This is a genomic window from Planococcus beigongshangi (assembly GCF_016820495.1).
Taxonomy (GTDB): domain Bacteria; phylum Bacillota; class Bacilli; order Bacillales_A; family Planococcaceae; genus Planococcus; species Planococcus beigongshangi.
Genome location: NZ_JADHDU010000003.1, coordinates 1 through 57,671 on the forward strand (window position 1 = coordinate 1; position 57,671 = coordinate 57,671).

Genomic DNA, 57,671 nt, shown 5'->3' on the forward strand with positions numbered 1-57,671 from the left:
ATACTACTAGTATATATACTAGTAGTATACTTAAATGAAAGAGTAAAAGCTACCTCTTATGTAATGTTAGTAGTATATATACTACTAACACAGGCATCTGCTTGTGTTGACTGTTTGCTCATACTACTAGTATATATACTAGTAGTGTGTCTATGCTGAAAAACTATGCAGCAAGTAAGAATACAAGAATTACGGCAGGTTACTAGTATATATACTAGTAACCTGTCCAAAAAACTATTGTTAGTTATGTTAAAGGCAAGATATTGTTAATGATAGAATAATCAATCCTTAAAAATACTTTGAGCAATTTGAACAGCATCTGAATGTAACTTATTATAAATTAAGTTACATTCACTTCCTTGATTNCAAGGTTCAGTTTAAAATTTATTGCCGCGCTCATTGGCGACTTGATTAATATACCATGCCTGACAAGTTGCGTCAACACATAATCGGAAATTAGTTCAGATTCGCGCAATTTGTTTTCATTGGATATTTTTCGATGAAATTGAAAAAAAATTGCGTCAATGAAAAAACAGAAAAAAAGAACCCGCAAATACTTCTGCGGGTCGCTCCAATCTATTCTTCATCTTCTTCCGACAGTTTTTCGCTGCCGTTTTCTGTATCTTCTGCGATGATTTCATCTTCGGAATAAACATCCGCTCCAGCACTTTCTTCTATTAGAAGATCATCAGCGCCTTCATCAGCTGTTTCTTCCGGAAGATCGATGTCTTTCTTCACTTTCGCGACAGTCGCCACAATTTCGTCTTCGCCCAGACGGATCAGGCGGACGCCTTGTGTGCTTCGGCCAGTGACGGAAATATCATTGACATCCATACGGATCAGGACACCGTTCACTGTTATCAGCATGATATCTTCTGTACCGTTAACAGTGCGGACTGCTACGAGCGGTCCGTTCTTATCAGTGATCTGGCATGTTTTGATGCCCATACCGCCCCGGGACTGCACACGGTATTCAGCTTCTTTCGTCTGTTTCCCGTACCCGTTCTCGGTGATGACAAGAACATTATCCTCGGGATCCAATATCTCCATACCGACAACCTGGTCGCCTTCACGAAGTCGGATGCCGCGAACGCCGCTTGCTGTACGTCCCATACTGCGGATGTCCGTTTCAGGGAAGCGGATCAATGCACCGTTGCGTGTTCCGATGACCATTTCTTTCGTGCCATCCGTCAGTTTGACTGAAATCAGCTCATCTTCTTCACGCAGGCCAATCGCAATTAACCCGTTCTGGCGGATGTTGGCAAAATTCGTTACCGGCGTACGTTTGCTGAGTCCATCACGTGTAGTAAAGAAGAAGAATGCGTCTTCCTTGAATTCTTCCACTCGAATTACTGCTGTGACTTTCTCATCTTTACCGATTTCCAAGAGATTGACTAATGGCAAACCTTTTGCGGTACGGCCATATTCAGGGATCTGATAGCCTTTCTTGCGGTAAACCTTACCTTTGCTCGTAAAGAACAGGATTGTATCGTGGGTGGATGTATATAGAAGATGTTCAACAAAATCATCTTCATTTGTACCCATTCCCTGGACACCGCGTCCTCCTCGTTTCTGGCTGCGGTAAGTGTTTGCAGGCAAACGCTTGATATAGCCGTTGTGAGTCAGTGTAAGAACTGAATCTTCACGCGGGATCAAATCTTCATCCTCGAACATTTCAGTTCCGCCTGTAGTGATTTCAGTTCTTCTTTCATCACCGAAGCGTTCTTTGATCTCTGTCATTTCCTCACGGATGATCTCGATGATCCGGTATTCATTCGCCAGGATTTCACGAAGGTCTTCGATCGTTTTCACGAGACCCTGGTATTCATCTTCTATCTTATCGCGTTCCAAACCTGTTAAGCGTTGAAGACGCATATCAAGAATCGCCTGTGATTGGCGTTCTGAAAGGTTAAAGTCGTTCATCAGACCATTGCGGGCTTCTTCGGCCGTCTGAGATCCACGGATCAATGCAATTATGGCATCGATATGGTCAAGCGCGATGCGTAATCCCTCAAGGATATGCGCACGATCTTCCGCTTTTTGCAAATCGAACTGCGTACGGCGGCGGATAACCACTTTTTGATGTTCCAAATAATGGAATAAAACTTCACGTAAACTTAAAACTTTCGGATGTCCATCGACAAGAGCCAGCATGTTGATACCGAAACTTGTCTGCATTGCCGTCTGTTTATATAAGTTATTCAAAAGGACATTGGCGCTTGCATCGCGGCGAACTTCGATAACGACGCGCATACCGTTGCGGTCAGATTCATCGCGCAAATCTGTAATGCCATCGATTTTCTTATCGCGCACCAATTCAGCAATCTTCTCGATCAAACGGGCTTTATTGACCTGGAATGGCAGTTCATGGATCAGAATTGTCTCGCGCCCATTCGGTTTCGTTTCAATTTCCACTACGGAACGGATCATCACTGATCCTTTACCTGTTTCGTAAGCACGGCGAATACCGCTCCGGCCCAGGATAATACCGCCTGTCGGGAAATCAGGCCCTGGCATATGTTCAAGAAGCTCTTCTGTAGTGATAGCCGGATTTTCCGCCAATGCAAGCACAGCATCGATTGTTTCCCCAAGATTATGGGGAGGAATATTCGTAGCCATACCTACAGCAATACCGGAAGTTCCGTTTACCAGCAGGTTCGGGAAACGGGCTGGAAGAACGACCGGCTCTTTTTCCTGGCCATCGTAGTTTTCTCTATAGTCGATTGTATTCTTATTCAGGTCGCGCAACAGTTCCATCGCGATCTTCGACATCCTTGACTCGGTATAACGCATCGCAGCTGCCGCGTCTCCGTCCACAGAACCGAAGTTCCCGTGTCCATCAACAAGCATATAGCGGTAACTGAAATCCTGCGCCATCCGTACCATCGTCTCGTAAACTGCACTGTCACCGTGCGGGTGGTATTTACCGATTACATCCCCGACGATACGCGCAGATTTTTTATAGGCTTTATCGGAAGTGATTCCGAGATCGAACATCGAATAAAGAATGCGGCGATGGACCGGTTTCAATCCATCACGTACATCCGGCAAGGCACGGGAGACGATAACGCTCATTGCATAGTCCAAAAACGATGTGCGCATCTCCGTGCTTATATTTATTTCTTCAACTCCACTGCTAGGCCGTTCCGCCATTTCCGCAGCCTCCTCTCACCTGTATCACCTTAGACATCCAAATTCTTAACATAGCGTGCATTTTCTTCGATGAAGTTCCGGCGCGGTTCAACGTCGTCGCCCATCAGGATATGGAAAGTTTCATCTGCCGTCATGGCATCGTTCAATGTGACCTGAAGCAATGTGCGGACATCCGGATCCATCGTCGTATCCCAAAGCTGTTCGGCATTCATCTCACCAAGTCCTTTATAGCGCTGGACATTCGGTTTCGGATTGCTTGACAGATTTTCCAGTGCATCTTTCAATTGGGCATCTGTATAGACATACTCAACATGCTTGCCTTGTTTGATCTGGAATAAAGGTGGCTGAGCGATGTAGATATAGCCTGCTTCGATTAACGGCCGCATATAGCGGAAGAAAAATGTCAAAAGAAGTGTACGGATATGTGCGCCGTCGACATCGGCATCGGTCATGATGACGACTTTGTGATAACGCGCCTTTTCAATATTGAACTCTTCACCGATACCGGTTCCGAGTGCTGTGATGATATTGCGGATTTCCGCATTCGACAAGATTTTATCCAAACGGGCTTTTTCAACGTTCAGGATTTTACCGCGCAATGGCAGAATCGCCTGGAAATGGCGGTCACGGCCAGATTTTGCCGAACCTCCCGCCGAATCACCCTCAACGATATAAATTTCACTTATTTTCGGGTCCCGTGAAGAACAGTCTGCTAATTTACCCGGCAAACTCGAAACTTCCAGCACCGACTTGCGGCGAGTGAACTCACGCGCTTTTTTGGCAGCCAGGCGCGCATGTGAAGCCATGATGCCTTTTTCAACTATTTTACGTGCTACAGCTGGATTTTCTAGCATGAACCGTTCAAATCCGCCGGAGAACAAGTTATTGACAATGGTGCTGACTTCGGTGTTGCCCAATTTCGTTTTCGTTTGCCCTTCGAATTGGGGATCAGGGTGCTTAACGGAAATGATGGCCGTCAACCCTTCCCTTACGTCATCCCCGGTCAAGTTCACATCTGCATCTTTCAGCATGCCGTTTTTGCGGCCGTAGTCATTGATGACACGCGTCAACGCCGTCTTAAAGCCGGATTCGTGTGTTCCGCCTTCGTGAGTATTGATGTTGTTCGCGAATGAAAAGATGTTCGCTGCATAGCCGGCATTGTATTGCATCGCCACTTCCACAGTGATGCCTTCTCTTTCCGCTTCCACGAAAATCGCTTCTTCATGGATCGGGTCTTTTGTTTTATTTAAATGTTCGACGTAGGATTTGATCCCGCCCTCGAAATGATAGATTTTCTCTTTTTCCTGGTCTTCGCGCTCATCGGCAACGATGATCTTCAAGCCTTTATTCAAATAGGCAAGTTCGCGCAGACGGTGATCCAGGATGTCGAATTCATAGACAGTCGTTTCCTTGAATATATCGCTGTCCGCTTTGAAGCGGATGGTCGTTCCTGTATGGTCGGATTCACCGATGACATTCAATTCTTCCGTCACCGCTCCGCGTTCGAATTTGATGTAATGGCGCTTTGAATCACGGTTTACGTATACTTCAGTGACTTCAGACAAAGCGTTTACAACCGATGCCCCAACTCCGTGGAGACCGCCTGAAACCTTATATCCGCCACCGCCGAATTTACCGCCGGCATGAAGTACAGTCATGATGACTTCGACCGCTGGGCGGCCCATTTTTTCCTGCATATCGACCGGAATGCCGCGGCCATTGTCTTCGACGCGGATCCAGTCATCTTTTTCAATCGTCACTTTTATCTGATCGCAATGACCGGCTAGTGCTTCGTCAATACTGTTATCGACAATTTCCCATACTAAATGGTGAAGGCCCCGTGAGCCTGTCGAACCGATATACATCCCTGGTCTTTTACGAACAGCTTCCAATCCTTCCAAAACCTGGATTTGATTGGCACCATATGATTGCTTTAAATCGTTTTCTTCCATAGCCATTCCATTCACCTGCTCTTCCTTACAACATTTCTATTTTCCCATGGCACGCTGTAACTGACTGAGATTCAAATCTTTAAAAACTGCTGCCGCACAAAAACGCCGCCATATCCAATAGATGCCTGATGACGGCCTGACGTGCAGCTATTCAGATAAATGTTTCACTCTTTGACCGTGCCTTTTGTTACTTCAAAGAGACGCGCACTTTGAATCGTTTCATGCTGGATGCCGTCGACACTGGTCGTGGTCACAAATGTCTGGACCGAACCGCGGATCGTATTCAGCAAATGGGATTGGCGGTAATCATCCAATTCCGATAATACATCGTCCAGCAATAAAACCGGAGGCTCTCCCACTTCCTGTTTGATCAGCTCGATTTCAGCCAATTTCAGTGACAGGGCGGTAGTCCGCTGTTGGCCCTGCGAGCCGTAAGTCTGGACATCATAGCCATTGACGATGAATTGAAGTTCATCCCGGTGCGGACCGACAAGCGTCACGCCGCGGTCGATTTCACGTTTTCTTACTTCCAGCAGTTTTTGCTGCAGGAAAGAAGCCATTTCTTCCGAGGTCCAATCAGGATCCAGTCCACTGATCGGCTGGTAGCGGATCTCCAATTGTTCGAGACCGCGTGAAATTCCCTGATGGATCGGAGCCGCCCATTTTTGGAGAAGCTCCATGAAGTGGAATCTTTTCCGGATGATTTTCACGGCGGCTTCTATAAATTGATCGGTATAGACATCGAACATCATGTCGTCGATCGATTGTTTTCCGTAATGCTGCTTTAATATATGATTGCGCTGTTTTAAAAGTTTTTGGTAATCCAACAGATCGTGCAAATAGACCGGTGAAATCTGGCCAATTTCCATATCAATGAAACGGCGGCGGACCTGGGGGCTTCCTTTTACAAGATGGAGATCCTCCGGTGCGAACATGACGACATTCAACTGGCCGATATAATCGCTCAGCCTCCGCTGTTCCAAGTGGTTGACTTTAGCAGTCTTGCCTTTTTTGGATAAGGTGATTTCAAGCGGCAATTTGCCGTATTTACGGTAGATATCAGCCTTTATTTTACCATATTCCGCATCCCAGCGTATCAATTCCTTGTCATTGGAAGTTCGGTGGGATTTGGCCATCGACAGCACATAGAGTGCTTCCATGACATTGGTTTTGCCTTGCGCGTTCTCTCCGATAAAGACGTTGATCTCCGGGGAAAACGACAGCTCCAGCTCTTCATAGTTCCGGTAATTCAGGAGTTCGAGACGGTCAATCCGCATCGAAGCTCATGCCTTCGGCGATTACGATACGGAATTCCCCCACTTCCGGAATTGATACTGTGTCTTCCGGACGCAGCTTTTTCCCTCTGCGGTTTTCCGCTTCTCCGTTGACGAAAACTTCATGTTCACTCAAGAACCATTTCGCCATTCCACCTGAACTGATCGTATCCGTCATTTTCAGTAATTGGCCCAATGTAATAAATTCCGTCTCAATACCGATTTCTTTCAAAATGCACTCATCCTTCAATTCGTAGTCTATCCCTTTATTTTACCCTAAACGCCCCTAAAAGTAAAAAAGGATAGCCTGTATGGGCTATCCTGAGGTGTAAATGATGTTTAATATGTCCGGACAGGAAGAATCAGCTGAAGAATCGAATCATCCAAAGCGGATTTCAGGACGAACGGGCGCATGGCACCAGTAAATTGAATGACGACATCCTGGCCATCAATCGCTTTTAACGCATCCATCATAAATTTCGCGCTGAATGAGATTTTCAGATCTTCTCCTTCTATACTCTGTGCCTGAAGCTGCTCTTCCACTTTTCCGACTTCCGGCGAATTTGAAGAGACTTCGACATCGCTGCCTTCTGCTGCAGAAAAACGCACCACATTATTGCGTTCTTCGCGTGCAAGTAAAGAAGCACGGTCAATCGACTGCAATAATGAACGGCCGTTTACTGTGACAGTCGTTTTATATTCAGAAGGAATCAAACGGGATGTATCCGGATAATTTCCTTCAAGCAGCCGCGAGAAGAACAGAATATGCTTCGATTTGAAAAGCACCTGCTGATTCGTCATGACGATTTCAACCGGTTCTGATGTATCATCAAGAATTTTGTTCAGCTCATTCAGGCTCTTCCCTGGAATAACGACGCTGTATTCGCCTTCCGGAAGAGTTTCCAAAGTCGTTTTTCGGCGCGCAAGGCGGTGGCTGTCAGTTGCGACACAGACCAACTGCCCTTCTTTGACTTCCCAGTGGACGCCTGTCAACACAGGACGTGTTTCAGAACTGGACACCGCAAAAACTGTTTCACGGTTGATCGTCTTCAATAGATCTGCCGGTATGGTGAACAGACGGTCATCCTGAATTTCAGGAAGCTGTGGATAATCCATCGCATCCAGGCCTATTAGATGAAACTCGGATTTGCCCGAACGGATATGCGTCTGGAAATTGCCGGTGATTTCGATCTCCACATCATTGGTCGGCAATTTACGGATGATTTCCCCAAAAACTTTCGCCTGGAGGACAATGCTTCCTCCCTGTGCGACACGGATGATCTGTTCGCCATCTTCTTCAGCCGGGATGAAAGTCTGGATCGTGATATCTGAATCACTTCCCGTCAATCTCATGCCTTCTGAAGAAACGTCCATTTTGATCCCTGTTAAAATCGGGATGGTCGTTTTTGAACTGACTGCTTTCATTACATCGTTTAAACCTTCGACTAATCGTTCACGCATTATCTCGAATTTCATTCTCGAACCTCGCTTATATATATATTTTGTTTAAAGCTTTTAAAGTAATAATAGTAGTAGGGGCTGTGAATATGTGGATAAGCCCTTTTTCCTGAATCAGGGCAGGTTATCCACATGTAGATAAGGTGTGTGTAAGCTACTGGGCAATCCGGCGGCTTATCCACACCTTATTTTATGTTGTAAGTGCTTTTTTAATGTCTTTTACATCCTGCTGGAGCTGCTGATCGCTTTTCAGCAGCGTCGAAATCTTTTCGTGGGCATGGATGACCGTCGTATGGTCGCGCCCTCCGAATTCCTCGCCGATTTTAGGCAATGAAAAATTAGTCAGCTCGCGCGAAAGGTACATGGCCACCTGCCGTGGGTATGCGATATCCTTTGTGCGGCGTTTTGTTTTGAAATCATCGATTTTGATATTGAACTGGTCACCGACAGCATGCTGGATGTCCAGGATGGTGATGACTTTGGGTTTTGCGTTCGGCATGATGTCCTTCAACGCTTCCGCTGCAAGTTCCGCACTCATATCCCGGTTGATCAGAGAGGAATAAGCGACTACGCGAATCAATGCCCCCTCCAGTTCCCGGATATTCGAATCGATGGAATTGGCGATATACATCATGACGTCATTCGGGATATCAAGACCGTCAGCTTTCGCTTTTTTGCGCAGAATGGCAATGCGTGTTTCCAGGTCCGGCGGTGTAATATCCGTAATGAGCCCCCATTCGAAACGCGACCGCAAGCGGTCTTCGAGTGTCGGGATCTCTTTCGGCGGCCGGTCACTTGAGATGATGATCTGCTTGGATTCTTCGTGCAGCGTATTGAATGTATGGAAAAATTCTTCCTGCGTCTGCTCTTTTCCTGCCAAAAACTGAATATCATCAATCAAAAGAATGTCGACACTCCGGTATTTATTGCGGAAATCGACTGTTTGGTTATCCCGGATGGAATTGATGAATTCGTTGGTGAATTTTTCCGAAGACAAATAAACCACTTTGGCATTCGGGTTGTGTTCAAGGACATAATGTCCGATGGCGTGCATGAGGTGGGTCTTGCCAAGTCCTACGCCCCCGTAGATGAACAGCGGATTGTATGCTTTTGCGGGAGCTTCGGCAACTGCAAGAGATGCAGCATGCGCGAAACGGTTGCCTGATCCAATTACAAAGGTATCGAAAGTGTATTTGGGGTTAAGCATTCCCGGCAAAAACTCCTGCTGGTCATTCTGGCCCGGCTTGACGCGGGGCGCTGGAAGCTGAAAATCGTCCATGTCCTGATCTTTGGGAACAACAAATTTTATCAGCAGATCATCGCCTGTCAGATCCGAAAGAATCCCTGTTATCAAATGCACGTAATGGTTTTCCAGCCAGTCGCGGGCAAATGAATTAGGGGCCGATATCGTGACGGTATCACCCTGATAAGATAAAAGTTTTGTTGATTTTAACCACGTTTCAAAACTCGGTTTGGAGATTTTTGTTTCAACTTGGGCTAAGACACTCGACCAGATTTCGTCTAAGTGTTCCAATAGCTCTTCTCCTTTATATGTAAAATATTTTTTAAGTATATCATACACAAAGCCACAGGCTGTGGATAACATTCATGAACAGGCTGGTGAATAACTATCCACACCTTACCCACAGATTGTGGATAAGTATTTTGGTATAAAAATTATCAACAAGTGAAAACAAGTTAATGTTACCAAAAAGTACTAGACAATACAAGCAGTTCTTTTACTTATCCACATAACCGGAATAACGCACAGCGGAACTATCCACATGCAGTTCCTATGTGTGAAACTTGTAGATAAGGGATGTGGATAATTATTTTACCGAAAAAAATACTGCACAGCAAATCCGGAAAAATATTTTATGGATGTGGATAACATTATTATCAAAGAGTAACGCGATGCAGAATAAGATATTGACATTTGAGGGGTTCAGCTATTATAATAGTCGAGACTGTCTTTAAGATTAATAAAGATGAATAGTTAACTCTCATTTCAGGAGGTGTCCTAATATGACATTGCGCACATATCAACCAAATAAACGTAAACACAGCAAAGTACACGGCTTCAGAGCACGTATGAGCACAAAGAACGGACGTCGCGTTATCGCAGCACGCCGTCGTAAAGGAAGAAAAGTATTATCAGCTTAAGTCCACTGACCGCATCAGTGGTCTTTTTTTTTTAGAAAAGCGGAACCGGCCGTTGGAGTCTGGACATTAGAAAAGCGACGGCACCCGTTAAGCTCTGACAGGCATAAGTAGGAACAGCGAAGCGATCCTGATCGCGCAGCTGGGCCGCCGGAGTCTGGACACAGAAAAGCAAAGCCACCAGCTCCAAAACCGAACTTCCTTATATATAGCCGAATAAGCAGGTGAAAAAATGAATAAGCATCAACGGATCAAGAAGGATAAAGAATTCCAGAAGGTTTTCAAGCAGGGAAAGTCATTTGCGAACCGCCAATTCATCGTCTATGTACTGAAAAGCGAGCAGCCTGAATTCAGGGTCGGCTTATCAGTGAGCAAGAAAGTCGGCAACGCTGTGACACGCAATCGCATCAAACGGTATATCAGACAGGCATTCCTTGAAATGAAGGAAGATCTGGCGCAAAATGCCGATTATGTTATCATCGCCCGGCAACAGGCGGCCACTATGGATTTTCATGAAAGTAAAAAAAGTTTGCAGCATGTATTAAAAATTGCCCGTGCATTGCCTAAGAAGTAGAAAGCGCATCCATGGGAATGTTACTATAGAAGTAAAATGAAATAGTTTGGGGGAAAAAGCTTGAATAAGCGTAATTTACTGCTCATCATGCTGATAGGCGCAGCTTTATTATTGGCGGGCTGTACGGAGTTTGATCAGCCGATCAGCAGCGACAGCGAAGGATTCTGGAATGAATTTATTGTTTGGCCATTAGTGTCGGCCATTACGTTCTTTAAAGATCTGCTTGGCACATACGGATTCGGGATCATTGCAGTAACGATCATCATCCGTCTCGTCATGTTGCCACTTATGATCAAACAGACGAAAAGCTCGAAACGCATGCAGGAAATCCAGCCGGAACTTGCAAAACTGAAAGAGAAGTATAAATCGAAAGATGCTGTGACCCAGCAGAAATACCAGCAGGAAATGATGGCGATGTTCCAGGAACGCGGCGTCAACCCGATGGCGGGCTGTTTACCGGTTCTTGTACAGATGCCTGTATTGATCGGTTTCTACCATGCCATCAGCCGCATGAACAGCACACCAGAGATCGATTTGGGCGCGTTCCTGATTTTCCCGCTTGCCGAACCAAGTATTGTACTGGCGATCATCGCTGGTTTGATGCAATTCGTCGTCTTGAAGACAGGTCCGGCAATGGACAATCCGCAGATGAAAATCATGATGTATTTCATGCCGATCATGATTGTCGGATTCGGTATCGTATTGCCATCCGCTCTGACATTGTATTGGGTAATCGGAAATATCATTTCATTGATCCAAAACATGTTCATCTATCGTCCTTGGGAAAAGAAAGAAGTAAAAGAAGTGCAACAGCCTGTTAAAACGAAAGCAGGAGGGGCTAGAAAGTGAAACAGATTACGCAGACGGGTCTAACTGTTGAAAACGCGATAACTGAAGCATTGAAAAAACTCCAAGTTACACGTGAAGAAGTGACCATCAACGTAATTCAGCAAGAGAAAAAAGGATTTCTCGGATTTGGAGCGAAACAGGCAGAAGTCCAAGTGACGGTGAATGAGCCGGAAACGGAATTGCCGAAAATCGACAAAAAACCGGAAATCCCAGTTGTAACGGAACTGCCGAACGGCACAGCCACTGAAAAAGAGGGAGAAGAGGAAACGGCCGGTGAAGAACCGGTGGAATCCCGTCCTTCCAATGATGAGGCGATTGAAGAAACGAAGAAATACCTGCATGCGATTGCAAAAGACATGGGCATCGAAGATCTGTCCATCAGCCATAAAGTAAAAGGCAAGCAGGCCAGTTTCTATCTGGAAAGTGAAAAAGTTGCGATGCTGATCGGAAAAAGAGGGCATACCTTGAATTCCCTTCAGCAATTGGCACAGCTTGTGGCCAATAAATACACCAATAATTTCATGATGGTGGAACTTGATGCAGAGAACTACCGTGAGCGCCGCCAGGAAACACTGGAGCAGCTGGCGGATCGCATGGCTGACAAAGCCATTCGCACCGGCAGCCGCGTTCAATTCGAACCGATGCCATCCTATGAGCGCAAAGTGATACATCAGGCATTGTCGAGACGCCTTGATATTGATACGTATTCAGAAGGAAAAGACCCAAACCGCTATCTGGTCATTGAACCGTTGCGGTGAAATGAAGGCAGCCCGCTTTTATGAGCGGGCTTTTTTTTATGGAGTTGAATTGGGTCATCTTCAGCCAATAAATCCTTAAAATGGGAATAATGGAAGTTTTTTTTTTCTAATTTCGACTAAAAAATCAAGTGCAAAACGACTTAAACGAAAGCCAGTGGATTTTTTGGAAAAGATACAAAGAGGAACGATTGAAAAAGAGAAGTAACGGATAAAAAAGAGGGAGAAGAGACACAAAATTTTTCACAGAACAGCAAAACGAGTAAATATGCAAATGAATGCATGATAAAATTCGCTGTGCAGACAGAAAAATGAATTTAGCCACTGGAGTTCTCTGTCTTTCGATTCAGTGGGATTTATGCTATTGTAATATGTTAGAAAGTCATGTACTTTTCTTGGTTGTCCACATGTGGACAACTTTTTTAAAGCGTAAAACTGGAATTGACATAGATAGATCAGAAGATAGCCGGTTGTGGATAATTTTTCAGCCCGGCATGCGGTTTTTTATATAGAGGAGGATGCATCATGGAGTTCGATACGATTGCTGCGATATCGACGCCGAGCGGCGAAGGGGCGATTGCCATCGTCCGTTTGAGCGGACCGGAAGCGATTTCGATTGCTGACCGCCTGTTCCGTACACCAAGCGGCAAAACATTGGCGTCACAAAAAACACATACCATACATTATGGACATCTCGAAAATCCGTGGACAGAGGAAGTAGTGGAGGAAGTGATGGTGTCTTTCATGAAAGGACCCAAAACTTTCACCCGTGAAGATGTCATCGAGATCAACTGCCACGGAGGAATTGTTTCCGTAAACCGTGTTTTGCAGCTTGTACTGCGTGCAGGCGCAAGGCTTGCAGAGCCGGGTGAGTTCACCAAACGGGCTTTCCTGAATGGACGGATCGATTTGTCCCAGGCAGAGGCGGTCATGGATTTGATCCGTGCGAAAACAGACCGTGCCATGGATGTGGCGCTCGGCCAGATGGAAGGGCGGCTGTCGAAACTCATCGGTACGCTGCGCCAGGCGCTGCTGGAATCGATTGCCCAGATGGAAGTGAATATCGATTATCCGGAATATGATGATGTCGAAGAAATGACACGTCCGATGATGCTTGAAAAAGCGGAATGGGTGCGTGCTGAAATCGATAAGCTCCTCCAGACATCCTCCCAGGGGAAAATCCTTCGGGAAGGGCTTTCTACTGTGATTGTCGGACGGCCGAATGTCGGAAAATCGTCGCTTCTCAACAGCCTGGTCCAGGAAAATAAAGCCATTGTCACTGAAATTGCAGGGACAACCCGTGATATAATAGAGGAATATGTGAACGTCCGCGGTGTGCCGCTTCGCCTTGTCGATACGGCGGGTATCCGGGAAACGGAAGATATCGTTGAGCGCATCGGCGTTGAACGCTCGCGTAAAGTGCTGAAGGAAGCGGATTTGATCCTTTATGTGCTGAATTATGCTGAACCTCTGACCGAAGAAGATGCTTTATTGTTTGAGGCGGTCAAGGGAATGAATTATATTGTGGTAGTCAACAAAACCGATTTGCCGCGCCAGATCGATCTGGAGCAATTGCAGCAACTGGCAGGCGATAAATTGATGGTGACCACTTCTTTAATAGAAGAAGAAGGAATCGATCAGCTTGAACAGGCCATTGCCGATATGTTTTTTGAAGGGGAAATCGAAGCAGGGGACATGACCTACGTTTCGAATGCCCGCCATATCGCTCTATTGCATCAGGCGCACCAGACCATTTCAGATGCCATCAATGCAGCGGAAATGGACGTGCCAGTGGATATGGTCCAAATAGATGTCACCCGAACATGGGAAATACTAGGAGAAATTATTGGCGACACTGCTGATGATGGACTTCTGAACCAATTATTCTCGCAGTTCTGCCTTGGGAAATAAAATTTGAAGGGAATGAACGGACATGCCACAATTTGAAGCAGGCACGTTCGACGTAATCGTTATCGGAGCGGGGCATGCAGGCGTAGAAGCTGCACTTGCATCCGCCCGCATGGGAGCAAACACGCTCGCATTGACGATGAACTTGGATATGATCGCATTTATGCCTTGTAACCCATCCATTGGTGGACCGGCGAAAGGGATCGTTGTACGTGAAATAGACGCGCTTGGCGGCGCTATGGGACGCGTTATCGATAAAACACACATTCAGATGAGAATGTTGAATACAGCAAAAGGGCCAGCCGTACGTGCGTTGCGCGCACAAGCGGATAAAGTGCTTTACCAGCAGGAAATGAAACGCCTGATGGAAGATGAGGAAAATCTGTCGCTTCATCAGGGCGTAGTGGAAAAACTGATTGTTGAAGATGGTGTCGTCAAAGGACTGCTGACACAGGCGGGCGGCATTTACCGCGCGAAAACCGTGATCATCACAACAGGTACATTCCTGCGCGGGGAGATCATCATCGGCGATCTCCGCTATTCGAGCGGACCGAACAATCAGCAGCCATCCATTAAACTGGCTGAAAACCTGGAGGAGCTTGGCTTTGAAACGGTACGTTTCAAAACCGGTACACCTCCCCGCGTCAACAGCAAAAGCATTGATTATTCGAAAACGGAAATCCAGCCAGGCGACGACGAACCGCGCGCTTTCAGTTTCGAAACAAAAGAGTTCATCATGGACCAATTGCCTTGCTGGCTGACATATACGACTACAGAAACACATCAGATCATCGACGAAAACCTTCATTTGTCACCGATGTATTCGGGTATGGCAAAAGGGACAGGGCCGCGTTATTGCCCGTCCATCGAAGACAAAATCGTCCGTTTCAGCGACAAGCCGAGACATCAGATCTTCCTGGAGCCGGAAGGCCGCAATACCAGCGAAGTTTACGTGCAGGGACTGTCGACAAGCCTGCCAGAACATGTTCAGCGCATGCTGCTGGAATCGATTCCGGGACTTGAGAAAGCGGAAATGATGCGTGCCGGCTACGCCATCGAATACGATGCGATCGTACCGACGCAGTTATGGCCGACACTCGAATCAAAACAGATTGAAAATCTCTATACAGCAGGTCAGATCAATGGAACTTCCGGTTACGAAGAAGCTGCAGGCCAAGGATTGATGGCAGGCATCAACGCTGCAGCGAAAGTGCTTGGCAAAGAAGAAGTCATTCTGAGCCGTTCCGACGCCTATATCGGTGTCCTGATCGATGACCTCGTGACTAAAGGGACAAGCGAGCCTTACCGTTTGCTGACGTCACGTGCTGAATACCGCCTGCTTCTGCGTCATGACAATGCAGATATGCGTCTGACGGAACTGGGTTATAAACTGGGGATGATCGATGAAGAGCGCTATGGCCGCTTCGTTGAGAAAAAACAGCGCATCGAAGAAGAAATTGACCGTTTGCGTAAAGTGATGATCAAACCAACTGAAGAAACACAAGCGGCAATCCGCGATGCAGGGGGCAGTGAACTGAAAGATGGCATCCGGGGTGCTGATCTGTTGAAACGTCCGGAAATGCATTATGAAATGATTGCCAAATTGACTCAATCCGACATCGAACTTGATGAAGAGATCAAAGAGCAAGTTGAAATTCAGGTGAAGTATGAAGGCTATATCGAAAAATCGCTTCAACAAGTGGAAAAACTAAAAAAAATGGAAGATAAAAAAATTCCGGAAGATATCGATTATCATGCGATTTCCGGTATTGCCACGGAAGCTAGAGGTAAACTTTCAGAAGTCAGACCTCTTTCCATCGCACAGGCTTCCCGAATTTCTGGCGTAAATCCTGCTGACATTTCCATTCTTTTGGTGTATATTGAACAAGGAAGAATTGCGAAAATTTCTGTTTGATTTATACAATAGAATGAATGGATATTTGGGCTAAAAAAGCCGATTACTAAAAAGGCTGCCCGGGGATCGCCGTTTCAATCTAGTTTAATTTGATTGATATAAAGCCGAACGAAAGGGCTGGGAGACACCAGCCCTTTTTACATATGATCGTGAAGAAAAGAACGCATTAAGAAGAGGGAGGATAAGCGAATTGAATGAACAGCAATTTAAAGACGCCCTCAGTGAAAAAGGAATTCAGCTGGACGACCGTCAGCTCCGACAGTTTAAAACCTATTATGAAGAATTGGTCGAATGGAACGAAAAGATGAACCTGACTGCCATTACCGATCAGCCTTCCGTTTACTTGAAGCATTTTTATGATTCAATTACAGCGGCATTTTATCTGGACTTCACCAAACCGTTGAACGTCTGTGATGTGGGAGCGGGCGCCGGATTTCCGAGCATTCCATTGAAAATCTGTTTCCCTCAGATTCAGGTGACGATCGTCGATTCATTGAATAAACGGATTCAGTTCCTTAATCATTTGAGCGATAAACTGGAGCTGGAACGAGTGACATTTGTGCATGCCCGTGCAGAGGATTTTGGTCAATCCGAACATCGTGCCCAATACGACATCGTTACAGCCCGCGCTGTAGCCCGGTTGTCCGTGCTTGCTGAATTATGCGTGCCGCTTGTGAAAAACGGCGGAGTATTTGCCGCAATGAAAGCAGCTTCCGCACCGGATGAATTAAAAGATGCTGAAAAGGCGCTTCAAAAACTGGGTGTAAAACTGGAAAGTGTCCATGCTTTCACGTTGCCGGTTGAAGAAAGTGAGCGATATCTTCAGGTTTTCCGCAAATTCAAGGAAACACCGAAAAAGTATCCGAGAAAACCGGGTATGCCGAATAAATCACCGATTTCCTGAAAAGGTGACGGGAATGTTTCACGTGAAACATTTTAAAAAGCAGGTATTTGAGCAGAAACAGCGAATGATGTACAAGTGAGCTTTTAAAAGGTGGTGCTTGAGGATGAAAAGTCCTTTTTCACGTTTCTTCGGGGGCGGAGATAAAGAAGAGACAGGTATTGTTGAAAAACCGGTAAAAGAGGCTGCTGAAGAAGTAGTCAAATTGCCGATTGATAAAGTGATTCCGAATAAATTTCAGCCTAGAACAATCTTCGATGAAGATAAGATCGAGGAATTGGCGCGCACGATTCATATGCACGGTGTCATTCAGCCGATCGTTGTCCGAATCGATGAAGACGAAAATTATGAAATCATTGCAGGGGAGCGTCGTTTCCGCGCGATGAAATCGCTGGGTTGGGAAGAAGTTCCCGCCATCGTCCGTCAATTGAGTGATAAAGAAACAGCTTCCATTGCACTGATCGAAAACCTTCAGCGCGAAGAACTGACTTCCATCGAAGAAGCGAATGCTTACCAGAACCTGTTGGAAATCCATGAAATTACACAGGAAGCATTGGCACAGCGTCTCGGAAAAGGGCAGTCGACGGTATCCAATAAACTGCGGTTGCTGAAATTGCCTGAAGAGCTGCAACAGGCTTTACTGGATCGCGTCATCACGGAACGCCATGCCAGAGTGCTGCTCCAATTGAAAGATCCGGCAGTGCAGATGAAGTTCTTCCATGATGCAGTCGAGCAGAACCTGAATGTAAAGCAGCTGGAGTTGAAAGTGAAAAATCACTTGTCAGCGGAACCGAAGAAAATAAAACCGAAACGCAAAGCGTTCAGCCGGGATGTCCGGATTGCGATGAATACGATCAAGCAATCTCTGACGATGGTGACGAAAAGCGGAATCGATGTATCTTCCGAAGAAGAAGAACACGATGAATATTATCAAATAACAGTGAAGATACCGAAGAAAAAATCCTGAAAGCTTTTTCCCAGAGAGGAAAGGGCTTTTTTTTTTAATACCAATGTAATCATACGGAAGAAATATTTTGATACAATAGAGGAACGGGGAAATGAACAAGAACGAAATAGGCTTCCCGTTGAACATGAGTTGAGTATATAGAAAGTTGGTGCACGAGTGGGTAGAATAATTGCGATCGCCAATCAGAAAGGCGGCGTAGGAAAAACAACATCTTCCGTGAACTTAAGTGCCTGTCTTGCATATTTGGGCCAGAAAGTTCTTTTAATAGATATCGATCCGCAAGGGAACGCAACAAGTGGGGTAGGCGTCAACAAAGGCGATGTCAATCAATGCATCTATGATGTGATGATTGATGATGTCGATCTTAAAGATACGATTATGGAAACGAAAGTCGAAAATCTTCACGTCGTGCCTGCTACGATTTCGCTGGCAGGAGCTGAAATTGAGCTGGTATCCACGATGTCCCGTGAAGTGCGCCTGAAAAATGCGCTTAAGGAAGTGAAGGGGATGTACGATTACATCATCATCGACTGTCCTCCATCACTGGGTCTCCTGACCATCAATTCCCTGACGGCTTCAGACGCCATCATCATACCAGTGCAATGTGAATACTATGCCCTGGAGGGATTGAGTCAATTACTGAGCACGATCCGTCTTGTCCAAAAGCATTTGAACCATGATCTGATGATTGATGGGGTTTTGCTGACGATGCTTGATGCCCGTACGAACCTGGGCATACAGGTCATCGAAGAAGTGAAGAAATATTTCCAGGATAAAGTCTACCGGACCATCATTCCCCGGAATGTACGCTTGAGCGAAGCGCCAAGCCATGGTGAACCGATTATCATCTATGATGCAAAATCAAAAGGCGCGGAAATGTACTTAGAATTGGCGAGGGAAGTGATTAAAAATGGCTAAAGGATTAGGCAAGGGCATAAACGCCTTATTTCCGGGTGAAAACTTGACGAAGAATGAAACGGTCCATCAAATCAGCATTTCTGCTATCAAAGCGAACCCTTACCAGCCTCGGAAGATTTTCGATGAAGCCGCACTGACTGAACTTGCGGAATCCATCAAAGAACATGGTATCCTGCAGCCGGTGGTCGTCAGAAAGGCCGGCAAAAACTTTGAGCTGGTCGTAGGCGAACGCCGTTTCCGGGCAGCCAAGCTTGCGAAACTGAAAGAAATCCCGGGAATCACCAAAGAGCTGACCGATCAGCAAATGATGGAACTTGCTATATTGGAAAACCTTCAGCGGGAAGATTTGACGCCGATTGAAGAAGCGGAAGCTTACCAGAAATTGATGGAAGCGTTGAATCTTACCCAGGAGCAACTGGCTTTCCGTTTAGGGAAGAGCCGTCCGCATATCGCAAACCATGTCCGTTTATTGGCATTGCCGAAAGATGTCCGCCAACTGATTTCGGATAAGAAACTCTCGATGGGACATGGCCGCACGCTATTGGGGCTGCGCTCAAAGAAATTGATTCCGGAGACGGCGGAACGTGTCGTCAAAGAGGGTTTAAATGTCCGCCAGCTTGAAAACCTGGTACAGCGGATCAACGAAGATGTTCCACGTGAAACAATCGAGAAAAAGAAAGATATCTTTATAGAAGAAAAACAATCTGAACTTCGGGACCGATTCGGTACAAATGTTCAGATCAAGAAAAACAAAAACAAGGGAAAAATCGAAATCGAGTTTTTCTCTGAAGAAGACCTGGAACGTATTTTAGAGCTGTTGAATTAATCGAACCGCACCTATTCTCCTTTTCCGGAGAGTAGGTTCTGTTTATATGGAGGGCAATACAGAATGATTTGCCTGTCTGTGGAGCTGGGAAGGGGCTGGATAAATGGTTCTCTTGGGAACATTGATAAACGCGGCATTAATAATTTTGGGAACCCTTATCGGTAGAGCTCTGCGCAATATCCCTGATAGGATGAAGGAAACCGTGATGTATGCCATCGGGCTGGTCGTTGTTGTACTTGGCTTGCAGATGGGGTTCGGCAGCCAGAATTTTGTCATTGTCATCATCAGCCTGGTGCTCGGGACCGTCATTGGCGAATGGGCTGATCTGGATAAGAAACTGAATCAGTTCGGCCACTGGATCGAAGTCAAAATCGGGGCGAAGGAAAGCAAAGGCAGTATCGCACAGGGGTTCGTCACAGCTACGCTGATATTCGTGATCGGAGCGATGGGCGTCATTGGCGCCCTGGAGAGCGGTCTGAGCAATGAACACGGCGTGTTGATATCGAAAGGGATTATTGATGGATTCACTTCGATCATTCTGGCCTCCACTCTCGGCATCGGTGTGATGCTGTCGGCTGCGCCGGTTTTTGTTTACCAGGGATTGATTGCGCTTTTTGCGACTCAGATCAGTCTCATGGTTCCGGAAGCTGCACTCGATTTATTCATCACCGAAATGTCGGCAACGGGCGGTTTGATGATCCTGGCCATCGGTTTGAATTTGATGGGCATTACGAAAATACGGGTTGCGAATTTATTGCCGGGGATTTTAGTTGTTGCTGCAGTAGTCACGGTAATCTATCAATTTAACTTGATGCCTTAAGGAAGTGAAACAAAGATGAGAGAAGCGTTGGAAAATGAAACGGGGATCAGCTGGTCGAGCCTCTACAGAGAAGCCAAACAGGTGTTGACAAATGAGGAAATGTGGATTAATTTCGGCTGGACCTTCGTGAAAATGGTCCTTATCTCGTTTGCCGCCTATATAATCGTAATTGTCAGCCGTGCCCTGATCAGAAAAACTTTTTCTGTACGAATCAGGGGACCGTTAAAATATAATGAACGAAGACAGCAAACCCTATCGAAATTGCTGGAGAATGTTGTGTCGTATGTCGTTTACTTCGTTGCCATCATCGCAATCCTGTCGATGTTCAATATCAATGTCACCGGATTGATCGCCGGGGCAGGGGTGCTGGGTCTGGCCGTCGGTTTCGGTGCACAGAACCTGGTGCGGGATGTGATCACCGGATTCTTCATCATTTTTGAAGACCAGTTTTCGGTCGGGGATTATGTAAGAGTCGGACAGGCAGAAGGGACGGTGGAAGAAATTGGATTGCGGACGACGAAAGTGAAAGCGTGGACGGGTGAATTGTTCATCTTTCCGAACGGCCATATAACGGAAGTGGTCAACTTCTCCATCCATAATTCGATTGCGGTAGTGGATATCAATATTTCCAACGAATCGGATATTGCCAAAGTGGAGAGCATGATCATGGAATTTCTCGGCACGCTGCAGGACCGTTATGAGCAGATCATTAAACCTGCTGAGCTGCTCGGCGTCCAGAATTTGACGACGACCGAAGTGGTGATGCGCATCACGGCTGAAACGCTGCCGATGCAACATTTCGCCATTGCACGGAGTATGCGCCGCGATCTGAAGGAATTTCTCGATGCTCGCGGAGTCGAGATTCCGTATCCGCGCATGGTGATGGTACAGCGGCCGCCTGATGCATCCACTTCAGCGGCCATCGCGAAAAAATAAAAGGGTCAGAGGAGAATGGACGATGGAAATGAAGGAATTCGGCTTGAATGATATCGTCGAAATGAAAAAAGGGCACCCATGCGGGGCAAATGCCTGGAAGATTATCCGTATGGGGGCAGATATCCGCATTAAATGTGAAGGCTGTCAGCACAGTGTCATGATTCCGCGGGTCGACTTCAACAAGAAAATGAAAAAGGTTCTGGTCAAAGCCGAAGCGGAATGAATAATGGACATTTGGTTGTTCTGTTCCTATAATAGAATGGTTGAAGTAAAATAAATCGTTTTCAAATAAGAAAGGTCGTGAATCCTTTGGCATTAACTGCAGGGATCGTCGGATTGCCTAACGTAGGGAAATCCACATTATTTAACGCCATAACCAAAGCGGGCGCGGAAGCAGCAAACTACCCGTTCTGTACTATAGATCCAAACGTCGGAATCGTTGAAGTTCCGGATGAACGCCTGAATAAATTGACGGAATTGGTCGAGCCGAAAAAAACCATTCCAACTGCTTTTGAATTTACGGACATTGCCGGCATCGTAAAAGGCGCCAGCAAAGGTGAAGGACTTGGGAATAAATTCCTTTCTCACATACGTGAAGTGGATGCCATCTGTCAGGTTGTCCGTTGTTTCGCAGATGATAACATCACACACGTTTCCGGAAATGTCGATCCGATTTCCGATATTGAAGTGATCAATCTTGAATTGATCCTTGCTGATATGGAAAGCATCGAAAAGCGCATTGCGCGTGCAGCCAAACTTGTGAAGCAAAAAGACAAGGATGCGGTTGCTGAAGAGCCGGTGCTGATGAAGCTGCGTGAAGCTTTTGAAGAAGGCAAGCTTGCCCGTTCGATCGATTTTACGGAAGACGAAATGCGCATCGCTAAAAACTTGAATTTATTGACGCTGAAGCCTATGCTTTACGTGGCAAACGTAGCAGAGGATGAAATTGCCGAAGCGGACAACAATCCGTTTGTGCAAAAAGTCCGTAACTATGCAGCTGAAGATAATTCAGATGTCATCGTTGTTTGTGCGAAAATCGAGGAAGAAATGGCTGAGCTGGAAGATGAGGAAAAAGAAATGTTCCTTGAAGAGCTCGGCATCAAAGAATCAGGCCTGGATCAATTGATCAAAGCATCGTACAGTTTGCTTGGGCTTGCTACGTATTTCACTGCCGGCGTACAGGAAGTCCGCGCTTGGACATTCAAAAAAGGGATGAAGGCACCGCAATGTGCGGGAATCATCCATTCTGATTTCGAACGCGGGTTTATTCGCGCCGAAACAGTGGCTTATGATGAATTAGTGGAGGCCGGTTCAATGGCTTCTGCGAAGGAAGCTGGGAAAGTTCGCCAGGAAGGCAAGGAATACCTTGTCAAAGACGGCGATGTTATGTTGTTCAGATTTAACGTTTAAGATGATGGATGTCGCCATGGATACAATTCAAGAATAAATCAGGCGGCATACCGAGTCAGGAATAGAAACCAAACCGGGTGCCTTTCGCATCCGGTTTTTAATTTGGGAGGGTAAAAAATATGCTGTTATTTGTATATGGGACATTGAAGACAGGCGGGAAATACCATTTCTATATGGAAGAGGCCAGCCTGAAAGCGGAGCGTGCGGTCGCGACCGGTTCACTTTATGACACAGGTCTCGGATATCCGGCGATGAGCCTTGAAGGTACAGATAAAATCCACGGAGAAGTCTACGAGATTCCGGAAGTGCTGTGGCCGGCACTCGATTTCCTGGAAGATTGCACAGGCGATGAAATAAATGATCTATACGAAAAAACGGTGATTCCTGTGGAGGTCCACGGTGAAACGCTTGAAGCGGTCGTTTACCTGGCAAAAGACAAAAGCATCCTGAAAGAAAAGATTCCGAGCGGAGTTTGGGATATTATACATGTCTAATGGATGAAAAAATCCCGAAGGCCCCGCGTCAATCTCGCGGAAGCTCTTCGGGATTCGGATAGTCATCATAAACAGCAAGACGGGGCAATACAGGGTCATCGATGATCCAGGCCCCGTCTTTTTGTTTGCGTAATTCCCTGTACATGAAAAAATCACCCGCAGCCCCGGCAGCAAGCATGGCGCCGAGAAGAACGAGAACCTGGTCCTGGATCCAAAAGCCGATGAGCGTCGGGACTACGGCCGTTGTCCAAAAAGGCAGCAGCAGCACTTTGCGCATTTGTCTGTTTTGTACAGGGGAACTGCTGGTTGCATAGGCATATCCTTTTGACAGATCGACTCCGTAATTCAGGGACGAGAGCGGGACTTTTCCGAATAGGACGAAGCCGATCAGGTGGAACAATTCGTGCAGCACGATCAAAACGATATAACCGATGATGAAATAGGCGATGCCGAAAAAGGACACGCCAAAGGCAAGCGGTTGGGCGATTAAATGGTAGGCGGCAGCAAAAACCACGACCACCCAGATGTTGATCCAGATCAATTTTGGCGTAATTTCTTCGAGTTTCAATTCGATGACGGACGAGGGTGCCATCTCTTCACTTCCTTTATTAGGATGAAATTTGGACGAGTGCGGATTCTTTATGCGGATAAATCATTCCATCAATTAAAAGTATAGCCGATTTTGGAATCGAAAAGACAGTTGCGGTTCATGTCGAATTGTGATACAATACAGTGATGTGAGTAATATTTTTAATTGCTTGCTCCTTGCCCGCTGGAATCAGCAGGGCCCAAGTCCATAAGGAGGTGACAACACGATGAGAGAGTATGAACTAATGTACATTATTCAGCCTGCAATTGAAGAGGAAGCGAAAAAAGCGCTAGTTGAGCGTTTTAACGAAATCCTTACTTCTAACGGTGCTGAAATCATCGAGTCGAAAGAATGGGGTAAACGTCGTTTAGCTTACGAAATCAACGATTTGCGTGAAGGTTTCTACCAGATCGTTAAAGCAAATGCTGGTTCTGAAGCTATCAACGAATTTACACGTCTTGCGAACATTAACGAAGACATCATTCGCCATATCGCTGTACGCAAAGACGCGTAAGCGCATATGTAAATTGGAAAAATCTTTGACTTAAAGGAGGTTGAATTCTGATGATAAACCGAGTTGTATTAGTCGGAAGGCTTACAAAAGATCCAGATCTACGCTACACACCAAGCGGGGCGGCGGTGGCACGTTTTACACTGGCTGTAAACCGTACATTCTCCAACGCGCAGGGTGAAAAAGAAGCAGATTTCATCAACTGTACTGTTTGGCGCAAACAAGCTGAAAACACAGCGAATTTCCTTAAAAAAGGAAGTTTGGCAGGTGTCGAAGGCCGCATTCAAACAGGCAGCTACGAGGGACAGGATGGAAAGCGTGTTTATACGACTGAAGTAGTGGCGGACAGCGTTCAATTCCTTGAACCGCGCAGTGCCGGAGCTGGTTCAGACCGTTCACAGGGACAGCAGCCTTCATCCTATCAGCAGAACCAACCGACAAGTCAGCAAAATAATCATACCCGTGTAGACCAGGATCCATTCTCAAGCGGCAGCGGCCCGATCGAAGTATCGGACGACGACCTGCCGTTCTAAGAATATCCAGGCTCAGGGCCTAAAATCCACGTAAAAGGAGGTAATTCGATATGGCACCACGTCGCGGAGGCAAAAAACGTAAAAAGGTTTGTTATTTTACGTCAAACAACATCACGCACATCGACTATAAAGATACTGACCTATTGAAGAAATTCATTTCTGAAAGAGGAAAAATCTTGCCACGTCGTGTTACAGGCACAAGCGCTAAATGGCAACGTAAGTTGACAATCGCTATCAAACGCGCTCGTATCATGGCACTTCTACCGTTTGTTGCGGAAGAAAGATAATAACGAAAAGCGAAAGACCGGGAAACCGGTCTTTTTTTGTTTTCATTTATATAAGTTGAACTTCTATTCTTTAAAAGCCGATATTTCGCAAAACAGCTTTGCTTTCCAGAACCCATGCTCCTGTATCGCTGCGCTAGCTTCGTCGCAAAGACTTGCCCTCGCGAGCTTCGGCCAATGTCTTGGCTCCCGCCCAATCCGCCTCGTCGCCGCAAAAACCGATGCTCCACCAGCGCTCTGCGCTTCGTCGCAAAGGTTTGGCCGAATGAAGTTCGGCCCAACCTTCCCTGCGGTGTATCGGTCGTGTCGCAAAGCGCTGGTGGAGCAGTACGGTTTTCTTCGCTGTTTTGCTTCATATCGCTGGAGATCCTTCTATAGATGAAGTGGACACCCAAAAAGCTAACTCGGACCTTTCGTCCGAGTGGGTGCTCAACAATACGCCGAAACTGTGAGGAGTCACGGGTGCTTCACTTCAAATCTAGAAGTAGACCCCAGCGAAGCCGCTGCTCAAGGACTGTGTGGAGCAATAAGACGAGTGGACTTCTCGGCTTATTGTGGGAACATGGTCCAAAGCGGCGAAGCGAAATTTCGATTATTAAACTGTATTTATTCTCATTAACAATCCTAGGAGTGCGCCATAGCGCCGAAGAGGCATATAAAGCATAATTTCTTTGTTCAACTTATATAGTTGCAAACTTTTAAAAACACTCAGATCGAAAACACCAGACGCCCGGCGCCGTTTTTTGTTCCCGACTTTCAATCGTGTTACAATTATAAGGATGAAATTAACCCGAAAGAAGGGGAAATACAGCTTCATGCAAAATCAACGAACGAGACAGATAACGAACGGTGCATTGATGGCAGCCCTATTTACGGTATTGCTGGCTGTCAGTTTATATGTCCCTATCCTTAATTTAGTAACAGTATTTTTCCTGCCGCTGCCGATCGCCTGGTACAGCGCAAAATATCCGTGGAAACCATCTTTGCTGGTGGCGGCTGTGGCGTTCCTGCTGACCTTTATGGCCGGCGGAGTTCTGGCTTTGCCGGTAGCGTTTCTTTACGTGCCATTCGGTTTTATGATCGGATTGTCGATCTATTACGGCAAAAGCAAGCTCTATATGTTCATGGGCTCATCCATCATCCTGTTGATGTCGGTGATGCTTCAGTACCTGATTTCGATCCTGCTGCTCGGCATCAACGTCATCGAAGAATTCTTCAAGGCGATACGGATCAGCTTTGCAGAAAACATGGATATGCTAAAGCGCTACGGCGGTACAGAAGAACAGATTGAGCAATACAATGAAACGGCAGCTTCCTTGCTCGGCTCACTTGAAGTTACGATGCCGGCTTTGATCATTATAATGATTTTTGCAACGGTCTGGATCCATCTGCTGATCAATTTGCCGCTTCTGAAGCGGTTAGGCATCCAGGTTCCTAAATTCCCGCCATTTGCTGATATGAAATTGCCGAAAGCTGTATTATGGTATTATTTAATCGTACTTCTGATTAGTATGCTGTCAGATTTGGAACGGGGCACCATGATGTTCCTGGCGGTTACAAACGCAATGCTGATCCTGCAGATGCTGTTATTCCTGCAGGGAATCGCTTTTTACCATTTCTATATCAAAGTGGAAGGCTGGCCGAAGTGGGTCACGGCCGTTGTTACGGTTTTGGCATTCCCGCTGCAGACCTTCACAATAATCGTTGGAATCGTGGATCTCGGATTCAATATCCGGGGCTGGGTGAAAAGTGCACATGATTTTAAAGGAAAATAAGGAGCTGAAATGAATGTCGGCTTTTTTTAGGAAAAGGAAGTTGAGGTACCCGCTGCTGGCTATGCTGATAGTGGGACTGGCTGCAGTCATTCTGATCGCATTTACATCAGAACTGGCCGCAGGTATATTCTTTTTTCTTTTCGCTGCCGCTTTTGCGTCTGCCTGGCTGATTGAAAAAAGGACGTATGAAGCGACCGAAAAGCATATTGAAACCCTTTCCTACCGAATGAAAAAAGTCGGGGAAGAGGCATTGCTTGAAATGCCGATCGGTATTTTATTGGCAGATGAAGATTTCAATATTGAATGGGCAAATCCCTATATCAGCTCGATACTCGAGCACGACACGCTGATCGGTGAATCGATCTACAGCCTGTCGGATGATTTCCACACCCTGGTGAAATCGGAAGAAATAAGGGATTTGACGGTGACACTTGGCGACCGCAAATACCAGGTCTATTATAAATCGGATGATCGCCTGTTCTATCTGTTCGATATTACAGAGCAGATTGAAATCGAGTCGCTGTATTATGCGGACCGCACAGTGATCGGCATCCTGTTCATCGATAATTACGATGAATTGTCACAGGGCATGGACGACCAGATGCGCAGCAATCTGAACAGCCTCGTCACGTCGCTGGTCAATGACTGGGGAGCGAAGCATGGCATTTTCGTCAAACGGGTTTCATCAGACCGTTTCATGGCAGTGTTCAATGAATCGATCCTGCAGCAGCTGGAAACCTCGAAATTTGCTATTCTGGACGATATCCGTGAAGTGACAGCAAAAGATAATCTGGCGCTTACGCTGAGTATCGGAGTCGGAGCCGGTTCGGCATCGCTTGTCGAACTCGGCAGCATGGCACAATCCGGGCTCGATCTTGTTCTTGGCCGCGGAGGCGACCAGGTGGCGATCAAGCATCCGAGCGGTAAAGTGAAATTCTACGGAGGCAAGACAAATCCGGTCGAAAAACGTACACGCGTACGGGCACGGGTCATTTCCCACGCCCTCCGCGATTTGATCCAGGACAGTGACCAGGTCTTCATCATGGGGCATAAAATGCCGGATATGGATTCCATCGGAGCGGCTGTCGGCGTTGCCAAAATGGCCGCGATGAATAAAGTCAAAGCGAGTATTGTCCTCGATTTCGACGAATACGACCGCAGTGTCAGCCGTTTAATGGAAGAGATCGAAAAAGATGCGGATCTGTTCGAGCAGTTTATCACCCCGGAAGAAGCTTTGGCCGATATGACGGATAACTCGCTGCTTGTAGTAGTGGATACCCATAAACCGTCGATGGTCATCGAAGAACGGCTGCTTCAGCGGATGGAACGGGTCGTATTGATCGACCACCACCGGAGAGGCGAGGAATTCATCACCAATACGATGCTGGTTTATATGGAACCTTATGCATCTTCAACGGCAGAGCTCGTGACGGAATTGATCGAATACCAGCCGAAGCATGAGAAATTGTCGATGCTTGAAGCGACGGCGATGCTTGCCGGCATCATTGTCGATACGAAAAGCTTCACGCTCCGCACGGGGGCGCGCACATTTGAGGCAGCTTCCTATCTGCGGGCGAACGGCGCAGATACCGTACTTGTGCAGCGTTTGCTGAAAGAAGATATGGATACCTATCTGGAACGTGCAAAATTGATCGAAACAGTGGAATTTGTCGGAAACGGCATCGCCATTGCACATGCTCAGCCGGATCGCATTTACAGCCCTGTGCTGATTGCGCAGACGGCCGATATTTTATTGACAATGAAAGACGTCAACGCCTCCTTTGTCATCGCTGAACGCAGTGAAGGCGGCATCGGCATCTCAGCCCGCTCGCTCGGAGAAGTGAACGTCCAGATCATCATGGAAAATCTCGGAGGCGGCGGCCATTTGACGAATGCAGCCACACAATTGCCGGAATCGACGATCGAAGAGGCAATCGAATTAGTGAAACAAACCATTACAGATATTTATGAGGGGGAGCAAACCGAATGAAAGTTATATTCCTGAAAGACGTAAAAGGCAAAGGCAAAAAAGGCGAGATTAAAAATGTGGCGGACGGTTATGCACATAACTTCCTGCTGAAGAACAATCTGGCGAAAGAAGCCGACCAGGCAGCAATCAGCCAATTGGCCGGCCAGAAGAAAAAAGAGGAAAAAGAATCGGCGGCGGAACTGGCTGAAGCTCAGAAACTGAAAGAGCAGCTGGAAGACCTGACGATTGAATTGAAAGCGAAATCCGGTGAAGGCGGCCGATTGTTCGGTTCCATCACAACCAAACAGATTGCCAAAGAACTTGAAAAAACGCATGGCGTGAAACTCGATAAACGCAAAATGGAACTGGATGATGCCATCCGTGCACTGGGCTATACGAATGTACCGGTAAAATTGCATCAAGAAGTGACAGCGACGCTTAAAGTCCACGTAACAGAAGAAGCATAAGGGGATGGGCCGATGAATGAAATGATGGATCGTGTCCCTCCGCATAATCAGGAAGCCGAACAATCGGTTCTTGGTGCCGTGTTTCTAGAACCGCAATCCCTGATTTCGGTCGCGGAAATTGTCATGCCCGAAGATTTCTACCGCATCGCCCATCAGAAAATCTTCCAGACGATGATCAATCTGTCGGATCGTGGAAAAGCGATCGATGTGGTCACTGTCACAGAAGAACTTTCCGCCAAAAAGGAATTGGAAGATGTTGGCGGGCTGTCGTATCTGACAGAAATCGCCAACGCCGTTCCGACTGCTGCGAACGTCGGACATTACGCGCATATCGTCGAAGAGAAAGCGCTGCTGCGCCGGCTGATCCGCGTGGCCACTTCGATTGTGGAAGATGGCTTTACCCGCGAAGACGAAGTGGAAGCGCTGCTTGCTGAAGCGGAAAAGAAAATGATGGAAGTATCCAGCCGTAAAAACGCCGGAGATTTTATTCATATCAAAGACGTACTTGTAAAGACGTATGACAATATTGAATTGTTGCATACCCGTAAAGGGGACGTCACAGGCGTCCCTACAGGTTTCCGGGATCTTGATAAGATAACAGCCGGGTTTCAGCGCAACGACCTGATCATCGTAGCTGCACGTCCTTCTGTCGGTAAAACGGCTTTTGCGCTCAATGTGGCGCAGAACGTGGCGACAAAGACAGATGAAAATGTCGCCATCTTCAGTCTGGAGATGGGTGCGGAGCAGCTCGTCATGCGGATGCTCTGTGCAGAAGGCAATATCGATGCGCAGGTGCTGCGGACCGGTGCCCTGCAAAATGAAGACTGGCGCAAGCTGACGATGGCAATGGGCAGTCTGTCGAATGCCGGCATCTTCATCGACGATACGCCGGGTATCCGAGTGAATGATATCCGGGCGAAATGCCGGCGCCTGAAACAGGAATACGGCCTCGGCATGATCATGATCGACTATCTTCAGCTGATTGCCGGAACCGGCAAAGCCGGCGAAAACCGCCAGCAGGAAGTTTCGGATATTTCCCGTTCCCTGAAAGGTCTTGCCCGTGAACTTGAAGTTCCCGTTATCGCATTGTCCCAGCTGTCCCGTGGAGTGGAGCAGCGCCAGGACAAGCGGCCGATGATGTCGGATCTTCGTGAATCAGGGAGTATCGAGCAGGATGCCGATATTGTTTCGTTCCTGTACCGTGAAGATTATTACGACAAGGAAACAGAAGATCAGAACATGATCGAAATCATCATTGCCAAGCAGCGTAACGGCCCGACCGGCACGGTGAAGCTGGCATTTGTGAAGGAATACAATAAATTCGTCACTATCGACTGGAGTCAGCATGAATCCGGTGGATCCTTCTAAACACGAACGTTTAAATGTGGTAACACATTTACGTTCGTGTTTTTCTCTGTTTTTGATTGACTTAGGCGGTTTTCACTGATACAATAAACACTGTTTGATACAAGGGCGCAAGCCTAACGGAGGTGCGGACAATGACATCAGTCGTAGTAGTAGGAACGCAATGGGGAGACGAAGGAAAAGGGAAAATCACGGATTTTCTATCAGAACACGCAGAAGTGATTGCACGCTATCAGGGCGGAAATAACGCCGGGCACACAATTATTTTTGGCGGCGAAACATACAAGCTGCATTTGATTCCATCGGGGATCTTCTATAAAGATAAAATTTCAGTGATTGGCAACGGCATGGTTGTGGATCCGAAAGCTTTGGTCAAAGAGTTGAAAGGCCTTCACGACCGTGGAGTGACGACAGAAAATCTGCGCATTTCAAACCGTGCTCACGTCCTTCTGCCTTACCATATCAAGCAAGATGAAGTGGAAGAAGCACGCCGCGGCGCCAATAAAATTGGGACAACCGGAAAAGGCATCGGGCCGGCTTACATGGACAAAGCTGCACGTGTCGGCATCCGAATGGCGGATTTACTGGATCATGTCGTATTCGAAGAAAAACTTCGCATGAACCTGACAGAGAAAAACCGTCTGTTCGAGAAATTCTACGAAACGGAAGGCTTTACTGTCGAGGAAATCCTGGAAGAATATTATCAATATGGACAGGAGATCGCCAAGTACGTAACGGATACGTCAAAAGTGCTGAATGACGCATTTGACGAAGGCCGCCGTGTGCTATTCGAAGGCGCACAGGGCGTCATGCTTGATATCGACCAGGGGACTTACCCATTCGTGACGTCATCCAATCCGGTTGCCGGCGGAGTGACCATCGGAGCGGGCGTTGGACCGACGACGATTTCACATGTCATCGGTGTATGTAAAGCCTATACATCACGTGTAGGTGACGGGCCGTTCCCGACCGAATTATTCGATGAAGTGGGCCAGCAGATCCGTGAAGTCGGTAAAGAATACGGAACAACTACAGGACGTCCGCGCCGCATCGGCTGGTTCGACAGTGTGGTCGTGCGCCACGCAAGACGCGTCAGCGGACTGACGGATCTGACGGTCAATTCGATCGACGTATTGACAGGACTTGAAACGGTGAAAATCTGTACAGCTTACCGCTATAAAGGTGAATTGATCACAGAATATCCAGCGAACCTTCGCATGCTTGCCGATTGTGAGCCGGTGTACGAAGAGCTTCCAGGCTGGACCGAAGATGTCACTGGCTGCAAATCACTTGATGAATTGCCGGCAAACGCGCGTCATTACCTGGAGCGCATCGCCCAATTGACAGGCGTACAGATCTCAATCTTCTCGGTTGGACCTGACCGCAACCAGACGAATATTGTAACGAGTGTTTGGAGATAACACCGAAAAGCGACGGCACCCGCTTAGCTCTGAAAGGCATAAGACGGAACAATGAAGTGGCGGTTTTTGCCACGGAATTGGGCTGGCTTATGACCCGAAGAGCTGGGTCGCCGGAGTCTGGACAAAGAAAAGCGACAACGGCCGTTCAGCTCCGACAAGCGTAAGGCACGCTGGCGAAGCGGCATATTTCCAGCCGCACAGCCAGAGGGGCTTACGACTCGAGGAGTTGGCCGGTTGGAGTCTGGACACCGAAAAGTTAACTAGCTGCTAAGCCGAAAGCCGGACAAATCTGTCCGGCTTTTTTGTTATGTTAATAAAATGTCCACATTTCAATTTTCAGAATGCTACAGACTCATGACAATAAAGAGGGTTTATTTCCTTTATTATCCTATTATTTTGCATTTTCAAAGCTTTTATGCATTAAAAATAGCTGAATTCCGCTAGTTTCATCCATTAAATGGAATTAAATGGATGAAACAATACAGTTTATTTACATAGAGCAGAATTATGTTATTTTGATATAAGTTTATGATAAAGTGATGGAGGCTTAAATAAATCAGAGACTTAAAGAGAGAAACGTCAAAAAGGGGAATTTTGGTTCTGTTATGAAAAATGCTATTGGTAAGAACATTGGTTCAAACGTGATGAAAATTGCAGCTTCGGCGTTTTTATTGCTTGGATTGAATGTAAATCCTGCAACAGCAGAAAATGTCGGCCATGAAGGCCTGGCAACTGTCTACCATATATATACGGACGGCGGATATCTTGGAGCCGTTTCAGAAAATGAAAAAGTTGAAGAACTGGTGGATCGGAAAATTGCCGAAACCATGGAGGACTTCAGTGAATTGAAGTTGGAGCCTGAAAAGAGCTTTAATGTGATTGCCGAGCAGGTTTTCGAACCGACGGTCAAAGATGAGCAGGAAATCCTTTCACAATTGGATGAAAAACTGGAAGTGAAAGCTTCGGCTTTCGCATTGACTTTGGACGGTGAAATCATTGCGCAGCTGAAAGACCGCGCCGCATATGATGAAACAATCCGTCAGGTGCTGCTTCAATACGCAAGTTCCGAAGAGCTGGAGCAATGGGAAGCGAATAAACTCAAAACGGGTGAGTTGCCTGGACTTGAAACGGACGAAACGCGCATTACGTCAATTGATATCGTAGAGGACCTGGCAGGTGTGACGGCCCAGGCCGCGCCGGAAGAAATCATGGACGCGAAAGAGGCGGCGTCCTTGTTGAAAGATAAAGGGCTGACGGTCATTGTCGAAAAACAGAAAAAGGTAGAAGAAGGCATTGAATTCGAAACCATTGAACAAGAAGATGGTGAAATGTACATCGGCAAGTCGGAAGTCGGCCAAGAAGGCAAGAATGGCGAAAAACAAGTGACTTATGCCATTACTGAAACGGACGGCAAACAGACAAACCGTCATACAGTCACTGAAGAAGTGATAACTGAACCGGTTGAACAAGTGGTTTTAAAAGGCACGAAGGAAATACCGACAGTCGGGACCGGGAAATTCAGCTGGCCGGCTGAAGGCGGTTATATATCAAGTAAATTAGGGCCGCGCTGGGGCAGCCATCATAACGGCATCGACATCGCTCGACCGGATGGCTTTGATATTCTGGCTGCTGACCACGGAGTTGTCAGGGCATCAGGTCCTGACGGCACATTCGGCAACCGGGTCATCATCGATCATAACAATGGCTATGAAACGATTTATGCCCACCTCGCTTCAATCGATGTAAAAGTCGGCGACAAAGTTCCGCAGGGCATGAAAATCGGTGTCATGGGAACGACTGGCCGTTCGACCGGGATCCATCTGCATTTTGAAGTTTCAAAAGATGGCGTCACGAAAAATCCGTTGGATTATATCGAACAATAAAATACTGAAGCAGGAAGCCAGCAGGGAAACGAATGATATTTCCCTGCTGGCTTTCGAATATGGAATGATTATTTCCCGGGAAATATCACCTGATCAGTGAGAGGTGCTAAACAGCCCCAACAGTGATAAAGTAAAGTTAGAAAAGTTTAAGATCAGGATGGGTATTTCTATTTAAAAAGGGGAGATCAAGGATGAATAAAACGATTTTGGTAGTGGACGATGAAAAACCGATCGCAGATATCCTGCAATTTAATTTGAAAAAAGAGGGCTTTAACGTAGTCTGTGCATATGACGGCGACGAAGCGATCAAATTGGCGGAAGAAGTGAAGCCGGATCTGATGCTTCTGGATATCATGCTTCCGAATCGCGACGGCATGGAAGTGTGCCGTGAAGTGCGGAAGAAACATGATTTTCCGATCATCATGCTGACGGCGAAAGACTCTGAAATCGATAAAGTGCTCGGCCTGGAACTGGGTGCCGATGATTATGTAACAAAACCATTTTCTACAAGAGAATTGGTTGCGCGCGTGAAGGCGAACCTGCGCCGCCAGAATATCATACCGGCTGAAGAAGACGGGCCGAATTCGAACGACATCCAGGTAGGTGCGCTGACGATCCAGCCGGATGCATACCTGGTGCTGAAACGGGAAGAAACGATCGAATTGACGCATCGTGAGTTCGAATTGCTGCATTATCTTGGCAAGCATATCGGCCAAGTCATGACGCGTGAACATTTGCTCCAGACAGTATGGGGTTATGATTATTTCGGAGACGTACGCACAGTGGATGTAACGATCCGCCGTCTGCGTGAAAAAATTGAAGATAACCCGAGTCATCCGGCATGGATTGTCACGCGCCGCGGTGTAGGGTATTATTTGCGAAATCCTGAACAGGAGTAGTCTGCATGCAGAAAGTAACTTTTTTTAAATCAATCCATGTGAAAATTGTGCTGATTTACATCTTGCTCATCCTTTTGGCGATGCAGATAATCGGCCTTTATTTTGTGCAGCAACTGGAAGAGAAGCTGATTTACAATTTCGAGGAATCGATTCTGGACCGGATGGAAATCATTGAGTTCAGTGTCAAAGAAGAAATTACCCGAACGCGGACAGATGACGACCTGAAAGTGGAGCAAAGCCTTCGTTCTGTCCTGCAGGGCTTTAACTCTTCTGATATTTCGGAAATAAGGGTAGTGGATGCGCGCTACCGCATTCTCGGATCATCAGCGATTGAAAAACAGCCGTTGATCGGCCAGCGTTCGGCAGAAGAACTGGTGCGGGAGACCATAGTCAATGTAAAACCGCAATACCAGATCAAGATAAATGAAGAAAACGACCGCCGGGTATGGGTCGCGACACAGCCGATTGTGACAGCTGGCGGTGAATTGCTTGGGTCCCTTTATCTCGAAGCGAAAGTGGAAAATGTCTATGACCAGATGGATGAGATCAATTCAATCCTTGCAGGAGGGACGGCGCTGTCCCTCTTGATTACAGCGATTCTTGGGATTTTGGTGGCACAGACCATCTCCAAGCCGATTTCGGATATGCGAAAACATGCGCAAGCGATGGCGAAAGGGAATTTCTCCCGCAAAGTGCGAGTTTACGGCGACGATGAAATCGGCCAATTGGCAAAAGCGTTCAACCATTTGACGAACAGGCTGCAGGAATCCCAGCAATCGACAGAAAGTGAGCGCCGGAAACTGGCGTCGATTTTAGCGAATATGACGGACGGCGTATTGTCGACGGACCGGAGAGGAAGAATCATCCTCATCAACGACCCGGCTCTCCGTTTATTGAATGTTTCACGTGAAACGGTGATGAATCGGCCGATTACCAGCATCTTGGGGCTTGAAAGCGAATATACATTTGAAGACCTGATTCACATGAAAGAGTCGATCACACTCGATGTCGGTACATCGGAACAAAATACGCTGCTGCGGACGAATTTCTCGGTCATTCAAAAAGAGACCGGATTCGTCAACGGTTTGATTGCTGTGCTGCATGATAATACCGAGCAGGAGAAAATCGATATGGAACGCCGTGAATTCGTAGCGAACGTTTCCCACGAATTGCGGACGCCGCTGACAACGATGCGCAGTTATCTGGAAGCTTTGGCGGAAGGCGCCTGGAAGGATACGGATCTTGCTCCGCATTTCCTGAATGTCACACAAACGGAAACGGAGCGGATGATCCGTCTGGTGAACGATTTGCTGAAGCTGTCGAAAATGGATTCAGGCGAAACGGAACTCAATCGGGAAATGGTGGACTTCAAAGTATTCTTTAACCGCATCATCGACCGTTTTGAAATGTCGAAATCACAAAATGTTACATTTAAGCGTGAAATGCCTACCCAGCCTTATTTTGTCGAAATCGATACGGACAAGATGACGCAGGTATTTGATAATATCATTTCCAATGCGCTGAAATATTCACCGGACGGCGGCACTGTGTCCTTCAAATTGAGTGAGGAAGACGGGATGCTGCAGACTAAGATCAGCGACCAGGGCATGGGGATCCCGAAAGAGAACCTCGATAAGATTTTCGACCGGTTCTACCGGGTCGACCGGGCGCGTTCCAGGGAAATGGGCGGTACCGGTCTCGGACTGGCCATTTCCAAAGAAGTGATCAATGTCCATGGAGGCACCATCTGGGCTGACAGCAGATATGGCAGAGGGACCACGATCTATTTCACGCTTCCATTTGAAACAGATGACGGAGGTGAGTGGGAATGAAATACATCGAGCAAATAAAGTCGGCAGCCTTATTCCTGCTTGTTTTCCTGAGTCTGGGCCTGACGTTCACCATCTGGAATTTCACGCCGACGACACTGGATCCGATTGATCCGACACCGCCCATCGATACGGCAATAGCTGATTCGAAGAAAATCGAGCAGGTGGTCCGTCCATTGAAAATTCTGTTCCATAGTGAAGAAAGCGTCAAAGGAACTGTGAATAAAGATGAAATCGATTTGGTCCTGGATTCCATGGATCAATGGCATATCAGTGATTTGACCTTATTATCGGATGAAGCGAACGCCGCTGAACTGACTGAATATATGCATCAGCCTTCACGGGCCGTGCTTTATTATCCGAGTGCTGTGCCTTTCCCGGTTTTTGACGCGATGATGGATCTCTTCGACACGAATGTGCCGGAAGCGACATTCAACCGCATGGTCATAAACTGGGAAAGCTCCGCAAATGGCCAGTTGGTCATTTACTTCGTCAATTCCGACTCGGGCCGTATTTACGAAGGAACCGTACAGATCCTCGACGTTGAAAAATTTGCGGAAAATATAATTGAGCCTTCTGAGCAATACCCGCTGTATTTAACGGACGCCTCGATTGGAACCGTTCCGGTTTATGTGCCTGCAGAACCAGTCGATTTATCGAGTTATGTCTATCTATATGAAGAAACACCGATGGAGGATTATGCCGACAGGCTGTTCAATGCTTCCAGTTTCCAACCGGCGGGCAATTTGCTCGGCGGCGGATATACGGATAATACAGGCGCATTCCTTGAACGGGAATCGGCTGTCAAAGGCTTGAGTTATGTTCAATCGAAAGCGGAAACCGCTGATCCGGCGATTCCATCGGAACTGGTCTTCAATACGATAAAATTCATCAATGACCACGGCGGATGGACAAATGATTATTACTATTTCCAGATGGAACCGCTCAACCAGGAAATCGAATACCGGCTGTTCATCAATAATATGCCGGTCTTCGGCCCGTCCCTTTCACCTGCAATCGATGTGAAGTGGGGGATGGCCGACGAACAGGAGCAGGTATTCCGGTACGAACGACCGGTTTACGTACTGGAGCCGACGGGAAGAACCGATGCTGAAAACCAGGCTTCCGGTGCGGCCGTGCTCGCAGCTCTAGCCCGTTTGGATGAAGAAGAACGATCTGCTGTGACTGAGGTTGTGTCAGCTTATGAACTGGTGCGCAACGTGAATGATCCGGATCGGCTCATGATCGTCGAACCGGCCTGGTATTTTAAGATGGATGGCTCATGGCTGAAATTATCGAACGAAGTGATAGGGGGAGGACCATTTGGACTGGAGTAGAACAAAGTCGATATTCATCATCGTCTTTTCCATTTTGAATATCTTTTTGTACTCCCTGTATGTGGATCGCTATACCGAAGCCGAAAACTATTCGAAGTTGTCTGAGCCTGCAGTGGATGCACGCCTTGAAATTGATAATATCACGTATCCGGCAGATCTGGGGGCAGACCCTGAGGAAGAACCGTATATCAGCGGCACCAGAATGGCCCTTACAAAGGAAAACGTGCCTGCTGAAAATGCGCGGGTGACGGTGACGGAAGAATATCTGTTGAATGTGGTTTTAGACGAACCGATCAGGATCGGCGACGAATTAAACAAAGAAAGCCTTGAAGCCTTCCTGTCTTCTACTGTTTTCGAAGGGGATGAGTACATCCTTTGGGATATTGTCCAGGAAGAAAACAGAGCAGTCTTTTTTCAGGTAATCGAAGGGAAAACGTTGTATCATAGTGATAGTGGTAAAGTGACCTTATTCTGGAATGATGAAGGGGAAGCGGTCCGCTATGAACAAACCATGTTTACGGATCTCGTAGAAAATGCGCAGAGCAAAAAATTGATTTCCCAAAAACGGGCAATTGAAACCCTGTATCAAAACAGTATCCTGCAGCAGAACTCTGAGGTCACATCTGTGAATCTTGGTTATTCCGTTTATGTGGCAGTGTCGGAAGAAACGCGGATGTTCCTCCCGACCTGGAGAGTCGTCGTGAAACTGGAAGACGGCACGACAGCGGATTATTACGTAAACGCCGTCAAAGACGGAGTCATCGAATTTAAGGCACCGGAAGAAGAAGGTTCAGAGTAAGGAGTTTTTACAATGCGGTTTAGTGTATTGGCAAGCGGTTCAAGCGGCAATGCCATCTATATAGAAAATGACCGGCATTCATTTCTTGTGGATGCAGGCCTGAGCGGCAAAAAGATGGAAGAGCTATTCGCTTCCATCGGCAAAAAAATGGGCGACCTGGACGGCATCCTGGTGACGCATGAACACAGCGACCATATCAAGGGGCTGGGCATCGTCGCAAGAAAACATAAAGTGCCGATCTATGCCAACGCCAAAACCTGGCTGGCCATGGAAAACCTGGTCGGCGCGATACCGGTCGAACAGCGTTTCCATTTTGACATGGATACAGTGAAGACATTCGGTTCATTGGATATCCAATCGTTCGCCGTCTCGCATGATGCCGCGGACCCAATGTTCTATGTATTCCATGAAAACGGCCGAAAGCTCACGCTGATTACGGACACCGGCTACGTCAGCGACAAGATGAAAGGCATCATCACGGCTTCCGATGCTTACGTGTTCGAAAGCAACCACGATGTCGGCATGCTGCAGATGGGCCGTTATCCGTGGTCGGTCAAACGCCGGATCCTGAGTGATGTAGGACACGTATCCAATGAAGACGCGGCAGTCGCCATGAGTGAAGTGATGGCAGAAAAGCCGACGAAAATCTATCTGTCCCATCTAAGCCGGGACAATAACATGAAAGACCTCGCCCGCATGAGCGTCGAACAGACATTGCAGACCAAAGGCATCATTGTCGGTGAGTATGTGGATCTGCTTGATACAGATGCGAATATACCGACGAAGTTGGTTGAGGTATAGAAAAGCGGCGGCCGGAAGCAAATTTGCTTCCGGCTTTTTTTGATTTATAGGGGACGGCGGGATTTATGTGCGGAGAATGGGATTTGTGAGCGGAGAATGAGATTTATGAGCGGAGAACAGAATTTATGCGCGCAGTACCAATTTTGCGCATGAACTATCAGATTTCCGCCGTACGAAATCTTTATTCAACCGCATTTTTCATTTAATGGCCGATAAAGTGCTCAAGCTTGCATTGTCAGAATTCTATTCATAAAATTAGGGAAAGATGTTTTCTGAGAGGATGGAGCAGATGGGGTATTACGATCAGACACCTAATGGAAGACGGCAGCCGAAACGGGGGCGCACATTTTTAACTGGCCTCGCAGGTGTCCTGGTGGGCGCTTTGATAATATGGCTGCTGTTCAGCGCGCGGCCCGACTTGTTGCCAGGAGGCGATAACAGTCAAGTTTCCCAGCATCAGCAGGAAACGCTCGAGAACTCAGAACGGGGACAGACGGAGCAGCGTTCAGTGGAAGTGACGAACGATGTGACAGAGGCCGTTGAAATAGCGAATGACACGGTAGTCGGTGTGTCGAACCTGCAGGCAGCCTCAGATTTCTTTTCGGATTCATCCAATCAGGAAGTTGGTACAGGCTCGGGAGTCATTTATAAAAATGAAAACGGCTCAGCTTATGTGGTGACGAACCATCATGTGGTAAACGGTGCGACGAACATTGAAGTGACGATGCCGGATGGCGGGAAAAAAGAAGCGAAACTTGTTGGCAGTGATGTTTGGACAGATCTCGCCGTTCTCAGCATGGACAGCGATGGAATCGAAAACGTTGCCCAGTTCGGTGATTCAGATGTGCTGAAACAAGGTGAAACGGTCATCGCCATCGGAAATCCGCTCGGCCTTGATTTCTATGGATCGGTGACGACAGGCGTCGTATCCGGAACGGATCGTGCTGTGCCCGTCGATATCGATGGTGATAATGTGGTCGATTGGGAAGTTGATGTCCTGCAGACGGATGCGGCGATCAACCCGGGGAACAGCGGAGGCGCACTGATCAATATCAGCGGCCAGCTGATCGGCATCAATTCGATGAAGATCAATCCAGCGACCGCGGAAGGCATCGGTTTTGCAATTCCGATCAACACAGCGATCCCGATTATCGAAGCGCTTGAAATCGAAGGCAAAGTGGTGCGTCCCGCGATGGGCATCACCTTGCTGGACTTGAATCAGGTGCCGCAGATGTATCGCGAAGACACGCTCAATTTGCCGGCTGATGTGACTAGCGGCGTCGTGGTCAGCTCAGTTCTACCGAATTCCGGAGCGGGCGAAGCCGGTCTTGAAGAATATGATGTCATTGTCGAGATGGACGGCATCCCGATCGACAGCAGCATTGCATTACGGAAACACCTGTATCAGGAAAAGCAGATCGGTGAAATCCTTCAAGTGAAAGTGTATCGCAACAGGGAACTCCTGGAATTTGAATTCGAGCTTGTGGATAATTCTTCATTGCAATAAGGAGAAGCGACGGCAAAGAGATGCAGCAGCAGCCTTTATCCCGAAGAGCTGGGTCGCCGGAGTCTAGACAATAAAGAAGGGCTGTCCCTAAAATTGGGGACAGCCTCTTTTTCTTTTGTTAAAGAATGCTATAATTCAGATAACTTGATGGAGAGGCGGGGATCTAAATAGGGGAAGAACAATTGGAGATGTGGGAATGTGTGCGGTTGCTGAAAGAACGCTTGCCGGCAGGGCATCCACAGCAGGAGTATTTGAAAAAGGAGTTTCACCGGTACGAAGCCGGCTGGCAAGGCGAAAAGCGTCTGCATGCAAAAATGGCCGAGTTTCATTGGGCGGAGCCGCATGAACTTTTATGGGACATCGGTTTGCAGCTTGGCGACTGGAAAGTGCAGATCGACGGATTGCTGGTGACACCGCGCTGTATTATTATCATCAGTTCGAAGAATATCAGCGGGAAGATCCATTTCGATGCAGCGACAACCGAATTTTACCGATTTAATAATGAAGGTGAAAAAATGGTGCTGGACGATCCTGTGGTGCAGTTGTCCAAACATAAGCGTTTTCTGGAGTTATGGCTGGAAAAGAGAAAAATTGCTCATCCGCCGATTGTTGGAGTGGTCGTTTTCACTCCAAGGCATTGCGAGTTTATTGCGAAGCCGGCTGGCGTGAATATCTGCAAGACGTACCAGGTGGTTGAAACGGTTTATAAAATTCTTGAATCACGGACCACATTGGCTGACTCCCCTAGGCCGAGTAAGATCCGCAAAGTGATCGAAGCGAACATTCACCCGTATGAGCGTCCGCCTCTATGTGAATATTATCGAATCGAACCGCGCGAGTTGATGACAGGTGTGAAATGCGTTGACTGCAGGAAGATAGCAGTTGAGCGGCTGTATAAAATTTGGCGTTGCACGGCATGCGGCCATCGTGACCCGCTGGCGCATAAGCTGGCACTGCAGGAGTATTTCAATTTGGTCAGCCATAAAATAGACAACAAGGAGTTCAGGCGGTTCAGTGGAATTGAATCGAGATATATCGTTTTTCGGATGCTGTCTGAATCCGGTCTGATAACAGAAGGCGCCAGAAAGAATCGCAAATATTTGAAAAAGAAATAAGTAAGCTGCAATAAAACACCTTCCCGGGGGTGTTTTATTTTTATTGAAAACACAAAATCTTATCATTGCGCACATAAAATAGATTCACCGCACACAAATCTCATTCACCGCACATAAAACCGCCATTCACTGCCAAATAATCAACAAAACCGTTCCTATCTGTCGAGTAGACGGTCAATCGGCATCATATTCCACTCAAAAGAGCTCGCATATATCGTTTTAATGTAATTCGGACTCATTTATCACAGGCTTCGGTCTGGAACCCGCTTCGAGCCGGTCTGTAGGAGTGCATCAGAAGGATTATTCCGTCTTTTCCGGTTTTATTAGTAGAGGAGAATGAAGATTTTAGTCGAAATAAATCAAGAGAGAATTTAAAAGAACGGAGGATGAAAATGTTCAGGACGATGGATGATTTCTATGAGGTATGGAAAGAGGAAGCAAAAGGGACGCAGCAGATATTCGATGCATTGACGGACGAATCCCTGCAGCAGAATTTCACGGAAGGCCATCGCAATCTGGGGCGCCTCGCCTGGCATCTGGCAACGACGCTGGAAGAAATGGTCTCGCATACGGGTCTGCAGTTTTCTGGGGCGGATTTCAGCAAGCCGGTTCCGGACAAGGCGGCGGAAATCGCGGAAGCCTACCGTTTCACAAACCAGTCAATGATTACGGCGATGAAAGGGAATTGGACGGATGAAACGCTGAAGCAAGAATATGATATGTACGGTGAAAATTGGAGCGTTGCGACCATTTTGAAAGTCCTGACGCTGCATCAAGTACATCACCGGGCGCAGATGACGGTATTGATGCGCCAGTCAGGATTGAAAGTCCCGGGTCTGTATGGACCGGCAAAAGAAGAATGGGCGGCAATGGGTGCAGAACCGCCGCAAGTATAAATCCAGGTTGACCGCGGAGTAAAATCAGTTCCGCGGTTTTTATTATTTCCATTTTTTCTAACACATCATTTTGTAATGTTATTGTAATATTTGTTAAGAAAATTCATAGTACACAGTTGTATCGTTCGGAAAAGCAGAAAAATGCCATGTGGATAACTTTCCCGTTTAACGGGACGGAGCAGCTATCCACAGCCAAGTGAAAAGTGAATTATACGAATCGCCAAACTTCTGTTACAATGACTTGTGGATAAATGTGAATGAAATGTGCATAACTGTGTGGAATATTCGGAAATCGAAAGGACTGAAAAATATGAAGATTAAATGCTGCAAAACCCACGTGGAACATGGCTTGGACGTATTCGTCGCTGAGACCGAAAGTTATCCTATCCTAACAGAATTATCAGATGATGAAAAGTTATCCACAAAATGCGATTACTGCGAAGAGCAGGCTTTGTATCTTGTGGCCAATTCTTAACTTGGCACAAGATATAGAACTGTCTGTGGATATGTGCATAACAATGGTGGATAACTTGTTTGTAAATTTATTGTAAAGGAGGATATCCTGTGAATATCTCAATCGTCACTGTAGGAAAACTGAAAGAGAAATATCTGAAACTGGGTATCGAAGAATATACAAAACGGTTGGGGAGCTACAGCAAGATTAATGAAATCGAAGTGGCTGACGAAAAAGCGCCGGAGCAATTGAGCGATGCGGACATGGAAATCGTCAAGAAGAAGGAAGGCGATCGCATCCTGGCGAAAATCCCGGCCGACGCCTATGTGATTGCATTGGCGATAGACGGCAAGATGAAGACGTCGGAAGGACTCGCGAAAGACATGGAATCGCTGATGACCTACGGAAAAAGCAAAATCGTCTTCGTCATCGGCGGATCACTGGGGCTGCACGATGAGGTGTTGAAGCGGGCGGATGAGAAACTGTCGTTTTCGAAAATGACGTTTCCGCATCAATTGATGAAGCTGATTCTGGTGGAGCAGGTGTATCGGGCGTTCAGGATAATGAAAAACGAACCTTACCACAAGTAATTGGGGTCTATACTTATAAATAAAGTCCAACTTATACATGATTTGTCCAACTGCCAAAGACAATCCGGTTATTAAACGGAATTCTACTGTTTTCTTTATATCGATAAATCAAATCAATTCAGTTATTGAAACTATTCAAGAGAAACAGGTTTTTATCATCTGGATATGCTAAAATTGAGGTTTGAATTCTTTTTTTAGTTGAATCTATCCTTGGTAAGGCCACTGGGCTTATGAGGATGCCCTAATTAATGAAGCAATTGGACGGATTTACTTTTTTCAAAAATTTATTAGGATGGATTTTTATCAGGGATTTTCTCTTAAGGCGTTTTTATATACGGGGTTAAGAGGAAGTTTGAAACATAGAAGAAGGCGGGACGGAAATTAATGAAAAAAATTGGATTTGATTCGGAGAAATATTTACAGGAACAATCTGCGTACATCCTGGAACGGGTGCAGCAGTACGATAAACTTTACTTGGAATTTGGCGGAAAACTGATAGGCGACAAACATGCCAAGCGTGTCTTGCCCGGATTTGATGAAGATGCCAAAATCAAATTATTGCATACACTGAAAAAAAATGCGGAAATCATCATCTGTGTCTACGCTGGGGACATCGAACGAAACAAAGTCCGTGAAGATTACGGCATCACCTATGACCAGGATGTTTTGCGCTTAATTGATGAATACCGGGCATATGGCATTTCCGTCAACAGTGTCCTGATCACTCGTTACCAGGGGCAGCCAACAGTCAAAGTATTTATGACGAAGCTTGAGAGAAGCGGGATCAACGTCTATATTCACCGCGAAATCGATGGTTATCCGACAAACGTGGACGCGGTCCTTGGGGAAGAAGGATTTGCGACAAATCCTTATATTAAAACGACAAAGCCGATTGTGGTAGTAACAGGCCCTGGCCCAGCCAGCGGAAAGCTTGCCACCTGCCTTAACCAGATGTACCACGAGAATAAACTGGGGAATGAAGTCGGCTATGCCAAGTTCGAGACTTTTCCGGTTTGGAATTTGCCGTTAAAACACCCGGTAAACATCGCTTATGAAGCGGCTACCATCGATTTGAAAGACGTAAATATGATTGACAATTACCATTATGAAGCATATGGCAAAGTTGCGATCAATTACAATCGTGATATTGAGACGTTTCCTGTCATCAAACGGATTATTGAAAGGATTACCGGTAAAGAGTCTGTTTACAGCTCACCGACTGATATGGGGGTTAATCGTCTGAAATCGGGCATCACCGACGATCCGGTCGTGCAGGAAGCTGCCAGGCAGGAAATCATCCGGCGCAGTTTCGTCGTAGAGAACGACTATAAAAAAGGGCTTGCCGATGAAGACAGTGTAAGCCACATGCAAGTGATCCTGGAAGAGACTGGTTTAAAGAAAGAGGATCGGACACCTGTATTGCCGGCCCGTAATTATGCGAAAGCAGTCCAAGCGCAAATTGACAGCACGAATTTACAAGCCGTTATTGCGATAGAACTGCCGAATGGTGAAATGATCACCGGTCGAACGACCACTTTGATGGATGCTTCGGCAGCCGCGATTCTGAATGGATTAAAGAAATTGACCAATATTTCCGATGAAATTAATTTGTTGTCGCCGATGATTTTACAAACGATTCAACGGTTGAAAACCGATGACTTGAATAGCCGCGTCCCGACGCTAAGCGCCAATGAAGTGCTCATTGCACTGGCAATCAGCGCGGTCACCAATCCTACTTCTGAGCTGGCTTATAAGCAATTGCCAAATTTAAAAGACACCCAGGCCCATTCCACGGTTATATTGAATAGAGAAAACGAACAAACCTTTAAGAAGCTTGGAATCGATATCACCAATGATCCGATATATCCAACTGAGAACCTGTATTACAATTAGATTTTAGAAAACACCTGCCTTCTTCTTCTTATATGGAAGTCTGGGGCAGGTGTTCTTCATTTATAGAGTTTGCTGGAAAAGAGAACTGCCGGGAAATGTTCAACACACATTTCCGGGCAGTTCTTTGCTGTTAAAAGTCTTCACTCTTCAAATAACCTCTAACTTCTAAATATCACTCACAATAAGCTCACCAGTCACTGCATCTATCCCGACGATCTGCTGTTTTGTTCCGGCTTGGCGCAGTTTATATTTTAATATTTCCTTGGGTTCGTCCTCATCGTAATTTTTAGACCATTGCAGGAAGGCTTCGACTTGTTCCAAGGCGGACTTGACGTTCGCGAACGGTTGGAGGGACGGAGCTTCATAGGATTGGAGTTCATCCAGGGCCATCCTCGGCGACCATAGGATTTCGATGAATCCGGTGGTTTTGTTTACGCCGATGTAGAAGCGTTCGCCCTCGATTTGTAGCTCCTGATTTGCGTGCAGCGGGAAAGTGAAGAATGCGCAATTTACACCATTAAAGGACGGTTCCTCGATTTGCACTTGCAGATAGGGGATGTACTCTTTGAAATATGTTGCTATAAATGTGCAGGCGATGTCGCGGCAAGCTTCAAATGACAGATCGAGCTCACCCTTGCGCTCCTTGAACCACATGAACTCCTTCAATTTTCCTGAATGCTTATCGATTTTTGCTTTTACCGTATCTTCTGAACGTTCGAGGAGGAGGTTTTCCATTGTTTTATCTTCTGGAGCCTGCCAGTCCCTTTCCCGCCATACGACAACGACTGTATCATCATCCAACCCGACTTCCCGCAGCTTGATCATCTCTTCCGTGACACCGATCACTTCTTCGATCGTTCCCTGTTTATCAGCAGCCGCTGCGTCTGGAAATGGAATGAGTGTGATCGGCTCTTCAGGTTCATGTTCCAAGGCGGGCTGTCCGTTTTCCGCAAGGAATGACTGATAAACAATCGGGCTTTCATAAACCGGGTACAGGCCAGGCGATGGAACCGAATAAATATCGCTCGATAAATATTTCATCGTTAATTTCCATGGGGCTCTCTCCAGCTGCTGTAAAATAGCCTCTGCCCCGGCAAGCCGCGCTGGAAATGCCGGCGGAGTTTTTGTATATCCCTGATACTTAAAGCCGATGATCTCGCCGTATTTGGATACGGTTATTTTTGTGCTATGGCTTGCAAGAGGATAGCCTCCCACAAATTGTCCATATAAAAATCTGGTTGATTCCTCTTCTTGAATAACATCAGCTAACGTTAAATAATCCAGTGCTTCAGCATAATGTGATGTCAGAAACTGTTCTGCAATCGATTGCCGCTGCTCTATTGTGGCGAGAGTTCCATCGGTCGAAGGAAGTCTGGTCAATTCGATCAATTTCGCGTTTTGATCGAGTGTCACGGTAATTTCATCGGCTAATTCGTCTGTCGCCCAGATGAATTTTGCCTGCTCATTTGAATAATCTTCGACAAACAATTGATAGTCGTGTGGGATGGACACAAAAGTCAATGCTGATTTGGCCAGTTGTTCCTTTAACATGTGAATCACTTCTTTCTCTGTAATTGGGATGCTCATCTGCTGTTCAAGCTGTTCCTTTAATTGATTGCGGCCACGGTGCAAATGGATTTTAATGGTATTGATCGGCTTGTCCAGCAGCGAGGCAATTTCCTGGACCGGAAAATCATAAAAATAAAACAATACGAGTGCGGTCTGATAATCTTTTCGAAGTAAAGCCAGCGCTTCATGGACAAATTCATAAGCAGCCGTTTGCCCTTGCTCTGAAGACTGTTGCTGGATGAGTTCGGTTTCCACTACGAGCGTCCGCTTCCGTTGGCGAAGGAATGCATAGCATTGCCGTATTAAAATTTTGAACAGCCATGTAGAGAAATATTTTGCTTCCTTTAATTGATGAATGGACCTATAGGCCTGCAGCAAAGTGTCCTGGACAATGTCTGAGGCATCTTCCTTATTGCCGACATAGGAGTAAGCTTTTGAGAAAAGCTTGGATTTTTCGTTTTCCGCCAGCTGTTCAAATGCTTCTTGCTGACCGTCGATAGCTGCTCTTACTAAGTGTTCCATTTAAAAAACCTCCTATATAGTTAGGGTAACATTCAGAAGAAAAGGTTTCACTGCAGGGTATTTTTTTGAAATAAAAATGGAAATGATAAAATCCGCCTGGAAGGAGTTTCTCCCGACTCCATCGAAATTAGAAAAAGAGCAGATCACCTTAGGGGGAAATTATATGATTGAATTCAGAGAAATAGACCGGCATAATTTTTTGATGTAATTGAGTTGAAGGTCGGGGATGATCAAAAGTCCTTTGTGGCGCCGAACGTCTTTTCACTTGCACAGGCGAAGGCATTTCCGGAATGTATGTGTTTAGCCATCTATCACGAGGATGTGCTGGTCGGGTTTACGATGTACTGCCTGGATTTTGAGGACAAGGAATATTGGATTTACCGCCTGATGATCGATGCGAAATTCCAGTCCAAAGGATTTGGAAAAGCGGCGATGGAACAGTTGATCGACCGCATCAAACAGGACAAAGAGCATAAGGTGGTTTATTTGAGTTTTGAGCCGGAAAACATGTTGGCCAGGCACTTGTATGAAAAGTTGGGATTTGAAGCAGATGGCCGGGTGATTGACGGGGAAGTCGTTTATAAACTGGCATATGATTGAAAAATACAGATAAATTTTTATTTGTGGGAATGCTTCAGCGCAACTATTGCTATACTGAAAGAGCACCAACAGCTGGAAAAAGCGTTGGTTGCTCTTTTTTCATTTATAGCCAGAAAAGGGGTAAATCACATGGCTTTTAAAGAAACTATATCTATCGAGGCGCCTGTAGAAACCGTTTTTGCAGTCGCGACGGATTTTGAATACGCTTCAAAGGTGAGGGATACGGTCGTAAAAGCGGAAAAGATAACAGATGGGCCGATGCAGGCGGGGACTCAGATCAAGGAACTTCGGAATGTCAGAGGCAGAGCCGTCGAAACGATCCTGCATGTCACCGAATTTATTGCTAATCAAAAATATACGGTGAAGAGTGAAAGCGGCGGCATGACCATTGAATATCAGTATGATTTCCTGGCTGAAGAAAATGGCACAACCGTCAATTTCAAAGGGACCATCCGTTCAAAAGGATTGCGGAACATGCTGATCAAGCCATTTTTTGAAAAAATCCTGAAAAAAGAAGATGAGAACCATTTGACGAGTCTGAAGAAATATATTGAGAAGCCGGAGACAGAGGAAATTTCCGATTGAACATGCGCAGTCAGTGGAGTAAAGTTGACTAGAAAATGTATCGGATACGGAGCGTGAACGTGATAAAAAGCATCGTGATTATTGCATTGGCAGTCATTTTAGCGCTCATTGCGCTCCTTATACTCGTATTTCTCCTGTCGCCGAAACCGACAGCCATGCTGGCGTACCGATGGTTTGAAGGCGGCGTTGCCGTAAAACCGAAAAATTATGGAGAAATCGAAGCGCAGGTCCAGATCGAGCGTGATCTTTCCTATGGTTCGGCGTATAAAAAAGGGACATTGGATATCATTGCGCCGAAGAATTTCATCGGCAGGCTTCCGGTGATCTTTTGGGTCCACGGCGGCGCTTTTCTCGGCGGGGACAAATCCGATATTACAGAATATGCAGTGCAGGTGGCGAGCAAAGGCTATATCGTCGTCAATATGAATTACCAATTGGCCCCGGGCGCCAAATACCCGACGCCTCTTCACCAGATGAATGAAGCATATCGGTTCATCGAAAAACAGGCGGAAGTTTACAGCATGGATATGGACCGTTTGTATTTCGCTGGCGATTCGGCCGGTGCACAAATCGTCAGCCAGTTTGTAAACGTTCAAGTGGAAAAGGACTATGCGCAATTGGTCGGGATTGAAGGAATTGTGCCCCCCCGCCAGGATTCTGGGCGCCCTTTTGTTCTGCGGTCCTTACGACGTATCGAAATTCGGGGGGAGCAGCGACAGTTTCCTGATCAATTTCCTGTTCGACCGGGTTGGCTGGGCGTATATCGGGGAGCGGAAATGGGGAAATTCCGAAAAAGTGCGGCAGGCTTCCATGATCGATCATATTTCGCCGGATTTCCCGCCGTCGTTCATTACAGATGGCAATACTGGATCGTTTGAAGAGCAAGGACTTGAGCTGGCGGCTAAATTGAAGGGATACGGTGTCAAAGTCGTGGACGTCTTTTATCCGAAAGAAGAAGCGGAACTTGGACATGAGTATCAATTCATCATGAACACGCCTCAGGCCCGGCAGACGTATGACAAGCTCATTGGATTTTTGAGTGACACCAATTCCAGCAATGAATCATTAAAGGAAAACCGGCTTCAGTCCCTGAACCATTAAGGGAAAGAAGCCGTTTTTTATTGAAGTCCCGCCTGATTCGGAGACTGGAAACAGGGTATGATAGCGATAGAGGCAATAGAGGAGGATTCATGAAGATTGTAGTTTTTGGTGCGACCGGCGGAGTTGGGAAAGAAGTCGTGAAGCAGGCGGCGGAAGATGGTTTTGAAGTGACGGCATTTCTTCGGACGCCCGCCAAGCTCGAGTTTGAACACGCAAATTTGCAGGTCATCCAGGGAGATGCGTTTAATCCGTCTGAAGTGGCGGCGGCGATTGCCGGGCATGATGCCGTTGTATCTTGCCTGGGCTCCAGTAAAGGAATGAAGAAATCCACGGAACTGCAGGACATGACGAAGAATATTGTGGCGGGCATGGAAGCGAACGGGGTCAAACGGATTGTTTATACGGCATCTGCAGGAATTCACAAGGAATTGACCGGTGTCAGCGGAAAATTGATGATGACGATGCTGAAGAATGCGCTGGCCGACCACGGAGCAGCGGTTGAAGAAATCCGGTCACACGGATTGGTCTATACGATTGTGCGGCCGATGGGGTTGACGAACGGCGCCTTTACAGGGAATTACAGAGAAGCCACTGAAGGAGTTCCTGAAAAATCAATGTCCATTCCGCGTGCGGATGTGGCGTATTTTATTGTCAAAGCATTAAAAGATGCCCGGTACGAAAACAGCTCGATCGGTCTGGCGACTTAAATCAGTTCAGTGAATAGACGGGAGGAGACGCAATATGATGACAGAAACGGATCTAAAACATCTGCGCCGCTGTGTGGAACTGGCCGAGACGGCTGTGGCAGGCGGCGACGAGCCATTCGGTTCAGTATTGGTGTCAGCTGAGGGAGAAGTGCTTTTCGAAGATCATAATCACGTGGCGGGCGGCGATCACACCCAGCATCCCGAGTTCGCGATTGCCAGATGGGCAGCGAACAATCTGACGCCTGAAGAAAGAAACCGGACGACCGTTTATACTTCGGGGGAACATTGCCCGATGTGTTCAGCGGCTCACGGAAAGGTCGGCTTAGGGAAAATCATCTATGCGACTTCCTCGGAGCAATTGGCCGGATGGCTCAGTGAACTTGGTGCGGAGCCGGGTCCTGTCTACAATCTGGCCATCGAAGAAGTCATCAGGGATGCGCAGGTGGAAGGTCCGGTTGCCGAACTGGCGGATCAGATCCACGAACTTCACCGGCGATCCTTCGAATCAAAACGCTGAACGGTTTACAGCATTTTTCATCCTGAATGTTGCTATAATGGAAGAGCACCAAAAGCTGAAGAACAGCTTTGGCTGCTCTTTTTTTATTTGCAATACTAGTCAGGGAGTTGGAAATTGAAATGAACAAGAAAGATATAGCCGATATTCGCAAACGATTTAAGCTGGATACCGATTTATTGAAAATCGCTGATATTTATAATGTATATATCCAAAAAGAAAGCAATGAGATCTTTCACGAAGAGAGCCGCTCGTTTTCATTATTGGACCGTGAGCAGCAGGAATTGTTCCTCAATAATTTCAAGAAAGTGCTCGGCGGCAAGCTGGATCAGAAATTATTCGAAGTGAAGTTTCAGCCTCAGGAAGAAGGGCAGGACGACCACACGCAGCACCTGTTATATGAAGGACTTGAAACGGATGATAAGACGCAGTGGCAGGCCCATATGCAGACGCTCGCCTTGAAGATGGTGCAGGAGCGGCCTTATGAAAAAGATATGGTCATCACGTTCATTCACGGAAATTATTTCAAAACGGTAAAGCGCGAAGCTGATGAAACGGAAATCGACATGCGAGACGAAGTGTTCACGACGCCGTTCATCCTCTGCAGCATGAACCAGACGGAACTCCCGAAAAGTTCGCTCGTGTTTGATTTTGCCGAAAAAGAATTCAAGTCGAATCTGATGACCGATCCCGTCATCAAACTGGCGTCGCCGATCGGCGGCTTCCTGTTCCCAAGCTTCACGGACAACGCCGCCGACATCCACCACATCCTGTATGCGGCGGGCAAAGCGAATAAACCGGATTTCCTGTTTATCGAGAATGTCCTGAACGGCAATGAAATCATGACGGCCGAAGAAGACAAAGCGGTGTTTGAAGAAATCGTCAAAGCGGTCATCGGCGAAGAAGTGAATTCGAAAACGCTCGCCAATGTCTATGACGAGATCAATGCGATGCTTGAAGTGGAAGACGAAGAAGACAACGACGAAGAAACGCCTGTCCTCGACACGAAAGAAGTCGAGCGGGTGCTGAAAGCGAGCGGCATGGAAGTCAGCTCGGAAAAAGTGGAGCAGGCATTCCGCCAAGTCGTCCAGGATACCGGCTATGAAATGAAAGCAAGCCATATCGTCCCGAGCTACGCATCCAAATCCATCAAGATCAGCACGAAAGTGGCGGATATCAAGATCAGCCCGCAAGACTTACGTTACGTCAAAGAAGTCAATTACAACGGCAAGCGCTGCATCCTGATCGAAGTGGAAGAAGACACGATGATCGAAGGGTTCAAGCTGCTGGCGGAAGAGGATTTGGAGTAGGGTGAATTCTGGAAGAGATAATGATTATTTAGGGAGAGGTGATCCATTCTGAATAAAATTAAACTTGGTGCCAATCCCGGATTTATCGAAATAAATTTAAGCGATGGAATAGATTGGCAAAATGAAGGAACCATATCCATTCAAAGTGGGAATTATTACATCAAGAGTGCGGAAATCTGGGTGACGCTAGACGAACTTATTACGTTATACGAACAACTACAAAAGGTTTATGAAACGTTGAAAGGTAATATTGAATTTGTTAATTTAGATGGAGCATTGCAATTTACAATTCAGTCCAATTCATTTGGACGAATGAACTGCAAAGGAAGCTTTCAAGAATTTCCGAGCCAGGAAAATAGGTTAGAATTCGAATTTGAAATTGACCAAAGTTATTTACCTGCAACACTTTTAGATCTGAAAAAAATTATCGAACCGTATTATATACAGCAAAAATTTCAAATATAATATTGTATTGAGTTTCATTCACATAAACGTTCCAAAGCCCACAAATGTTGTTAATTCAATGTATGTGGGTTTTTTAGTGGAATCTCGCCTAATTAATATCACCTTTTAAATTCAGCAGAGCCGTCTTTCAGGAAACTTCCCGCCTTCTTAAACGTTTTCATATAAAAGCTGTTTGACGACTGACAAAGCAATGTAATTGAATCTTGGAGTCTTATACTGTTTTATCCTTTGAGGAGTGTGAATAATGGTTAAAAAATTGACACTGGTATTCCTATCTTGGATATTGGTTGGCTGCGCGGGATTAGCTGATTATGAAATCGACTTGGACGATGGATATCATATCGACCGATTATCAGGCCATCAAATAGCTATTTATGGTGAAGAACCCATTAAATCGGATGATGAATCAGTCAGTAATCATTTGTATGTCCCATCTAAAGTGACAGGTGTTTGGCAGAACGACAATTACATTGTCGCTGAACAAATAGTGTTGACAGCTGATGAAGAAGGTTATGGACAACCGCCTGAAAAACCTTCCGGAAACGATTTTCAATACTGGTTAATCGATGTGCACAATCATTCAGTTTTAGGCCCTTTAAATAAACAGGGATTAGAACGCGAAACAGCTAGGCTGGGATTAACAGAAATCATATCCATAACTCCGATTGAAGAATTAAGATAAATAAAGTGAGCTATATAAATTGAACTAAATAATTTTCTCCATATTCAGAAGCGGATTCCAGCGACATATTTATCAGGATTTTTTAATTCCGTACGTAAAGAGGAAAATTATACGATGAAAATTCATCAAATATGAAGTCCCTGCATCAATGAGCATTACTCACTGATGCAGGGACTTTCCCCTACTGCAATAAAATTCTTGCCGAGCGGTCGTCTGCATAATGGATGTGTCCTTTAAAGCGGCCGATCCCTTCGATGTCAATGGCGTTCTCCGATCCGGCCGGCAATTGGGCGACATGGACTTCGAGAGAGGTTATATCTTTAAACCCGGGGTCAAATCGGGTCAGCACCGGCCCTTTGATAAAGTATTCCGCTGAGCCGATGCGGATTTTCAGGAAATGCTTATGCAGCACCTGGCCGTCCTGTATGACGATGTTCATCGGATCGAAACCGGCGGCTTGCATCGCACCGGTAATTGTCAACCAGATGCCGGGCTGAGCGGCGAACGATTGAAAGGCTTCCGTTTTTTGTCGCTTGATCGTCTGGATGATGCGCGTAATTTCTTCTTTATTGTTTCCATCCGCAATGATCACAGGGGTGTAATCCGTATAATGCGTTTTGAAGAAATGATAGAGGCTGAGTTCTGAGTGCATGAAATCCTCTTGCCAACGGGATGGAAGGCCTTCGAGCAGCAGGCACAGGAAAAGTCCGGAACTAGAGCAGCTTTTGCGGATGTGGAGATGGGAATCTTCTGCGTCTAGAAGCATGTCGGCATAAGCCTGCCGCGCTGTTTTGCTGTGGCTGACATCCTGCAGCGCCTGATATTCCACGAAAAATGCCGGCCCCTCGATCGTTTCAACGCGGTTTTCGTAGTCGACGATGTCAGGGTACAGGCGGATCCGTTCGTCGCGCAGCGTGATGAATCCGTTGATAAGTTGATGGCGTATACCTTTTGAACGTTCGTTAACAGCGTCATGAAGCATCTGCCGTTCCTGGATACGCAATTGGATAAACCGGAAATCAGCCGGAAACGAGGGACCGACCGCTTCGTCCGGAAAACGGCTTTCGCTGAGCTCATGCTGATAGGCGTGAAACGATTCATGGACGATGAGGGAGTAGATCTCTTCGAAATTATCGAAATAGCGGATGTCGACGATGGCTGTCGGGACCCCTTCAAATGAGATGGATGTACAGGAAATGAACCGGTTGTCTGCAGGGAAAACGATATAGGCATTGCCATTGCATTTCGGATGTCTGAACAGATAGACTCTGTTCTCATCATAGATGGCGAAGGCCTTGCCTTGGAATCCATCCCAATATTTTCTAAAGTCCATGGAAGGCAATAAAGCTGACATTTTTTCTGCAAGTTCCTGCATGGCAGATCCCCCTTTGCTTTCTTTACCTATTTGACGCGTAACCGTGTTTCTCCTTGTTTTGACAGGAAGATGCATGAACTGAGCAGTTGCTGTTGGTCATTTCAGGTTTTTATTGCCAAAAATATGCTACATTATACAAAATGGCATTTGGAAGAACTTTGTACTCGACAGGAGATAAGACGATGAAGGACATCATTCAACAGAAACTAATGGAAATCGAAGAAAGATATGGGGTCAAAATTTTATATGCGGTGGAATCCGGAAGCCGGGCATGGGGGTTTCCTTCCAAAGACAGTGATTACGATGTGCGTTTCATATATGTGGAGCAGCCGCGCTGGTATCTGTCGATCGATCCGCAGGGAATCGGGCCGAAACGGGATGTCATCGAAGAACCGACCAATGACCTGCTCGACATCAGTGGCTGGGAAATCACGAAAGCACTGCGTCTTTTCAGAAAAAACAATCCGCCTTTATTGGAGTGGCTGAGAAGTGAGATTGTGTATTACCAGAAATATGCGTTTGTCGATAATATGCGCTCATTGGAATCGGATGTATTTTATCCGAATTCGATGCTCTACCATTATTTGAACATGGCGAAAAAGAATTACCGCGAGTATCTGCAGGGGCCGGAAGTGAAGATCAAAAAGTATTTTTATGTCCTGCGGCCGGTAATGGCATGTCGGTGGATCGAAAAGTACAACGAGACGCCGCCGATCAGTTTCCATGAATTGCTGGAAGATATCATTCCGGAAGGTCCATTGAAGGATGAGATCAACCAGCTCCTGAAACGAAAACTTGCCGGCGATGAGTTCGATCTTGAACCGCGTATCGGTGTGATCAATGAGTTTGTGGAAGATGAGATGGAACGCCTCAAAGAATATGCAAAAACGCTTTCTGTGAAAGCCGAAGATCCAACCCAGCTTCTCGACAGCTTGTTCAGAGCTACATTGGATGAAGTCTGGAAGACCAGTTGAACATTATGTGCAAACGAAAACTGCCCATTTACTGTAAAATCAGTAAGCGGGCGGTTTTTTTATCGTTCTCTGCTCATCCGGCAGAACGGTACTGCTTTGTCCGGAGTTTTTCTGAAAGAGTAGGATTTTTCTTGATATAGACGATAATTGAAATTTTTTTGCTGTTTCCGATATAAAATTGTTGACGAATCACGGGAAAGGGAATAAGATTTAAACATAAGTTATTTATTGAAACAAATGTTTAAAATAATAAAAATGTCATTATCAGGAAAAGGTGAAAAAAATGCCTGAAAAACTCAATGATAACGAACAAGCGGTTTTGGAAAGAATCCGCAAAGATCCTTATATATCACAACAAGATCTGGCGGTGGAAGTCGGTTTGTCCCGTCCTTCGGTTGCCAACATCATTTCAGGATTGATCCGAAAAGGTTATATCCTTGGCAGAGCTTACGTGCTGAATGAGTCAGAGCCGGTGATCTGTATTGGCGGAGCAAACGTCGATCAGAAGTTTTACATCAAAAACAAAGCACAGCTGGGAACATCGAATCCCGTCAATGTCAGCCAGACAGTCGGTGGAGTGGCCCGCAATATTGCAGAAAACCTTGGACGCCTCGGCATGGACGTTTCGCTGATCTCAGCAAGCGGCGCCGACAAGGACTGGACGGTCATCGAAGAAGCTTCCGAACGTTACATGAAGCTTGAAGGTGTGACGCAGTTTCCGGGAAGTGCAACCGGTTCGTATACCGCTGTGCTCGACACGGAAGGCGAAATGGTGATCGCCCTTGCCAATATGGAAATCTACGACGCCATCACGCCGGAATTCCTGCAGCAGTACGAGAATTTACTCAGCCGGGCAATAAGCATCGTCGTCGATCTGAACTGTCCGAAAGAATCTGTCCATTATTTATGTGAGACAGCCAGGAAATACGGTGTACCGATTATCCTCATTCCGGTTTCCGGACCGAAAATGGAACGGCTGCCGGAACAATTGGAAGGCGTCACGTGGCTCATCACAAACCGGGACGAATCGGAAGCTTATTTGCAGCGGGAAATCCTGGATGAGGCGGACTGGCGCGAAGC

General features: G+C 46.5%; 55 protein-coding genes (1 of these 55 running past the window's edge). 46 read left to right on the forward strand and 9 right to left on the reverse strand.

Translation table 11 applies throughout. The features are described 5' to 3' along the window. Nucleotides 1-576: 576 nt before the first annotated feature. The 6 genes from gyrA to dnaA all read right to left on the reverse strand — a co-directional run bounded on the left by gyrA (nucleotide 577) and on the right by dnaA (nucleotide 9,371). Nucleotides 577-3,153: a DNA gyrase subunit A gene (gyrA, locus tag IQ294_RS07065; RefSeq protein WP_203333341.1), complete on the reverse strand. Its 2,577-nt coding sequence runs from the start codon at nucleotides 3,151-3,153 to the stop codon at nucleotides 577-579. Nucleotides 3,154-3,182: 29 nt separating this feature from the next. Next, nucleotides 3,183-5,111: a DNA topoisomerase (ATP-hydrolyzing) subunit B gene (gene gyrB, locus IQ294_RS07070; RefSeq protein WP_432419950.1), complete on the reverse strand. Its 1,929-nt coding sequence runs from the start codon at nucleotides 5,109-5,111 to the stop codon at nucleotides 3,183-3,185. A gap of 158 nt (nucleotides 5,112-5,269) precedes the next feature. Next, a complete protein-coding gene (recF, locus tag IQ294_RS07075) occupies nucleotides 5,270-6,382 on the reverse strand; it encodes a DNA replication/repair protein RecF (RefSeq protein ID WP_203333342.1) in 1,113 nt (370 codons plus the stop codon). Next, complete coding sequence (gene yaaA / locus IQ294_RS07080; RefSeq protein ID WP_255536224.1) at nucleotides 6,372-6,611, reverse strand: S4 domain-containing protein YaaA; 240 nt, start codon at nucleotides 6,609-6,611, stop codon at nucleotides 6,372-6,374. The genes recF and yaaA overlap by 11 nt, the downstream gene beginning before the upstream one ends. Nucleotides 6,612-6,718: 107 nt before the next feature. Further along, nucleotides 6,719-7,855, reverse strand: a complete 1,137-nt coding sequence (gene dnaN, locus IQ294_RS07085; RefSeq protein ID WP_203333343.1) for a DNA polymerase III subunit beta — start codon at nucleotides 7,853-7,855, stop codon at nucleotides 6,719-6,721. A 172-nt stretch (nucleotides 7,856-8,027) separates the two neighbouring features. Continuing rightward, nucleotides 8,028-9,371 carry a chromosomal replication initiator protein DnaA gene (dnaA, locus tag IQ294_RS07090; RefSeq protein ID WP_203333344.1) on the reverse strand — a complete coding sequence of 448 codons (1,344 nt, stop codon included), beginning with the start codon at nucleotides 9,369-9,371 and terminating at the stop codon, nucleotides 8,028-8,030. 491 nt (nucleotides 9,372-9,862) lie between these two features. Here dnaA and rpmH point away from each other — a divergent pair, with 491 nt between their 5' ends. The 15 genes from rpmH (at nucleotide 9,863) to IQ294_RS07165 (ending at nucleotide 23,270) form a co-directional block, all read left to right on the forward strand. Then, nucleotides 9,863-10,000, forward strand: coding sequence for a 50S ribosomal protein L34 (rpmH, locus tag IQ294_RS07095; protein WP_033544046.1), 138 nt, complete (start codon nucleotides 9,863-9,865; stop codon nucleotides 9,998-10,000). Between the two features lie 229 nt (nucleotides 10,001-10,229). After that, nucleotides 10,230-10,571 carry a ribonuclease P protein component gene (gene rnpA / locus IQ294_RS07100; protein ID WP_203333345.1) on the forward strand — a complete coding sequence of 114 codons (342 nt, stop codon included), beginning with the start codon at nucleotides 10,230-10,232 and terminating at the stop codon, nucleotides 10,569-10,571. A gap of 60 nt (nucleotides 10,572-10,631) precedes the next feature. Further along, on the forward strand, nucleotides 10,632-11,420 hold the full coding sequence (gene yidC, locus IQ294_RS07105) for a membrane protein insertase YidC (protein ID WP_203333346.1): 789 nt from the start codon (nucleotides 10,632-10,634) through the stop codon (nucleotides 11,418-11,420). After that, nucleotides 11,417-12,178: an RNA-binding cell elongation regulator Jag/EloR gene (gene jag, locus IQ294_RS07110; protein WP_203333347.1), complete on the forward strand. Its 762-nt coding sequence runs from the start codon at nucleotides 11,417-11,419 to the stop codon at nucleotides 12,176-12,178. The genes yidC and jag overlap by 4 nt, the downstream gene beginning before the upstream one ends. 522 nt (nucleotides 12,179-12,700) lie before the next feature. Continuing rightward, the gene (mnmE, locus tag IQ294_RS07115; RefSeq protein ID WP_203333348.1) at nucleotides 12,701-14,086 is read left to right on the forward strand and encodes a tRNA uridine-5-carboxymethylaminomethyl(34) synthesis GTPase MnmE; all 1,386 of its coding nucleotides are present in this window, start codon (nucleotides 12,701-12,703) and stop codon (nucleotides 14,084-14,086) included. A gap of 22 nt (nucleotides 14,087-14,108) precedes the next feature. Continuing rightward, a complete protein-coding gene (mnmG, locus tag IQ294_RS07120) occupies nucleotides 14,109-15,998 on the forward strand; it encodes a tRNA uridine-5-carboxymethylaminomethyl(34) synthesis enzyme MnmG (protein ID WP_203333349.1) in 1,890 nt (629 codons plus the stop codon). A 190-nt stretch (nucleotides 15,999-16,188) separates the two neighbouring features. Then, the gene (gene rsmG, locus IQ294_RS07125) at nucleotides 16,189-16,902 is read left to right on the forward strand and encodes a 16S rRNA (guanine(527)-N(7))-methyltransferase RsmG (RefSeq protein WP_203333350.1); all 714 of its coding nucleotides are present in this window, start codon (nucleotides 16,189-16,191) and stop codon (nucleotides 16,900-16,902) included. Nucleotides 16,903-17,005: 103 nt separating this feature from the next. Continuing rightward, complete coding sequence (gene noc, locus IQ294_RS07130) at nucleotides 17,006-17,866, forward strand: nucleoid occlusion protein (RefSeq protein WP_203333351.1); 861 nt, start codon at nucleotides 17,006-17,008, stop codon at nucleotides 17,864-17,866. Nucleotides 17,867-18,022: 156 nt separating this feature from the next. Continuing rightward, a complete protein-coding gene (locus tag IQ294_RS07135; protein ID WP_203333352.1) occupies nucleotides 18,023-18,784 on the forward strand; it encodes an AAA family ATPase in 762 nt (253 codons plus the stop codon). Beyond that, nucleotides 18,777-19,610: a ParB/RepB/Spo0J family partition protein gene (locus IQ294_RS07140; protein WP_203333353.1), complete on the forward strand. Its 834-nt coding sequence runs from the start codon at nucleotides 18,777-18,779 to the stop codon at nucleotides 19,608-19,610. Before IQ294_RS07135 ends, IQ294_RS07140 begins: the two co-directional genes overlap by 8 nt. 103 nt (nucleotides 19,611-19,713) lie before the next feature. Continuing rightward, on the forward strand, nucleotides 19,714-20,430 hold the full coding sequence (locus tag IQ294_RS07145; protein WP_203333354.1) for a DUF554 domain-containing protein: 717 nt from the start codon (nucleotides 19,714-19,716) through the stop codon (nucleotides 20,428-20,430). A 15-nt stretch (nucleotides 20,431-20,445) separates the two neighbouring features. Continuing rightward, on the forward strand, nucleotides 20,446-21,366 hold the full coding sequence (locus IQ294_RS07150) for a mechanosensitive ion channel family protein (protein ID WP_203333355.1): 921 nt from the start codon (nucleotides 20,446-20,448) through the stop codon (nucleotides 21,364-21,366). A gap of 22 nt (nucleotides 21,367-21,388) precedes the next feature. Beyond that, on the forward strand, nucleotides 21,389-21,589 hold the full coding sequence (locus IQ294_RS07155; RefSeq protein WP_203333356.1) for a DUF951 domain-containing protein: 201 nt from the start codon (nucleotides 21,389-21,391) through the stop codon (nucleotides 21,587-21,589). Between the two features lie 86 nt (nucleotides 21,590-21,675). Beyond that, complete coding sequence (ychF, locus tag IQ294_RS07160) at nucleotides 21,676-22,776, forward strand: redox-regulated ATPase YchF (RefSeq protein WP_203333357.1); 1,101 nt, start codon at nucleotides 21,676-21,678, stop codon at nucleotides 22,774-22,776. Between the two features lie 119 nt (nucleotides 22,777-22,895). Next, the gene (locus IQ294_RS07165; protein ID WP_203333358.1) at nucleotides 22,896-23,270 is read left to right on the forward strand and encodes a gamma-glutamylcyclotransferase family protein; all 375 of its coding nucleotides are present in this window, start codon (nucleotides 22,896-22,898) and stop codon (nucleotides 23,268-23,270) included. 28 nt (nucleotides 23,271-23,298) lie between these two features. Here the strand turns inward: IQ294_RS07165 and IQ294_RS07170 are convergent, their stop codons facing one another. Further along, nucleotides 23,299-23,862 carry a DUF3267 domain-containing protein gene (locus IQ294_RS07170; protein WP_203333359.1) on the reverse strand — a complete coding sequence of 188 codons (564 nt, stop codon included), beginning with the start codon at nucleotides 23,860-23,862 and terminating at the stop codon, nucleotides 23,299-23,301. Nucleotides 23,863-24,085: 223 nt separating this feature from the next. Between IQ294_RS07170 and rpsF the strand changes: the two genes are divergently transcribed. From rpsF to IQ294_RS07270, 20 genes are all read left to right on the forward strand, one after another. Continuing rightward, the gene (gene rpsF, locus IQ294_RS07175) at nucleotides 24,086-24,373 is read left to right on the forward strand and encodes a 30S ribosomal protein S6 (RefSeq protein ID WP_203333360.1); all 288 of its coding nucleotides are present in this window, start codon (nucleotides 24,086-24,088) and stop codon (nucleotides 24,371-24,373) included. 50 nt (nucleotides 24,374-24,423) lie between these two features. Next, on the forward strand, nucleotides 24,424-24,903 hold the full coding sequence (gene ssb, locus IQ294_RS07180; protein WP_203333361.1) for a single-stranded DNA-binding protein: 480 nt from the start codon (nucleotides 24,424-24,426) through the stop codon (nucleotides 24,901-24,903). A gap of 50 nt (nucleotides 24,904-24,953) precedes the next feature. Then, nucleotides 24,954-25,190 carry a 30S ribosomal protein S18 gene (gene rpsR / locus IQ294_RS07185; protein WP_154749505.1) on the forward strand — a complete coding sequence of 79 codons (237 nt, stop codon included), beginning with the start codon at nucleotides 24,954-24,956 and terminating at the stop codon, nucleotides 25,188-25,190. An 812-nt stretch (nucleotides 25,191-26,002) separates the two neighbouring features. Next, nucleotides 26,003-26,962, forward strand: coding sequence for a YybS family protein (locus IQ294_RS07190; RefSeq protein WP_203333362.1), 960 nt, complete (start codon nucleotides 26,003-26,005; stop codon nucleotides 26,960-26,962). A 13-nt stretch (nucleotides 26,963-26,975) separates the two neighbouring features. Continuing rightward, nucleotides 26,976-28,952 carry a DHH family phosphoesterase gene (locus IQ294_RS07195; protein WP_203333363.1) on the forward strand — a complete coding sequence of 659 codons (1,977 nt, stop codon included), beginning with the start codon at nucleotides 26,976-26,978 and terminating at the stop codon, nucleotides 28,950-28,952. Then, the gene (gene rplI, locus IQ294_RS07200; protein WP_203333364.1) at nucleotides 28,949-29,398 is read left to right on the forward strand and encodes a 50S ribosomal protein L9; all 450 of its coding nucleotides are present in this window, start codon (nucleotides 28,949-28,951) and stop codon (nucleotides 29,396-29,398) included. The genes IQ294_RS07195 and rplI overlap by 4 nt, the downstream gene beginning before the upstream one ends. Before the next feature lie 12 nt (nucleotides 29,399-29,410). Beyond that, nucleotides 29,411-30,766 carry a replicative DNA helicase gene (gene dnaB / locus IQ294_RS07205; protein ID WP_203333365.1) on the forward strand — a complete coding sequence of 452 codons (1,356 nt, stop codon included), beginning with the start codon at nucleotides 29,411-29,413 and terminating at the stop codon, nucleotides 30,764-30,766. Between the two features lie 131 nt (nucleotides 30,767-30,897). Beyond that, nucleotides 30,898-32,184 (forward strand): adenylosuccinate synthase, encoded by a 1,287-nt coding sequence (locus IQ294_RS07210; RefSeq protein WP_203333366.1) that lies wholly within the window; start codon nucleotides 30,898-30,900, stop codon nucleotides 32,182-32,184. 605 nt (nucleotides 32,185-32,789) lie between these two features. Further along, complete coding sequence (locus IQ294_RS07215) at nucleotides 32,790-34,067, forward strand: peptidoglycan DD-metalloendopeptidase family protein (protein ID WP_203333367.1); 1,278 nt, start codon at nucleotides 32,790-32,792, stop codon at nucleotides 34,065-34,067. 191 nt (nucleotides 34,068-34,258) lie between these two features. Then, on the forward strand, nucleotides 34,259-34,966 hold the full coding sequence (gene yycF / locus IQ294_RS07220; RefSeq protein ID WP_203333368.1) for a response regulator YycF: 708 nt from the start codon (nucleotides 34,259-34,261) through the stop codon (nucleotides 34,964-34,966). 5 nt (nucleotides 34,967-34,971) lie between these two features. After that, the gene (gene walK / locus IQ294_RS07225) at nucleotides 34,972-36,798 is read left to right on the forward strand and encodes a cell wall metabolism sensor histidine kinase WalK (RefSeq protein ID WP_203333369.1); all 1,827 of its coding nucleotides are present in this window, start codon (nucleotides 34,972-34,974) and stop codon (nucleotides 36,796-36,798) included. Continuing rightward, nucleotides 36,795-38,132, forward strand: coding sequence for a YycH family regulatory protein (locus IQ294_RS07230; RefSeq protein ID WP_203333370.1), 1,338 nt, complete (start codon nucleotides 36,795-36,797; stop codon nucleotides 38,130-38,132). Before walK ends, IQ294_RS07230 begins: the two co-directional genes overlap by 4 nt. Further along, complete coding sequence (locus tag IQ294_RS07235; protein ID WP_203333371.1) at nucleotides 38,119-38,931, forward strand: two-component system regulatory protein YycI; 813 nt, start codon at nucleotides 38,119-38,121, stop codon at nucleotides 38,929-38,931. Before IQ294_RS07230 ends, IQ294_RS07235 begins: the two co-directional genes overlap by 14 nt. A 12-nt stretch (nucleotides 38,932-38,943) precedes the next feature. Further along, nucleotides 38,944-39,732, forward strand: a complete 789-nt coding sequence (locus tag IQ294_RS07240) for an MBL fold metallo-hydrolase (RefSeq protein WP_203333372.1) — start codon at nucleotides 38,944-38,946, stop codon at nucleotides 39,730-39,732. A 289-nt stretch (nucleotides 39,733-40,021) separates the two neighbouring features. Further along, nucleotides 40,022-41,239 carry a S1C family serine protease gene (locus IQ294_RS07245; protein WP_203333373.1) on the forward strand — a complete coding sequence of 406 codons (1,218 nt, stop codon included), beginning with the start codon at nucleotides 40,022-40,024 and terminating at the stop codon, nucleotides 41,237-41,239. A 188-nt stretch (nucleotides 41,240-41,427) separates the two neighbouring features. After that, nucleotides 41,428-42,354 (forward strand): nuclease-related domain-containing protein, encoded by a 927-nt coding sequence (locus tag IQ294_RS07250; RefSeq protein ID WP_238942739.1) that lies wholly within the window; start codon nucleotides 41,428-41,430, stop codon nucleotides 42,352-42,354. A 392-nt stretch (nucleotides 42,355-42,746) separates the two neighbouring features. Then, a complete protein-coding gene (locus IQ294_RS07255) occupies nucleotides 42,747-43,250 on the forward strand; it encodes a DinB family protein (RefSeq protein WP_203333375.1) in 504 nt (167 codons plus the stop codon). A gap of 310 nt (nucleotides 43,251-43,560) precedes the next feature. After that, nucleotides 43,561-43,725 carry a CxxH/CxxC protein gene (locus tag IQ294_RS07260; protein ID WP_203333376.1) on the forward strand — a complete coding sequence of 55 codons (165 nt, stop codon included), beginning with the start codon at nucleotides 43,561-43,563 and terminating at the stop codon, nucleotides 43,723-43,725. Nucleotides 43,726-43,814: 89 nt separating this feature from the next. Beyond that, nucleotides 43,815-44,294 (forward strand): 23S rRNA (pseudouridine(1915)-N(3))-methyltransferase RlmH, encoded by a 480-nt coding sequence (gene rlmH, locus IQ294_RS07265; protein WP_203333377.1) that lies wholly within the window; start codon nucleotides 43,815-43,817, stop codon nucleotides 44,292-44,294. Between the two features lie 384 nt (nucleotides 44,295-44,678). Next, nucleotides 44,679-46,187: a DUF1846 domain-containing protein gene (locus tag IQ294_RS07270; protein WP_203333378.1), complete on the forward strand. Its 1,509-nt coding sequence runs from the start codon at nucleotides 44,679-44,681 to the stop codon at nucleotides 46,185-46,187. Nucleotides 46,188-46,352: 165 nt separating this feature from the next. Here the strand turns inward: IQ294_RS07270 and IQ294_RS07275 are convergent, their stop codons facing one another. Then, complete coding sequence (locus IQ294_RS07275; protein WP_203333379.1) at nucleotides 46,353-48,278, reverse strand: sigma-70 family RNA polymerase sigma factor; 1,926 nt, start codon at nucleotides 48,276-48,278, stop codon at nucleotides 46,353-46,355. Nucleotides 48,279-48,491: 213 nt separating this feature from the next. Between IQ294_RS07275 and IQ294_RS07280 the strand changes: the two genes are divergently transcribed. The 9 genes from IQ294_RS07280 (at nucleotide 48,492) to IQ294_RS07315 (ending at nucleotide 54,242) form a co-directional block, all read left to right on the forward strand. Next, nucleotides 48,492-48,878, forward strand: coding sequence for a GNAT family N-acetyltransferase (locus IQ294_RS07280; RefSeq protein ID WP_238942706.1), 387 nt, complete (start codon nucleotides 48,492-48,494; stop codon nucleotides 48,876-48,878). Nucleotides 48,879-49,007: 129 nt separating this feature from the next. Further along, a complete protein-coding gene (locus tag IQ294_RS07285; protein WP_203333380.1) occupies nucleotides 49,008-49,463 on the forward strand; it encodes an SRPBCC family protein in 456 nt (151 codons plus the stop codon). Nucleotides 49,464-49,522: 59 nt separating this feature from the next. After that, nucleotides 49,523-50,341: an alpha/beta hydrolase fold domain-containing protein gene (locus IQ294_RS07290; protein WP_203333381.1), complete on the forward strand. Its 819-nt coding sequence runs from the start codon at nucleotides 49,523-49,525 to the stop codon at nucleotides 50,339-50,341. Continuing rightward, nucleotides 50,274-50,564 (forward strand): alpha/beta hydrolase family protein, encoded by a 291-nt coding sequence (locus IQ294_RS07295; protein WP_203333382.1) that lies wholly within the window; start codon nucleotides 50,274-50,276, stop codon nucleotides 50,562-50,564. Before IQ294_RS07290 ends, IQ294_RS07295 begins: the two co-directional genes overlap by 68 nt. 89 nt (nucleotides 50,565-50,653) lie before the next feature. After that, nucleotides 50,654-51,271, forward strand: a complete 618-nt coding sequence (locus IQ294_RS07300; protein WP_203333383.1) for an NAD(P)-dependent oxidoreductase — start codon at nucleotides 50,654-50,656, stop codon at nucleotides 51,269-51,271. Between the two features lie 34 nt (nucleotides 51,272-51,305). Further along, nucleotides 51,306-51,788 (forward strand): nucleoside deaminase, encoded by a 483-nt coding sequence (locus IQ294_RS07305; RefSeq protein WP_203333384.1) that lies wholly within the window; start codon nucleotides 51,306-51,308, stop codon nucleotides 51,786-51,788. Nucleotides 51,789-51,907: 119 nt separating this feature from the next. Continuing rightward, nucleotides 51,908-53,095, forward strand: coding sequence for a DUF4317 domain-containing protein (locus IQ294_RS07310; RefSeq protein ID WP_203333385.1), 1,188 nt, complete (start codon nucleotides 51,908-51,910; stop codon nucleotides 53,093-53,095). A gap of 138 nt (nucleotides 53,096-53,233) precedes the next feature. Beyond that, nucleotides 53,234-53,560, forward strand: coding sequence for a WapI family immunity protein (locus tag IQ294_RS16490; RefSeq protein ID WP_432419953.1), 327 nt, complete (start codon nucleotides 53,234-53,236; stop codon nucleotides 53,558-53,560). Between the two features lie 244 nt (nucleotides 53,561-53,804). After that, nucleotides 53,805-54,242, forward strand: a complete 438-nt coding sequence (locus IQ294_RS07315) for a DUF3997 domain-containing protein (protein ID WP_203333386.1) — start codon at nucleotides 53,805-53,807, stop codon at nucleotides 54,240-54,242. Nucleotides 54,243-54,423: 181 nt separating this feature from the next. Here the strand turns inward: IQ294_RS07315 and IQ294_RS07320 are convergent, their stop codons facing one another. Beyond that, nucleotides 54,424-55,617 carry a hypothetical protein gene (locus tag IQ294_RS07320; RefSeq protein WP_203333387.1) on the reverse strand — a complete coding sequence of 398 codons (1,194 nt, stop codon included), beginning with the start codon at nucleotides 55,615-55,617 and terminating at the stop codon, nucleotides 54,424-54,426. Between the two features lie 182 nt (nucleotides 55,618-55,799). Here IQ294_RS07320 and IQ294_RS07325 point away from each other — a divergent pair, with 182 nt between their 5' ends. Continuing rightward, nucleotides 55,800-56,591, forward strand: coding sequence for a nucleotidyltransferase domain-containing protein (locus IQ294_RS07325; protein WP_203333388.1), 792 nt, complete (start codon nucleotides 55,800-55,802; stop codon nucleotides 56,589-56,591). Between the two features lie 274 nt (nucleotides 56,592-56,865). Next, nucleotides 56,866-57,671, forward strand: the 5' portion of a protein-coding gene (locus IQ294_RS07330; protein ID WP_432419951.1) for a carbohydrate kinase. Its footprint extends 313 nt past the window's final position; the window shows 806 of its 1,119 coding nt (coding positions 1-806); its start codon is at nucleotides 56,866-56,868; its stop codon lies off the right edge, out of view.

Excerpts from the sequence above, each read along its gene's own strand:
- rplI (WP_203333364.1), top strand. The coding sequence starts at position 28,949 with ATGAAAGTTATATTCCTGAAAGACGTAAAAGGCAAAGGCAAAAAAGGC.
- IQ294_RS07295 (WP_203333382.1), top strand. The coding sequence starts at position 50,274 with ATGATCGATCATATTTCGCCGGATTTCCCGCCGTCGTTCATTACAGAT.
- IQ294_RS07230 (WP_203333370.1), top strand. The coding sequence starts at position 36,795 with ATGAAATACATCGAGCAAATAAAGTCGGCAGCCTTATTCCTGCTTGTT.
- IQ294_RS07240 (WP_203333372.1), top strand. The coding sequence starts at position 38,944 with ATGCGGTTTAGTGTATTGGCAAGCGGTTCAAGCGGCAATGCCATCTAT.
- rnpA (WP_203333345.1), top strand. The coding sequence starts at position 10,230 with ATGAATAAGCATCAACGGATCAAGAAGGATAAAGAATTCCAGAAGGTT.
- recF (WP_203333342.1), bottom strand. The coding sequence starts at position 6,382 with ATGCGGATTGACCGTCTCGAACTCCTGAATTACCGGAACTATGAAGAG.
- IQ294_RS07310 (WP_203333385.1), top strand. The coding sequence starts at position 51,908 with ATGAACAAGAAAGATATAGCCGATATTCGCAAACGATTTAAGCTGGAT.
- yycF (WP_203333368.1), top strand. The coding sequence starts at position 34,259 with ATGAATAAAACGATTTTGGTAGTGGACGATGAAAAACCGATCGCAGAT.
- noc (WP_203333351.1), top strand. The coding sequence starts at position 17,006 with ATGAAAAGTCCTTTTTCACGTTTCTTCGGGGGCGGAGATAAAGAAGAG.
- gyrA (WP_203333341.1), bottom strand. The coding sequence starts at position 3,153 with ATGGCGGAACGGCCTAGCAGTGGAGTTGAAGAAATAAATATAAGCACG.
- mnmG (WP_203333349.1), top strand. The coding sequence starts at position 14,109 with ATGCCACAATTTGAAGCAGGCACGTTCGACGTAATCGTTATCGGAGCG.
- IQ294_RS07165 (WP_203333358.1), top strand. The coding sequence starts at position 22,896 with ATGCTGTTATTTGTATATGGGACATTGAAGACAGGCGGGAAATACCAT.
- IQ294_RS07140 (WP_203333353.1), top strand. The coding sequence starts at position 18,777 with ATGGCTAAAGGATTAGGCAAGGGCATAAACGCCTTATTTCCGGGTGAA.
- IQ294_RS07300 (WP_203333383.1), top strand. The coding sequence starts at position 50,654 with ATGAAGATTGTAGTTTTTGGTGCGACCGGCGGAGTTGGGAAAGAAGTC.
- walK (WP_203333369.1), top strand. The coding sequence starts at position 34,972 with ATGCAGAAAGTAACTTTTTTTAAATCAATCCATGTGAAAATTGTGCTG.
- IQ294_RS07325 (WP_203333388.1), top strand. The coding sequence starts at position 55,800 with ATGAAGGACATCATTCAACAGAAACTAATGGAAATCGAAGAAAGATAT.
- IQ294_RS07305 (WP_203333384.1), top strand. The coding sequence starts at position 51,306 with ATGATGACAGAAACGGATCTAAAACATCTGCGCCGCTGTGTGGAACTG.
- dnaN (WP_203333343.1), bottom strand. The coding sequence starts at position 7,855 with ATGAAATTCGAGATAATGCGTGAACGATTAGTCGAAGGTTTAAACGAT.
- IQ294_RS07260 (WP_203333376.1), top strand. The coding sequence starts at position 43,561 with ATGAAGATTAAATGCTGCAAAACCCACGTGGAACATGGCTTGGACGTA.
- rpmH (WP_033544046.1), top strand. The coding sequence starts at position 9,863 with ATGACATTGCGCACATATCAACCAAATAAACGTAAACACAGCAAAGTA.
- IQ294_RS07275 (WP_203333379.1), bottom strand. The coding sequence starts at position 48,278 with ATGGAACACTTAGTAAGAGCAGCTATCGACGGTCAGCAAGAAGCATTT.
- IQ294_RS07255 (WP_203333375.1), top strand. The coding sequence starts at position 42,747 with ATGTTCAGGACGATGGATGATTTCTATGAGGTATGGAAAGAGGAAGCA.
- gyrB (WP_432419950.1), bottom strand. The coding sequence starts at position 5,111 with ATGGCTATGGAAGAAAACGATTTAAAGCAATCATATGGTGCCAATCAA.
- mnmE (WP_203333348.1), top strand. The coding sequence starts at position 12,701 with ATGGAGTTCGATACGATTGCTGCGATATCGACGCCGAGCGGCGAAGGG.
- IQ294_RS07285 (WP_203333380.1), top strand. The coding sequence starts at position 49,008 with ATGGCTTTTAAAGAAACTATATCTATCGAGGCGCCTGTAGAAACCGTT.
- rpsR (WP_154749505.1), top strand. The coding sequence starts at position 24,954 with ATGGCACCACGTCGCGGAGGCAAAAAACGTAAAAAGGTTTGTTATTTT.
- IQ294_RS07210 (WP_203333366.1), top strand. The coding sequence starts at position 30,898 with ATGACATCAGTCGTAGTAGTAGGAACGCAATGGGGAGACGAAGGAAAA.
- IQ294_RS07315 (WP_203333386.1), top strand. The coding sequence starts at position 53,805 with ATGGTTAAAAAATTGACACTGGTATTCCTATCTTGGATATTGGTTGGC.
- IQ294_RS07170 (WP_203333359.1), bottom strand. The coding sequence starts at position 23,862 with ATGGCACCCTCGTCCGTCATCGAATTGAAACTCGAAGAAATTACGCCA.
- IQ294_RS07145 (WP_203333354.1), top strand. The coding sequence starts at position 19,714 with ATGGTTCTCTTGGGAACATTGATAAACGCGGCATTAATAATTTTGGGA.
- dnaB (WP_203333365.1), top strand. The coding sequence starts at position 29,411 with ATGAATGAAATGATGGATCGTGTCCCTCCGCATAATCAGGAAGCCGAA.
- ssb (WP_203333361.1), top strand. The coding sequence starts at position 24,424 with ATGATAAACCGAGTTGTATTAGTCGGAAGGCTTACAAAAGATCCAGAT.
- IQ294_RS07250 (WP_238942739.1), top strand. The coding sequence starts at position 41,428 with ATGTGGGAATGTGTGCGGTTGCTGAAAGAACGCTTGCCGGCAGGGCAT.
- IQ294_RS07190 (WP_203333362.1), top strand. The coding sequence starts at position 26,003 with ATGCAAAATCAACGAACGAGACAGATAACGAACGGTGCATTGATGGCA.
- IQ294_RS07270 (WP_203333378.1), top strand. The coding sequence starts at position 44,679 with ATGAAAAAAATTGGATTTGATTCGGAGAAATATTTACAGGAACAATCT.
- IQ294_RS07215 (WP_203333367.1), top strand. The coding sequence starts at position 32,790 with ATGAAAAATGCTATTGGTAAGAACATTGGTTCAAACGTGATGAAAATT.
- IQ294_RS07150 (WP_203333355.1), top strand. The coding sequence starts at position 20,446 with ATGAGAGAAGCGTTGGAAAATGAAACGGGGATCAGCTGGTCGAGCCTC.
- IQ294_RS07155 (WP_203333356.1), top strand. The coding sequence starts at position 21,389 with ATGGAAATGAAGGAATTCGGCTTGAATGATATCGTCGAAATGAAAAAA.
- IQ294_RS07320 (WP_203333387.1), bottom strand. The coding sequence starts at position 55,617 with ATGCAGGAACTTGCAGAAAAAATGTCAGCTTTATTGCCTTCCATGGAC.
- IQ294_RS07195 (WP_203333363.1), top strand. The coding sequence starts at position 26,976 with ATGTCGGCTTTTTTTAGGAAAAGGAAGTTGAGGTACCCGCTGCTGGCT.
- rpsF (WP_203333360.1), top strand. The coding sequence starts at position 24,086 with ATGAGAGAGTATGAACTAATGTACATTATTCAGCCTGCAATTGAAGAG.
- IQ294_RS07245 (WP_203333373.1), top strand. The coding sequence starts at position 40,022 with ATGGGGTATTACGATCAGACACCTAATGGAAGACGGCAGCCGAAACGG.